Origin of the sequence: Streptomyces sp. NPDC096040, from assembly GCF_040303265.1 — a bacterium.
Lineage (GTDB): Bacteria > Actinomycetota > Actinomycetes > Streptomycetales > Streptomycetaceae > Streptomyces.
In genome coordinates, this window is the sequence record NZ_JBEOTA010000044.1 from 1 (window position 1) to 53,423 (window position 53,423).

The window sequence follows — 53,423 nt, forward strand, 5'->3', positions numbered from 1 at the left end:
CTGGCGTTGACTTTTGGCACGCTGTTGAGTTCTCAAGGAACGGTCGCTTCCTTTGTACTCACCCTCTCGGGCTTTCCTCCGGGCTTCCCTTCGGTCTTGCGTTTCCGACTCTATCAGACCGTTTTCCGATCCGATTTCCTCGGTGCTTTCCAGGTTCCCGCTCTCGCGTTTCCCTTTCCCGCGGCTCCGACTCTATCAGATCCTTTCGGCGTCTGATTCCCCGTCAGAGGGGGTTGCCTTCGCGGCTGTTGGGCCGTTCCGACGAGTGAGACTTTAGCGGATTCCCGGCCTCCGAGCTAATCGGGGGCCGCGTCCTTTCGAACGTGGATTCCTCATTCCGCTAATACGTATGCCAAAGCAACACGACGACGCATCGCCGACTGCTGGTAGGTACTTGCGGAGTGGCTGTCCGGGGACCGACCGGAGTCGGCGCTCACGTCGGACAACTCGGAGAACATTACGTATCCGGTTGGGGTGTGTCAACTCGCGGCGGGACGGGACCCCGGGGGCGTATGGTGGGCGGCATGACTACGCGTACGTGCACCCAGCAGTGGTGGGCCGCCTGACGGCGGCCGCGCTCACGTACGCATTCAACGGCCGCCGCCTCGGCGGCCGTTCGTGCTATCTCCCTCCAGAACCTCTGAGGGTCGGCCGCTCGGGACGGCGGCTCCGACCAGGAGGTGGAGAGGGAATGACACGGGTCTTCAGCGGGATCAAGCCGACCGGGCACCTGACTCTGGGGAACTACCTGGGGGCCATGCGGCAGTGGGGCGCCGTGGATCAGCACCAGGCCGATTCCTTGTTCTGCATCGTCGATCTGCACGGGATGACCGTGGACCACGATCCGGCCCGGCTGCGCCGGCTCACCCGGCAGGCGGCGACCCTGCTGCTGGCGGCAGGGCTGGATCCGGAGCTGTGCACCGTGTTCGTACAGAGTCATGTCGACGAGCACACCCGGCTGTCGTACCTCATGGAGTGCGTTGCGACCGACGGGGAGATGCGGCGCATGATCCAGTACAAGGAGAAGGTCGCGAGCGAAGGGGCGCGGGGGCGGAGTGTGCGGCTGTCCTTGCTGACGTACCCGGCGCTGATGGCGGCGGACATCCTGGCGTACGGGGCGGACGAGGTGCCGGTCGGTGACGATCAGGCGCAGCACGTGGAGCTGACGCGTGATCTGGCGGTGCGGTTCAACCAGCGGTACGGGCACACGTTCGTGGTGCCGAAGGCGACCGTGCCCAAGGTGGCCGCGAGGGTGATGAACCTGCAGGATCCGACGTCGAAGATGGGCAAGAGCGACGACTCCGGGGCTGGCATCGTCTATCTGCTCGACGAACCGGACGTGATCCGGAAGAAGATCGTGCGGGCCGTGACGGACAGTGGGCGGGAGGTCGTCTATGTCCGGGAGGAGCAGCCGGGGGTCGCGAATCTGCTGGAGATTCTCGCTGCGTGCACGGGCGGGAACCCTGAGTCACTGGGAATCGTTCACGATTCGTACGGCGCTCTGAAGCAGGCCACCGCGGAGGCGGTGCTGGACATGCTCAGTCCCGTACAGGCCAGGCACAAGGAGTTGTGTGCCGATCCGGGATATGTGGAGGGGGTGCTGCGGCATGGGGCGGAGAAGGCTCGGGCGATCGCCCGGCCGATTGTCGATACCGCCTATCGGGCGATCGGGTTGTTGCCGCCCGGCGCCTTCTCGGGCGCTGCTGCGGCCGAGCCCGCGCTGAACGCGGTGCGATAGGCGCGGTAGGCGTGGGGACTGGTGGCAGGTCGCGATGCGAAGTGCCGTCGCATCGCGACCTCGCTGCTGAAGCCGGCCCCGAGTGGCCTTGAGGCTTCGGCCCCCGTCAGTCCCTCTCAGCCCCTCCTAGTCCTTCTTCCTTCCTGGTCCTTCTTAGTCCTTCCTTAGTCCTTCTTGCCGGAGGCGAGTTCGCGGCTGCGGTCGCGGGCGGCTTCGAGGGCGGCGATGAGGGCGGCCCGTACGCCGTGGCTCTCCAGTTCGCGGATGGCGTTGATGGTGGTGCCGGCGGGCGAGGTGACGTTCTCCCGGAGTTTGACGGGGTGTTCGCCGCTGTCGCGGAGCATCACGGCGGCGCCGATCGCGGACTGGACGATGAGGTCGTGGGCCTTGTCGCGGGGCAGGCCGAGCAGGATGCCGGCGTCGGTCATGGCCTCGACCAGGTAGAAGAAGTACGCCGGGCCCGAGCCGGAGAGGGCGGTGCAGGCATCCTGCTGGGACTCGGGGACCAGGAGGGTCTTGCCGACGGCGCCGAAGATGTCCTCGGCGGTGGCGAGATGGGCGGCCGTGGCGTGGCTGCCGGCGGAGATGACGGACATCGCCTCGTCGACGAGGGCGGGGGTGTTCGTCATGACACGGACGACCGGGGTGCCGGTGGCGAGGCGCTCCTCGAAGAAGGAAGTGGGGATCCCCGCCGCGCCGCTGATGACGAGGCGGTCGGCGGGGATGTGCGGGGCGAGTTCGTCGAGGAGGGCGCCCATGTCCTGCGGCTTGACCGTGAGGATCAGGGTGTCGGCGGTCTTAGCGGCCTCGGGGTTGGTGACCGGGGTGACTCCGTGGCGGGCGCGGAGTTCTTCGGCCCGTTCGGGGCGGCGGGCGGTGACGAGGAGGTCGGCGGGTGCCCAGCCGGCGCGGATCATTCCGCTGAGCAGGGCTTCGCCGATCTTGCCGGTACCGAGGACTGCGACTTTCTGACTCATACGGTTCAGTCTGGCACCGAGGGTGGGGGGCGAGGGGCGGTTGTCCGCTGAGCGGACGTCGGCGCCGGCTATGCCGTACGTCGCCTCAGGGTGGCGGCTCCCAGGGTCAGCACCAGCAGGGCGCAGCCGGCGACGATCAGGATGTCCCTGACGAAGGTGGCGGTCATGTCGGTGTGGTGGAGGACCTGGTTCATGCCGTCGACGGCGTAGGACATGGGGAGGACGTCGGAGAGGGCTTCGAGGACGGGGTGCATCTCGGAGCGGGGCGCGAAGAGGCCGCAGAGGAGGAGCTGGGGGAAGATCACCGCCGGCATGAACTGGACCGCCTGGAATTCCGAGGCCGCGAAGGCCGAGACGAAAAGACCGAGGGCTGTGCCGAGCAGGGCGTCGAGCAGGGCGACCAGGAGCAGGAGCCAGGGGGAGCCGGTGACGTCGAGGCCCAGGAACCAGACGGCCAGGCCGGTGGCGAGGGCCGACTGGATGATCGCGAGGATGCCGAAGGCGAGGGCGTAGCCGGCGATGAGGTCGGCTTTGCCGAGGGGCATGGCGAGGAGGCGTTCGAGAGTGCCGGAGGTGCGTTCGCGGAGGGTGGCGATGGAGGTCACCAGGAACATCGTGATGAGCGGGAAGATGCCGAGGAGTGAGGCGCCGATGTTGTCGAAGGTGCGCGGGCTGCCGTCGAAGACGTAGCGGAGCAGGACCAGCATCAGGCAGGGGATGAGGAGCAGCAGCGCGATCGTGCGGGGGTCGTGGCGGAGCTGGCGCAGGACTCGGGCCGCGGTGGCGGTCGTGCGGGAGAGGTTGAGGGCGCTGACGGGGGCGGTTGTGGTGGTCGCCGTCTGGGTGGTCATCGTGCGCTTTCCTTCGTGCGGGAGGTGGCGGCCGCTTCGTCGACGAGGTGGAGGAAGGCGGCCTCGACCGTGTCGGAGCCGGTGCGGGTGCGGAGGGCCTCGGGAGTGTCGTCGGCGAGGATCTCGCCCTCGCGCATGAGGAGGAGGCGGTGGCAGCGCTCGGCCTCGTCCATGACGTGGGAGGAGACGAGGAGGGTGGCGCCGCGGGTGGTGGTGATGGAGTGGAAGAGCTGCCAGAGGTCGCGGCGCAGGACGGGGTCGAGGCCGACGGTGGGTTCGTCGAGGACGAGGAGTTCGGGGGTGCCGAGCAGGGCGACGGCGAGGGAGACGCGGCTGCGCTGGCCGCCGGAGAGGTTGCCGGCGAGGGCGTCGGCGTGGCTGGTGAGGTCGACTTCACCGAGGACGCGTTCGACGTCGTTGCGGCGGTCGGGAGCGGGGCGGGTGGGGTCGAGGATCGAGCCGAAGTAGTCGAGGTTCTGGCGGATGGTCAGGTCGTCGTAGACGGAGGGAGCTTGGGTGACGTAGCCGATGCGGGTCCGGAGGGAGGGGTGGCCGGCGGGGTGGCCGAGGACGTTCAGGGTGCCGGTGACCTTGGCCTGGCTGCCGACGATGGAACGCATCAGGGTCGACTTGCCGCATCCGGAGGGCCCGAGCAGGCCGGTGATCTGACCGCGGAAGACGGTGAAGTCGAGACCGCGCAGGACGGTGCGAGGGCCGCGGACAGCGGTGAGGTCGGTGGCCTGGATGGCTGGGGGCAGGACGGAGTTGCCGGGGGCCGCGGGCGGTTCCGGCGAGTAATTCACCATGTGATGAATAATCCTCGGCGAGGCAGGGGGCGTCAAGGGGAGGGGACGGGAAGACAATCGGCGGTGCGCCCTCCGAGAGGGCCGTGCGAGCGCTGAGGAACGGCTGAAGTCGGTTGCTCACCGGAACCAGTTGCCGTTGGGAAGGAGCGGCGCGACAGGAAGGCGGCCGGGTACGCGCTGTGGGCGTGGTTGAACGTCACCGGCCCGCTCGTGTGTGGGTGCGGCGGGCCGGTGTGCGGGTGTTGTCAGGCGTTGAGGGCGACGAGGAGCAGGACGTCGTACGTCTCCTCGACGAGTCCCTCCGGGAAGACCTTCAGAAGGTGGGCGCGCTCCTCGGTGAGGAAGGCGGTGCGGCGGTCCTCGGGGGTGACCAGGAACGCCGAGTGGCTGCCGATGTTGGCGAGGTGGGTGTCGAGGGGGACGCGGCGGCTCCAGCGGACCGCACGGCGGGTGAAGCGAAGGCGGCCGCTGGGGTCGGCGAGGTCCGTGCGGTCGGCGGTCTTGCGCTTCTCGGCGGCGGTGTCCGCGCCGAAGAAGCGGCTACACCGGTCGGCCTGCCCGGCGATCCAGTCGATGTCGAGGGCGTCGGTGTTCCACCACAGTGCGAGCGCACCGCCGGGACGCAGCACGCGGAGCACCTCCGGCACGGAGTGGGCCGGGTCGGTCCAGTGCCAGGCCTGGGCGTAGGTGAGGAAGTCGGCGGTGTCGTCGGCGAGCGGGAGGGCGTTGCCGTTGCCGCGGACGAGCGGGATGCCGGGGAGCGTGAGGTGGAACTGGGCCGCCATGCCCTCCCCCGGCTCCACCGCGACCACGTCGGCGCCGCGCGCGTGCAGGACGGCGGTCGCGATGCCGGTGCCCGCGCCGACGTCGACCACCCGGGCGCCGGTGAGGGAGCGGCCGGCCTCCTCCTCGACGGCGTCGAGGAGAGCGGGCGGGTAGGAGGGACGGTTCGCGGCGTACTGGGCCGCGGCGACGTCGAAGGAGCGGGCGCGGGTTGCGCGGGAGGGGATGGGGGTGGAGGCAGGGTTCGGGGGGCTCGGCCGGCTTGTGGTCATACGGGCATGATCCCGGGGGTGGGGCGGGGGCGACAGGGAGTTTCGACAGGCGGGCGGATGCGCCCGGTGCCGTACCGGCGTCCCTCAGCGCCTCCGCCTCTTCTTCGACGGGTTGCCCGTGCGGCGCGTGGTGCGTCGTTCGTGTTCCTGGCGGGCGGTGTCGTACTCGGCACGGTGGAGTCTCTCGCCGGGGGCCTCCGTCAGGGAGCGGAAGAAGTAGGCGAGGAGGGAGCCGACGAAGCCGATGGCGAGGAGGCCGCGCAGGGAGGCCTGGCGTTCGGGGTCGGGGCGCTTCCCGAAGCCGTCCCAGGTGTTGCGGAAGGCGAGGGCGCTGCAGATGGCGAACATCGCGACGACCAGAACGGTCACGAAGGCGCCGGTGTCGGCGAGCTGCACGCCCTCGTAGGCGAAGCGGAGGACAAGGCAGGAGACGACGGCGGCGGCGAGCGAGCCGACGGCCACGCCGATACGGCGGGCGGTGTAGCCGTCGTCGTGGTTGACCCAGGACGTGCCGAAGAAACGGAGGGGCTCGGGGCGGGGTCCGCTCGGGGCCTCGCCGGTGGAGCCCGCGGGGGTGTCCGGGGTGCCTGGTTCGTCGCTCACGGGACGATTATGGCGCCGGGCGGCCGCGGGCTCCGGGGCGGGTCGTACCCCGCCGAGTCAGGAGCAGCGGTCGGCTATGTAGCCGTCGCTGCCCGTGTTGACGTTGGTGTCCGAGACGAACTCGCCGTTGCTGATGTTGTCCCAGATGTTCGAGGTGCCGTAGTAGCCGGACACGGTGGAGCCCGGCGTCTGACAGTAGATCGGCACCTTGGCTCCCTCGGGCAGGACCCGGGTGATGTCGTAGCTGGTGCCGGGGCCGCTGCGGACGTTCAGGCGAAGGCCCGGGGCGACGTCGTAGTAGCGGACGCTGGCGGCGGCGTTCGCTGTGGCGGCGGAGCCGAGGAGCATGAGGAAGGCGCTGCCGGTGGCTGCCGCCAAGAGGGTGGATCTGCGTCTGAGCGATGTCATACGAGTCCTCCGGAGTCCGAAGACCGGATCAGGCGAAACCCGGTCGCGAGACAGGATCAGGCGCAGCGGTCGGCTACGTAGCCGTCGCTGCCGGTGTGGACATAGGCGTCCGAGACGTATTCGCCGTTGTCGATGTTGTCCCAGATCTTGGACGTGCCGTAGTAGCCGGCCACCGTCGTGCCGGACGTCTGGCAGAAGATCGGGACGCGGGTGCCCTCGGGGAGGGCCCGCGTGATGTTGTAGCTGGTGCCGGGGCCGCTGCGGACGTTCAGGCGGACGCCCGGGGCGACCGCATACGTCTTCACGGATGCCGCCAGCGTCGTGACGGCCTCTTCCTCGCCGCTGCTCTCGGTTTGCTGTGCTTGATCGACAGACATGTGTAGCTCCCCCGTTGGCCCCATGAGTGCCATGGAGTCCCGTAGATTCCCCTGAATCGAGCCACGAAACGCATGTGCGCAACTCGCACGCGGAGGCTAGCAAGCCGCCTCTGTATCGCACGAGTCATCGACTAGGCTCCGTGCGTCGCGCTCCGCGGAGAAAGCACGGGGGTGGTCAGATGACGCCACAGCGCAACACCGGAGCGGACGCGGAAGCGGAACTTCCCGAGTACTCCGGGCACTACCGCCTGGAGTCCTGCCTGGGCTCGGGCGGTATGGGTGTGGTGCACCTGGCCCGCAGCACCTCGGGGCTGAAGCTCGCCGTGAAGATCGTGCACGCCCAGTTCGCCAAGGACCATGAGTTCAGGGGCCGTTTCCGGCAGGAGGTGGCCGCCGCGCGCAAGGTCAGCGGTGCCTTCACCGCGCCCGTCGTGGACGCCGATCCCGAGGCCGCGCGGCCCTGGATGGCCACCCTCTTCATCCCCGGCCCGACCCTTGCCGAGCAGGTGAAGCGGAACGGGCCCATGTCCCCTGCGCAGTTGCGTCGGCTGATGGCCGGGCTCGCGGAGGCGCTGCGCGATATTCACAGGGTCGGGGTGGTGCACCGGGATCTCAAACCGAGCAATGTGCTGCTCGCCGAGGACGGCCCCAAGGTCATCGACTTCGGAATTTCTCGGCCAAAGGACAGTGAACTGCGGACCGAGACCGGGAAGTTGATCGGTACGCCGCCGTTCATGGCGCCCGAGCAGTTCCGCCGGCCTCGTGAGGTCGGGCCGGCCGCGGACATCTTCGCGCTCGGGTCGGTGCTGGTGCATGCGGCGACCGGGCGGGGGCCGTTCGACTCCGACAGCCCGTACGTCGTCGCCTACCAGGTCGTGCATGACGAGCCCGACCTCACCGGCGTACCGGATGAGCTGGCTCCGCTGGTGCTGCGCTGTCTCGCCAAGGAGCCCGAGGACCGGCCGACGCCCGACGAGATGATGCGGGAACTGCGGTCGTTGGCGGCCTCGTACGACACGCAGGCGTTCATACCGGCACAGCGGGTCAGGGACGACCACGGCGATCCGCCCAGGGAGGGGGCACCGGCCGCTGTTCCGGAGAAGAGGGCGCGAAAGGCGACGAGACGGCGCATGGGCGTCGTCGCCGGGACGGGTGTCCTGGTCCTGGGCGGTGTGGTCGCTTCGGCACTGTGGCCGGGGGGCGGCCGTCCGGCACCTGCCGGCGGCACGGTGCACAGTTCCGCCGCCGCGTTCGAAGCCTGGCAGACGAAGGCAGTGGCCAAGGACGGCTCGGGGATGCCCCAATGCGTGGGCGGAGCAGGCAGACTGCTGTGCTTCCGGTCGGGGCTGGCCTTCGCCCTCGACCCGGTGGACGGCCGTCTGCTGTGGCGGCACAGGGCCACGGACGAACGTACCAGCGGCTCGCCCTCCGTGTCGGGCGGGCTCCTGCTGCTGCCGACGGACGGGGGCCGGCGGGTGGAGGCGCTGGACCCCGCCTCAGGTTCGTCGCGCTGGAAGCAGGACCTGCCCCCGCACCAGGGCATGAAGATCACCAAGAGCATCCTGCTGGTCGTCGGGGCTGACAAAGTGATCACCGGCCTCGACAGCAAGTCCGGCCGCACCAGGTGGAGCATGCCCGTCTCCGGCAGCGGCACCCCGTCCCTGAGTTCGTTCGCCGGAGATCCGTTGGCGTACGCGACCAGCACCTCCGCCGACGGAACGCACACCCTGGTCACCGCGCTGGACCCGGGCACCGGTGCCAAGCGCTGGGAAGCCCGGCTCGCGGGGGACCTCAGGCCGGTCGGCAGCGCGGGCGGGTCACTGTTCCTGCTGTCCGTGGACACCGCCTCCGGGGCGACGGACGCGGTGGTGCGCTACACGCCGGACGCGAAGGCGGCCCGCCGCGTGACGCTGCCCGTTCCCCGGTTGGCGCCGGGTGCCGCCGTGCGCGGCGATGTCGTCTATCTGCTGTCCGCCGGTGGCTCGCTGGAGGCCGTGGACCTGGAGCGCGGCAAACGGCTCTGGGCGCTCCAGACGTCGGTGAGCCGGGGCTCGGCGCCCGCGGCCGACAACCGGCACGTCTACTTCACCGCGGCTGACGGACGTCTGCTCGCCGTCGACGCCCGCAAGGGAACCCTCGTCGGCCAGACTCCGGCGCGACTGGGCAGCAACGCCGACCAGATCACCGCCGCCCTGCCGGCGCCGCTGGTTCTCGCCACCCACATCTACGCCACCGCCCCCGACGGCACCGTCTTCGCCGTGGACGCCGAGGACCCCGCCGGCTGGTGACGGACGAAGGGGCCGCCCCCCGTAAAGGGAGGCGGCCCCTTGCGCAGGAAGGGTTCAGCCGAGCTTGCTCACGTCGCGCACCGCGCCCTTGTCGGCGCTGGTGGCCATCGCGGCGTAGGCGCGGAGGGCCGCGGAGACCTTGCGGTCGCGGTTCTTCGGGGCGTACACGCCGTTCAGGGCCTGCTCGCGGCGGGACAGTTCGGCCTCGTCGACGAGGAGTTCGATCGTGCGGTTGGGGATGTCGATGCGGATGCGGTCGCCGTTCTCGACGAGCGCGATCGTGCCGCCGGAAGCCGCCTCGGGCGACGCGTGGCCGATCGACAGGCCCGACGTGCCGCCGGAGAAGCGGCCGTCCGTGATCAGTGCGCAGGTCTTGCCGAGGCCGCGGCCCTTGAGGAAGGACGTCGGGTAGAGCATCTCCTGCATGCCGGGGCCGCCCTTGGGCCCCTCGTAGCGGATGACGACCACGTCGCCGTCCGTGACCTGCTTGTTGAGGATCTTCTCGACGGCCTCTTCCTGCGACTCGCAGACGACCGCCGGGCCCTCGAAGGTCCAGATCGACTCGTCGACGCCCGCCGTCTTCACGACGCAGCCGTCGACCGCCAGGTTGCCCTTGAGGACCGCGAGGCCGCCGTCCTTGGAGTACGCGTGCTCGACGCTGCGGATGCAGCCCTCCGCCGCGTCCTCGTCCAGGGCCTCCCAGCGCTCGGACTGGGAGAAGGCCTCGGCGGAGCGGACGCAGCCCGGGGCCGCGTGCCACAGTTCCACCGCCTCCGGGGACGGGGAGCCGCCGCGCACGTCCCAGGTCTTCAGCCAGTCCGAAAGGGACGGGCTGTGGACGGAGTGGACGTCCTCGTTGAGGAGACCGCCGCGGTGCAGTTCGCCGAGGAGGGCGGGGATACCGCCGGCCCGGTGCACGTCCTCCATGTAGTACGTGCGGGTCTTCGCGACGTTCGGGGCCACCTTGGCCAGGCAGGGCACCCGGCGCGAGACGTCGTTGATCTCCTCCAGGCCGAACGGGACGCCCGCCTCCTGGGCGGCGGCCAGCAGGTGCAGGATCGTGTTGGTGGAGCCGCCCATCGCGATGTCCAGGGCCATCGCGTTCTCGAACGCGGCGAAGGTCGCGATGTTACGGGGCAGGACCGTGTCGTCGTCCTGCTCGTAGTAGCGGCGGGTGATGTCCATGACCGTGCGGGCCGCGGCGACGTACAGCTGTTTACGGGCCGTGTGGGTGGCCAGGACCGAGCCGTTGCCGGGGAGGGAGAGACCGATGGCCTCGGTCAGGCAGTTCATCGAGTTGGCGGTGAACATGCCGGAGCAGGAGCCGCAGGTCGGACAGGCGTTCTCCTCGATACGGAGGATGTCCTCGTCGGAGATCTTGTCGTTCACGGCGTCGGAGATCGCGTCGACCAGGTCGAGAGTGCGGACGGTGCCGTCCACGAGGGTGGCCCGGCCGGCCTCCATCGGGCCGCCGGAGACGAAGACCGTCGGGATGTTCAGGCGGAGCGCCGCCATCAGCATGCCCGGGGTGATCTTGTCGCAGTTGGAGATGCAGACCAGGGCGTCGGCGCAGTGCGCCTCGACCATGTACTCGACCGAGTCCGCGATCAGGTCGCGGGAGGGGAGGCTGTACAGCATCCCTCCGTGGCCCATGGCGATGCCGTCGTCCACCGCGATGGTGTTGAACTCGCGCGGGATACCGCCGGCCGCGGTGATCGCCTCGCTGACGATCCGGCCGACCGGCTGGAGGTGGGTGTGGCCCGGCACGAACTCGGTGAAGCTGTTGGCGACCGCGATGATCGGCTTGCGGCCGATGTCCGCACCGGGTACACCGGAGGCGCGCATAAGGGCGCGTGCGCCCGCCATGTTGCGGCCGTGGGTGACTGTGCGGGACCTCAGCTCGGGCATCGTCGCTCGCTCCTTCAGACAGATAGGGCTGTCGTCGAGCGTACGCCCGTTGCTCAGGCCTCGGGACGAGGTGTCCGGGATGCGGGACGAATGTCTCGGACGGATGCCTCGGACGAATGCCTCGGGCGGTGTCTCGGACGGATGCCTCGGGCGGATGCCTCGGGCGGATGCCTCGGGCGGATGCCTCGGGATGTCTCTGGACTTCTCGGGAGTGGGCTTCCGGGTCTCTGGCCGTGCCGGGCCCTACGGCCCGGTCAGATGCCCCTGCACCACCGGAGCCACCCGCGCCACGATCTGCTCCAGGTCCGCCGACGCCAGCGGCTCCACCTTGATCACGTATCGCAGCATCGCGCACCCCACCAGCTGCGCGGCCGCCAGTTCGGCGCGCAGCTCCCCGTCCGGGACGTCCAGCTGTTCGGCGAGACGACGCAGCAGCTGGGAGGCGATCAGCCGGCGGAAGACGGCGGCGGCCGTGTCGTTGTTCACGGCCGAGCGGAGGATCGCCAGCAGGGGGGTACGGGTGGTGGGGTTCTCCCAGATGCCGAAGATGAAGCGGGTCAGACGCTCGCCGACGCCGTCCACCGGGCCGTCGGCGATCGCGCTGGGCGCGTTCAGCGCGGGGGCGAAGGCGACCGAGATGGAGGCCTCGAAGACCTGCTCCTTGGTGCCGAAGTAGTGGTGGACGAGCGCCGGGTCGACGCCGGCGGCCTTGGCGATCCCGCGGACGGACGTCTTGTCGTACCCGCGTTCGGAGAACTCCTCGCGGGCGGCGACGAGGATACGGTCCCGGGTGTCCGCCGACTCGGTACGCGGAGGGCGGCCGCGGCGGCGGGTGCCGGTCCCGTTGCCGGCTGGGGCGGCGTCGGTCATCGGCGGGGCACCTTCACCGCCGAGGCCAGGTGCAGGCGGGTGAAGGCCAGGGCCTCCGCGAGGTCGGCCTCGCGCTCCGCGCCGGACATCGCGCGCCGGGTGTTGACCTCGATGACGACATGCCCGTCGAAGCCGGTGAGCGCGAGGCGCTCCAGGAGTTCGGCGCAGGGCTGGGTGCCGCGGCCGGGTACCAGGTGCTCGTCCTTGGCGGAGCCGCGGCCGTCGGCGAGGTGGACATGGCCGAGCCGGCCGCCCATCCGGTCGAGCATGGCGAGCGCGTCCGTGCGGGAGGTCGCGGCATGGCTGAGGTCGATCGTGAAGTGCCGGTAGTCGTCCTTGGTGACGTCCCAGTCGGGTGCGTACGCCAGCATCTCGCGGTCGCGGTAGCGCCAGGGGTACATGTTCTCCACCGCGAACCGGACGTCCGTCTCGTTCGCCATGCGCCAGATCCCCTCGACGAAGTCGCGGGCGTACTGGCGCTGCCAGCGGAACGGCGGGTGCACCACGACCGTGCTCGCGCCCAGCTTCTCGGCGGCGGCCCGGGCCCGCTGGAGCTTGACCCAGGGGTCGGTGGACCAGACCCGCTGGGTGATCAGCAGACAGGGGGCGTGGACGGCGAGGATCGGGATGCGGTGGTAGTCGCTCAGCCTGCGCAGGGCCTCGATGTCCTGGCTGACCGGGTCGGTCCACACCATGACCTCGACCCCGTCGTAGCCGAGGCGCGCGGCGATCTCGAAGGCCGTCGCCGTCGACTCCGGATAGACGGAGGCCGTGGAGAGCGCGACCTTCGCATCCGGGATGCGGACGACGTCCCTTGGATTTGCCACGAGGGACAGGTTACGGGGTGGGGTCGGGTGGGGGCGGGGTGCGTCTTCGCCGGTGTGACGATCGTCGCGTCGAAGTGGGGCCGGGCGCCTGCCCGCAGTTGGGGGTTGCCCGCGCCCCCGCCAGGGATACTTACGCCGAACCCATGTGATCAAGGCGCCGGAGGATGACGCCCTCCCTCAGCGCCCATGGGCACACCTCCACCGTCTCCACCCCGAACAGGTCCATCGCGGCCTCCGCCACCAGCGCGCCCGCCACCAGCTGGGCCGCCCGGCCCTCGGAGACTCCGGGGAGTGCGCTGCGCTGGGCCGTGTTCATGGCCGCCAGCCTCGGGACCCAGGTCTCAAGGGAGCTCCGCCTGAGTTCGCGTTGGACGTAGAGGCCCTCCGCGGAGCGGGCCGCGCCGGCGATACGGGCCAGCTGCTTGAAGGTCTTGGACGTGGCGACCACGTGGTCGGGGGCGCCGAAGCGGCTGAACTCGCCGACCGTACGCGCGATCTCGGCGCGTACATGGCGGCGCAGCGCCCGTATGTCGTCCGAGGCGGGCGGGTCGCCGGGGAGCCAGCCGGCGGTGAGCCGGCCGGCGCCGAGCGGCAGCGAGACGGCCGTGTCCGGCTCCTCGTCGATGCCGTACGCGACCTCCAGGGAGCCGCCCCCGATGTCCAGGACCAGCAGCTTTCCGGCGGACCAGCCGAACCAGCGGCGTACGGCGAGGAAGGTCAGCCGGGCCTCCTCGGCGCCGGTGAGGACCTGGAGCTCGACACCTGTCTCGGCCTTCACGCGCGCGAGGACGTCATCGGCGTTACTGGCCTCGCGCACGGCGGAGGTGGCGAACGGCAGCAGATCCTCGACGCCCTTGTCCTCCGCGGCCTGCAGGGCCCCATGGAGGACACCGATGAGTTTCTCGACCCCGTCGGGACCGATCGCGCCGTTGCCGTCGAGGAGTTGGGCAAGGCGCAATTCCGCCTTGTGCGAGTGCGCGGGCAGCGGGCGTGCGCCGGGGTGCGCATCCACCACCAGCAGATGCACCGTGTTGGATCCCACGTCGAGGACACCGAGTCTCATGTACGGAACGCTACTGCCAGGTGGCCGGTAACCCGTCGTCGGAGCCGTCCACGAACCCGCCTCGGGCGACTTACCCTGTACACGTGCCAAAGACGAAAAAGACGAAGGACCACAAGGGCGCCAAATCCGCCGACGGTTCTTCTCGGGCGAAGCCAGCGAAGCCACTGAAGAAGTCGAAGACGTCACAGCAGGCTCCGGCAGGGGACGAGAAGGGCCTCGACTTCGCGCGCGCATGGGTGGAATTCCCGGATCCGGCGGACGACGAACAGGTGTTCCGCTGTGATCTGACATGGCTGACCTCCCGCTGGAACTGCATCTTCGGCAGCGGCTGCCAGGGCATCCAGGCGGGCCGCGCGGACGACGGCTGCTGCACGCTGGGCGCGCACTTCTCCGACGAGGACGACGAGAAGCGGGTCGCCGGTCATGTGTCGAGGCTCACGCCGGACATCTGGCAGCACCACGATGAGGGCACGCGGAACGGCTGGGTCTCGGAGGACGACGAGGGCTCCCGCCAGACCCGCCCGTTCAACGGCTCGTGCATCTTCCAGAACCGCCCCGGATTCGCGGGCGGCGCGGGCTGCTCGCTGCACATTCTGGCGCTGCGGGAGGGCCGCGAGCCGCTGGAGACCAAGCCGGACGTCTGCTGGCAGCTTCCGATCCGCCGCACGTACGACTGGATCGACCGCCCCGACGACACGCGCGTCCTCCAGGTCTCCATCGGCGAGTACGACCGCAGGGGCTGGGGCCCGGGCGGCCACGACCTGCACTGGTGGTGCACCTCGGCAACCTCGGCACACGGCGCGGGCGACCCGGTGTACGTCTCCTACCGCCCGGAACTGACCGAGCTGATGGGCAAGGCGGGCTACGACCGCCTGGCAGAGCTGTGCGAGGAGCGCCTGGCTTCGCAGCTGCCACTGCTGGCACCGCATCCGGCGGATCCTGTCGGCTGACGCCGCGTGCGGCGCGCCCCTCAGGGGCGCGGGGCTGTATATGCGGCTCCGCCACATGGGCGCGACCAGCCACAACGACGCCGCATCCGCCGACACACCGCACCCACCACTCACGGACTGGCCGACGAACCCGCACTCTCGCTCTCCGTCGGCGAAGCCGGCCCCGTCGGACTCGGCGTGTCCGACTCGGTGGGTGTCGGCGTGGGCGTCGACTCGCTCGGCGGGGCCGTCGGCGTCGGATCGGCGGAAGCTGACCCCGTCACCGTCGGCACCGGCGTCACCGGAGGGGTCGGCCCCCTCCTCACCGGCGGAGCCATCCCGTACCCGTCGATCGACACCACCGCGCCCGCCGGCGCCACCGCCACCCGCGCGCTCCAGTGACCGGCCGGCTCCCGCAGATGATCGACGTACACCTTGATCGTGAACGACTCGCCCGGCCGGAGCGTTCCCGAGGGGCGCGAGAAGTACAGCCATCCCGCCGACGTGGACACCGACCACCGCACCGCCGAACCCCCGGCCGCGGAGAGCGTGATCAGCGTCGTGTCGCCGTCGTTGGCGGCCGTCACCGCGAGGTGCCCCGCACCGGCCGCCTTCTTCCGGTCGCCGCCCGCGACGCTGATCACCTCCACCGAGACATCGGCCTTGCCGTCCCTGCCGATGCTCGGCCCGGGTCTGGTGCTGGCGTTTCCGGCGTTCTCGTAGCCCCCGGCCGCGTCGCCGCCCAGCGCGTCGGGGCCGGAGGCCTCGCGCGCGGTCGCGGACGGGCCCTCGTGGCCCTCTCCCGCAGGCGAGCCCCGGTACGCGGCCCACAGGGCCAGCACCGGCGCGGCCACCACCGTGGCGACCACGGTCGTCGTGACGGCACGCGCGCGTAGCCGGTCGCGGCGGGCCGCGCGGTCTTTGGGGTCCATCGGGAAACCGCGCCGGTCGAAGCGCGGAACGGCGGCGCCACGCGCGCGTGGCGGATGCGCCATGGCCATGTGCAGGGCCGCGCGGGGCGCCTCCAGAACGGGCAGCTCGGCCGGTGTGGTCATCGCGCCGGGCCACCGCCCGGGTGCAGCGCGTTCGGCGGTACGGCGGCAGCGCGGACAGTCGTCTACATGCCGGACCAGTTCGCGGCGCAGGGCGCTGCTGAGCACCAGCTGGCTGTCCCCGGTCAGGTGGGACACGCTCGGGCAGCCGCCGGTCTCGACGACGGCGAGCGCCGCGCGGGTGCGTTCCACCTCGCAGGCGGCGGAGGCGAGCAGTTCGCGGGCGCCGGCCAGGTCCATGCCGAGGACGGCGGCGACCTCGTGGGCGGCGAGGTGGTGGCGTACGGCGAGTTCGAGCGCCTCGCGCTGCTCCGGGGTGGTGCCGGCGGCCTCGGGCCAGGCGAGCAGGGCGAGTTCGCGGCGCCGCTGCTCCTCGGTCTCGGCGGCGAGCAGCGGTTCGGGGGCGGTGTGCCGCCCCGCCGCATGGGAGGCCTGACGTTTCTGCTTGGCCTCGGCAAGCCCGCGCAGACAGGCCCAGCGGGCCAGCGCGTACAGCCAGGCCCTGCGGTCTCCGGCGGCCTCCGGGACGCGCTGGCCGCGCCGCTCGGCGAGCGCGAGGACGTCCCCGAGGGCGGCGGTGGCCGCGTCGTGGTCGCACAGCACCGAGAGGCAGTACGTGAACAGCCCGTCCAGGTACGGCTCGTAGCGCGCCGGCGGTCGCTGCGCCAGCGCGCGTGCCGCCGTACGATCGCGCGCCGAGCGTGCTCCCCGGTGCGCCCGGTGTGTGCCGGTCGTTCGGGCCGTGGTCTCCGGACTGCTGCTCATCACCCGTGCGACCGTAGGCGGCGTCGGATGGCCCCTTCCTGCGCCTTGAGCTCTTTTAATCCGTACGGGTGAAACGATCCCTCATAAGGGGACAGGAACCGCATATTCCGTGGCTCGTTCCCGATGTGGCGTGGCCAGGATCCGTCCACCCACATCCGTCACGGACGCCTCCCTGGCCCCGCTGTCAGTGGCGGGGGCTACGGTTTCCGCATGGCTGCCCGTACCAAGACCTCCAAGGACCGTCCGTCCTACCGCTGCACCGAGTGCGGCTGGCAGACGGCCAAGTGGCTCGGTCGCTGCCCCGAGTGCCAGGCCTGGGGGACGGTCGAGGAGTACGGCACGCCCGCGGTCCGTACGACGACACCCGGCCGTGTCACCACCTCCGCGGTGCCCATCGGCCAGGTCGACGGCCGCCAGGCCACCGCGCGGCCGACCGGCGTGCCCGAGCTGGACCGGGTCCTCGGCGGCGGCCTGATCCCCGGAGCGGTCGTCCTGCTGGCCGGCGAGCCCGGCGTCGGCAAGTCCACCCTCCTCCTCGACGTGGCGGCCAAGTCGGCCAGCGACGAGCACCGCACGCTCTATGTCACCGGCGAGGAGTCCGCGAGCCAGGTCCGGCTGCGCGCCGACCGCATCGGCGCCATCGACGACCACCTCTATCTCGCCGCCGAGACCGATCTGGCCGCCGTCCTCGGCCACTTGGACGCGGTCAAGCCGTCACTGCTGATCCTGGACTCCGTGCAGACGGTCGCGTCCCCCGAGATCGACGGCGCGCCCGGTGGCATGGCCCAGGTACGGGAGGTGGCCGGGGCGCTCATCCGTGCCTCCAAGGAGCGGGGCATGTCGACTCTTCTCGTGGGCCATGTCACCAAGGACGGCGCGATCGCCGGTCCCCGCCTCCTCGAACACCTCGTGGACGTCGTGCTGAGCTTCGAGGGCGACCGGCACGCGCGGCTGCGGCTGGTCCGGGGCGTCAAGAACCGCTACGGCGCCACGGACGAGGTCGGCTGCTTCGAACTGCACGACGAGGGCATCACGGGCCTCGCCGACCCGAGCGGACTTTTCCTGACACGACGTGCCGAACCCGTCCCGGGTACCTGCCTGACGGTCACCCTGGAGGGCCGGCGCCCGCTGGTCGCCGAGGTCCAGGCGCTGACCGTGGACTCCCAGATCCCCTCCCCGCGCCGGACCACCTCAGGCCTGGAGACCTCCCGGGTCTCGATGATGCTGGCGGTGCTGGAGCAGCGCGGGCGGATCAGCGCGCTCGGCAAGCGGGACATCTACTCCGCGACCGTGGGCGGGGTGAAGCTCTCCGAGCCCGCCGCCGACCTGGCGATCGCCCTCGCCCTGGCCTCCGCCGCGAGCGACACCCCGCTCCCGAAGAACCTGGTCGCCATCGGCGAGGTCGGCCTCGCGGGCGAGGTCAGACGGGTCACCGGCGTCCAGCGCAGGCTCACGGAGGCGCACCGGCTCGGCTTCACACACGCGCTCGTACCGGGCGATCCCGGCAAGATCCCGGCGGGCATGAAGGTTCTGGAAGTCGCCGACATGGGAGACGCGCTGCGGGTGCTGCCGCGCTCCCGTCGCCGAGAGGCCCCACGGGAGGCGGAGGAGCGCCGGTAGACTTTGCCCTGGTCTCGCCCGTCCGTACGAACCGCGTGCGGGTGCGGGAGCGCCTCAGAACCTGCGACCCGAGGAGTGCAGTGGCAGCCAACGACCGGGCGACGGCTCCCGGAAAGTCCGGTGGGAGTGCCGGTTCCGATGGCCTGATGCGCGCCTCGCTGAGCGCTGTGGCTCCGGGCACGTCCCTGCGCGACGGCCTGGAGCGGGTCCTGCGCGGCAACACCGGCGGGCTCATCGTCCTCGGCTTCGACAAGACGGTCGAGACGATGTGCACGGGCGGTTTCGTCCTGGATGTCGAGTTCACGGCGACCCGGCTGCGTGAGCTGTGCAAGCTCGACGGCGGCATCGTGATCTCCTCCGACCTGTCGAAGATCCTGCGGGCCGGCGTCCAGTTCGTGCCGGACGCGACGATCCCGACGGAGGAGACCGGCACCCGGCACCGCACGGCGGACCGGATCTCCAAACAGGTCGGCTTCCCGGTGATCTCGGTCTCCCAGTCGATGCGGCTGATCGCGCTCTACGTCGACGGGCAGCGCCGCGTCCTGGAGGACTCGGCGGCGATCCTCTCCCGTGCGAACCAGGCGCTCGCGACGCTGGAGCGGTACAAGCTCCGCCTGGACGAGGTCGCGGGAACGTTGTCGGCGCTGGAGATCGAGGACCTGGTGACGGTCCGGGATGTCTCGGCCGTCGCCCAGCGCCTGGAGATGGTCCGCCGTATCGCCACGGAGATCGCCGAGTACGTCGTCGAACTGGGCACCGACGGGCGGCTTCTCGCGCTCCAGCTGGACGAGCTGATCGCCGGTGTCGAGCCCGAGCGCGAGCTGGTGGTCCGGGACTACGTCCCCGAGCCCACGGCAAAACGCTCCCGCACCGTCGACGAGGCGCTCTCCGAGCTGGACGCGCTGAGCCACGCGGAGCTGCTGGAACTGCTGACGGTGGCGCGGGCGCTGGGTTACACCGGTTCACCGGAGGCGCTGGACTCGGCGGTGTCGCCGCGCGGCTTCCGGCTGCTGGCGAAGGTTCCGCGGCTGCCCGGGGCGATCATCGACCGGTTGGTGGAGCATTTCGGGGGCCTGCAGAAGCTGCTCGCCGCGAGCGTCGACGACCTGCAGACCGTGGACGGGGTGGGCGAGGCGCGGGCGCGGAGCGTCCGGGAGGGCCTGTCGAGGCTGGCGGAGTCGTCGATTCTCGAACGGTACGTGTAGCTCCGCCGGAGCAGACGGGTCGACCGCGGGCCGGTGCTGTTCGTCCGCGGGCCGGTGGGGGCTGGTCGCGCCCACGCGGCGGCAGCCGCCTGTCGATACAGCCCCGCGCCGCTGAAGGGGCTTCAGAGCGACCCCACCCTGCCCCGGCTAATCCGCGGCCAGTACGAAAGAAGCCTGGGCCTTCGTGAATCCCGGGGTCTCGGCCTCCACCAGATATGTGCCGGCCCCGGCCGACCCCGCCGAAGGCGTCGCGCACTGCGGAGCACTCGGCTTGCGGTCCCACTTCAGGGTGTAGGTGATGCTGCTCCCCGCCGGCACCCGGTACCAGAGACTCCCGGCCGTCTTCGGGCAGTCCGCCGACGACCAGTAGCTGTCGTCCGCGCTGGCAGGCGTGATAGTCAACACCGCGTTCTTCGGCCCGAGATCGACCTTGCAGTCGCTGGACGACGTGTTCTTCGCCGTGAGTTCGAAGCTCGGCGTCTGCTCCGGCGAGTACGAGTTGTGCAGGCTCTTCAGGCTCAACGACACGGCCGCGGCGGTGCAGTTGGGGAGGGTGGAAGTCCCCGGCAGCGAGGCGACCGTACCGCCGGAGCCCGAGGTGACATCGCCCGAGCCCGACGAGGAACCCGAGGAACCGGCGGAACCGGCCGACGAGCCGCCCCCCGACCCGCCCGAACTCCCGCCGTCGGAACCGGAACCAGAGCCGGAACCAGAACCGGAACCGGTGCTGGACGACGTGCCCCCGCCCCCGCTCGACTCGTCCCGCCCGCCCGGCGCCTGGCTGATCGCCGGCCCGCTGCCGGACGGCCCCGGCGTGATGGTGGACGCGGGATTCTTGCCGTTCGAGCCGTCGGCACCCTTCTTGCCGCCCCCGCCACTCGACGTGACGATCCAGGTGATCAGCAGCGCCAGCACGGCGACCACGGACACCATGACGACCCTCCGTCGCCAGTAGATGGAGGAGGGAAGCGGCCCGACCGGATTGCGCAGAGATCCCACGGCGCAAACTGTACGAGAGATCCGTGCAGTTCCTCGCCCCACCCGCCGCCCAAACCTCAACTTTTCCGGATCATCATTTCGGCAACTCCCGTCGGCGTAACCCCTTTTCGCGTGACGGGTCCGAAGGAGGGCGCCGAACAGCGCCGGACAGACCCTGAACCGGCGGCCGCACCGGCCTCGCCGTGAACCACGTCCAACCCAGCCGTGGCCGGACGTGGCAGGATCGGGAGGGCCATGACTGAGAAGCTCCACGCCCCCGTGATCTCCTGGTTCGACGCCCATGCCCGTGACCTCCCCTGGCGCCGCCCGGAGGCGGGCCCCTGGGGGGTGATGGTCAGCGAGTTCATGTTGCAGCAGACCCCGGTCAGCCGGGTGCTGCCCGTCTACGAGCAGTGGCTGGCCCGCTGGCCGCGCCCCGCGGACCTCGCCGCCGAGGCGCCCGGCGAGGCGGTCCGCGCCTGGGGCCGACTCGGCTACCCGCGCCGCGCCCTGCGGCTGCACGGCGCCGCCGTCGCCATAACGGAACGGCACGACGGCGACGTACCGACGGATCACGCGCAGCTGCTCGCGCTGCCCGGCATCGGCGAGTACACCGCCGCGGCCGTCGCCTCCTTCGCGTACGGGCAGCGGCACGCCGTGCTCGACACCAATGTGCGGCGGGTTCTCGCGCGGGCCGTGACCGGTGTGCAGTACCCGCCGAACGCCACCACCGCCGCCGAGCGCAAGCTCGCCCGTGAACTGCTGCCCGAGGACGAGCGGACCGCCGCCCGCTGGGCCGCCGCCTCCATGGAGCTGGGAGCGCTGGTGTGCACGGCGAAGAACGAGACGTGCCTGCGGTGCCCTATCGCCGGGGACTGCGCCTGGCGGCTGGCCGGCAAGCCGGAGCACGAGGGGCCGCCCCGGCGTGGGCAGACGTACGCCGGTACCGACCGGCAGGTGCGCGGCAAACTGCTGGCCGTACTGCGCGAGGCACACGCCCCCGTGCCGCAGGCGGTGCTCGACCGGGTGTGGCACGAGCCGGTGCAGCGGGCGCGCGCGCTGGACGGACTGGTATCTGACGGCCTGGTGGAGCCGCTCGCGGGCGGCCTGTACCGGCTTCCGCTGGGCTGACGTACAGCCACATCACAGGAGAAGGGGCTGTGTTACGACCCCAGCGTGGCGGCAAATCACTCAATACCCGGACATACAACCCCGTTCGCTTACCCCGCGCCTACTTCCGTTACACAACCGACGGACAGCCGATTGCTAGCCGAAGGCTGCTCCGCACAGCCCCGTGACAACAGGTCCGTAGCTTCGTTTCTGTGCCCGCCAGGACCGCGGGACAGCAGGAACTCAGGCACAGGGCCGGGGAAAACGGGGATCGGGAGGCGGTTGATCATGGCGCAGGGCGAGGTGCTCGAATTCGAGGAGTACGTCCGCACCCGACAGGACGCGCTGCTGCGCAGTGCCCGCCGGCTGGTCCCGGACCCGACGGACGCCCAGGACCTGCTCCAGACCGCGCTGGTGCGGACGTACGGCCGCTGGGAGACCATCGAGGACAAGCGGCTCGCGGACGCCTATCTGCGCCGGGTCATGATCAACACGCGGACCGAGTGGTGGCGGGCCCGGAAGCTGGAGGAGGTCCCGACCGAGCAGCTGCCCGACGCCTGTGTGGAGGACTCCACCGAGCAGCACGCCGACCGCGCGCTCCTCATGGACATCATGAAGGTTCTGGCACCGAAGCAGCGAAGTGTCGTCGTGCTGCGACACTGGGAGCAGATGTCCACGGAGGAGACGGCCGCCGCCCTCGGCATGTCGGCCGGAACGGTCAAGAGCACGCTGCACCGGGCGCTCGCCCGGCTCCGCGAGGAGCTGGAGTCACGCGACCTCGACGCACGCGCGCTGGAGCGTGAGGAGCGGGAGCGTTGCGCGGCCTGACCGGCACAGGGCCCAGCCGGGGCTCAGCGAGTGCACAGGCGGTGACCACGGCGGCGGCCGTGCTCGCCGCCCTCGCCCTTTTCGCCGCCGCCTGCGGCACGGGCGGCACCGGCGCCCGGGACGAGGGCCCGGCGCACGCGGACTCGGCGGAGAAGGCCCCGGCCGCCGCCTCCCCCTCGCCCAACCCGTCCCAGACCTATGCGAAGGTCGACGCGGTCGCTCTGGTCAAGGCCGATCCGGCGGTCTCGGCCACCGTGAAGCGGGACCTGAAGCCGTGCGCGGGCGACGAGTACCCGGTCGACGTGACCTACGGCGATCTGACCGGCGGCCCGGTCGAGGACGTCGTCGTGAACGTGCTGACCTGCGGAGACGCGGTCGGGGTGGGGGCATATGTGTACCGCGACGAGAGCGGCGCGTACAAGAATGTCTTCAAGGCCGAGGAGTCCCCGGTCTACGCGGAGATCGACCGGGGCGATCTGAGCGTGACCAAACAGGTGTACGAGAAGGGCGACCCGGTGTCGAGCCCGTCCGGTGAGAACGTGATCACCTACAGCTGGGCCGCGGGGCGCTTCGTCCAGGAGGACTTCCACCACACCGACTACGGCAACGCGACCGGCAGCGGCGACGACGCCACGCCGGTCCCCTCCCCCGCCGGCTGACCCCGCCGGCTGATCCCACACCGACCACACGAGAGAGCCGGGATGGCAGACCAGACCCACGTCCTGTTCGTCGAGGACGACGACGTCATCCGCGAGGCCACCCAGCTCGCCCTGGAGCGGGACGGCTTCGCGGTCACCGCCATGCCCGACGGGCTGTCGGGACTGGAGGCGTTCCGCGCCGACCGGCCCGACATCGCGCTGCTCGACGTGATGGTGCCGGGCCTGGACGGGGTGAGCCTGTGCCGGCGCATCCGCGACGAGTCCACGGTGCCGGTGATCATGCTGTCGGCGCGTGCCGACTCCATCGACGTGGTGCTGGGTCTGGAGGCGGGCGCCGACGACTACGTCACCAAGCCGTTCGACGGCGCGGTGCTGGTCGCCCGGATCCGTGCGGTACTGCGGCGCTTCGGGCACGCGAGCGGCGCCGACCGGCCGCACGAGGACGCGGCCGCGGTGACCGGCGGCCCGCTGACCTTCGGAGAGCTGGAGATCGACACCGAGGGCATGGAGGTGCGCCGGGCCGGACAGCCGGTCGCGCTCACGCCGACCGAGATGCGGCTGCTCCTGGAGTTCTCCTCGGCACCGGGGACCGTACTCTCCCGCGACAAGCTGCTGGAACGGGTCTGGGACTACGGCTGGGGCGGGGACACCCGGGTCGTGGACGTCCATGTGCAGCGGCTGCGTACGAAGATCGGCCAGGACCGGATCGAGACGGTCCGCGGTTTCGGCTACAAGCTGAAGGCCTGAGCGGGGCGGCCATGCGGGGGCTCATCAGATCCATCCGGAGATCCATTCGGCACCGAGGTCCGCGGCTGCGCACCGGACTCCGGTGGAAGCTGAGCGCGGCGATCGCGCTGGTCGGCGCGCTCGTCGCGATCGCGCTGAGCCTGGTGGTGCACAACGCCGCCCGGGTCTCGATGCTGGACAACGCACGCGACCTGGCCAACGAGCGGCTGCAGATCGGCCAGCGCAACTACGAGCTGTACGGGCGGGCGAACTTCCCCGACGTCAAGATCAACGACCCCGAGCTGCCGCCGGCGCTGCGCGAGAGGGTCGACGCGGGCCGCCGGGCGACCGACGTCATCGATCCGGGTGGCGGCGCGCCGGACATCTGGGCGGCGGTGCAGGCCAAGGACGGGCGCGTGCTGTCCCTGCACGGCACCTTCCCGAACCGCAGCAGCAACGTGCTGAAGGACCTCGACCAGGCCCTCGTCATCGGCTCCATCGCGGTCGTCCTCGGCGGCAGCGCGCTCGGCGTGCTGATCGGCGGGCAGCTCTCCCGCCGGCTGCGCAAGGCGGCGGCCGCGGCCAACCAGGTCGCCCAGGGCGAGCCGGACGTGCGGGTGCGGGAGGCGATCGGCGGGGTCGTACGGGACGAGACCGACGACCTGGCGCGTGCGGTGGACGCCATGGCGGACGCGTTGCAGCAGCGCCTCGAGGCCGAGCGGCGGGTGACGGCCGACATCGCGCACGAGCTGCGCACGCCGGTGACCGGACTGCTCACGGCGGCCGAACTGCTCCCGCCCGGCCGCCCGACCGAGCTGGTCCTCGACCGGGCGAAGGCGATGCGCACCCTCGTCGAGGACGTGCTGGAGGTGGCCCGGCTCGACAGCGCCTCCGAGCGGGCCGAGCTGCAGGACATCATGCTGGGCGAGTTCGTCGCCCGGCGGGTGGCCGCGAAGGACCCGGAGATCGAGGTGCGGGTGGTGCACGAGTCGGAGGTCACCACCGATCCGCGCCGCCTGGAGCGGGTGCTGTTCAACCTGCTCGCCAACGCGGCCCGGCACGGCAGGCCGCCCATCGAGGTGACCGTCGAGGGCCGGGTCATCCGGGTCCGCGACCACGGCCCCGGCTTCCCGGAGAAGCTTCTCGCCGAGGGCCCGAGTCGCTTCCGCACCGGCAGCGAGGACCGCGCGGGGCAGGGTCACGGACTGGGCCTGACCATCGCGGCCGGCCAGGCCCGCGTCCTGGGCGCCCGCCTGACCTTCCGCAACATCCGGCCGGTGGGCGCGCCGGAGCACATCCCGGCGGAGGGCGCGGTGGCCGTGCTGTGGCTGCCGGAGCACGCGCCGACGGCCACGGGGAGCTATCCGATGCCGCCGGGCCCGACTCAGGCGAGCCGTTGAGGCTCAGGTCGTGGCCACGAGCAGTTCCTCGCCGCGTGAGGGGCGCAGGCCGTCCGTTCGGCCGGTGAAGTAGCGCTCGGCCAGTTCCTCCGCCGGCACATGCCGGGTCTCGCGGAAACCGGCCTGCCTGGCCAGGGCCGCGATCCGCTCCGGCGTGTAGAAGCTCAGGAAGGGCGTACCGGAGGCCTGCGCGCCCCGCTGGGCCACCCGCAGCTGCTCCCGCTGGTCCGGCTCGACGTCCTCGATCGGCCGCAGGAACGTCGTGACCAGCGTCGACCCGGGGGCCAGCCCGGCGATGCGCCGGAAGGTGGCGGCGACGGCGTCCTCGGTGAGGTACATGGTGACCCCTGCCGAGGCCACCACGGCCGGCCGGCCCGGCTCGAAGCCGGCGGCCACCAGCTGCACCCACCAGTCCCCCTCGAAGTCCACCGGCACCAGCCGCAGCCAGCCCGGCACCCCGTACCCCAGCTCGGTCAGCCGCCGCCGCTTCCATGCCACGGCCCCGGCCCGGTCGGCCTCGAACACCCGCAGCCCGGCGGCCACCGCGTCGGACGCGCGGCGCTGCGCGAACGTGTCGAGACCGGCGCCCAGGACGACGTACTGGTCCACCCCGCGCCCGGCCGCCGCCAGCACCAGGTCCTCGACGAACCGGGCCCGGGCCACGATGGACGCCCGGGTCCGCCGGGTGGCCTCGGCGTCCATGTCCGGCCGCGCCCGCCAGTCGTCCCCGGCCTCCGGCCCGGCGAGCCGCAGCCCGGCCTCGTCCTCGATGACGTACGGCGGTACGTCGGCGCGCCGGTGCAGCGCCCGCCACAGGGCGACGCGGACGGCGGTGTGATCGGGGCCCTCGTGCACGGACATGCTCAGAACTCCTTGGAGAAGTCGAGCTCCTCGCTGCGCTCGGTCAGTGAGTACCAGTTGCCGTTGTCGTCGCGGAAGATCGCCTCGATGCCGTACGGCCGCTCCTTGGGCTCCTGGACGAACTCGACGCCCCGCGCCCGGAAGGTCTCGTAGTCACCTCGGCAGTCGTCGGTGCGGAACGCCCCGGCGCCCAGGGCGCCCTTGGCCACCAGCGTGCGCAGCGCGTCCGCGGACTCGGGGTCGAGGCCCGGCCCGTCCAGGCGCATCAGGGCGAGTTCGACGCCGGGCTGGCCCTTGGCGCCGACGGTGACCCAGTGCATGTCACCCATGGCGATGTCGTCGCGTACCTCGAAGCCGAGCTTCTCGGTGAAGAACACCTTGGTGCGCTGCTGGTCGAAGGTCCACACGGTGGTGATGGCCAGGCCCTGGATCATGGCTGTGCTCTCCTGCCGGACGGTTGCTGTTCCTGTCCGTCACGGTAGGCGGGCGGGTCGTCGGCGCGCTTCTCGGAAGTTGCGCTCCTGTTCCGGAAGCCGCCGGCCCAGAGCATGGCGTAGCAGCCGGGGATGAGGGAGGCACCGCTGCCCACGTGCTCGGTCCGGTACTCGGTGGGACTGAGTCCGGTACGTGCCTTGAAGCGGCTGGAGAACGTACCCAGGCTGCTGAAGCCGACCAGGTGGCAGATCTCGGTGACGGTGAGGTTGGCGCCGCGGAGCATCTCCTGGGCCCGCTCGATCCTGCGGTGCGTCAGATACTGGCCGGGCGTCTCGCCGTAGGCCTCCTTGAAGGCGCGGATGAAGTGATACCGCGAGTACCCGGCGTGCGCAGCGACCGCGTCGAGGTCCAGGTCCGGGTCGGCCCAGTCCCGGTCCATGGCGTCTTTGGCGAGGCGCAGCCGACGCAGTCTGTCCATGGGGCCGATGGTGACACGGGCCACTGACAACGCCGGCCGGGCTGGACAGACCAGCCCGACCGGCGTTCGAGGACAAGCGAGGAGGGGGCCGTTCAGACCGCCTCGACCACCGCCAGCGGCGCCGCCTCGTCGGAGCCCGCCTTCTGGGGGCCGCCCCGCAGCGGCACCTCCTTGACGAACACCGCCGCCACCACGACCACCACGGCGATCACGGCACCGAGCAGGAACGCCGAGTGGGTGCCGGCCGACACCGCGTGCTGGTATGCCTCGCGGACCGTGGCCGGCAGCTTCGCCAGGCTCGCCGCGTTCAGCGAGGCCGACTGCTCGGTGACCTTCGAGCCCAGCGCCCCGGCCCGCGCGGTCATCTCGTCCTGGACGCGGTTGTTGAAGATCGCGCCCATGATGGCGACACCGAAGGAGGAGCCGAGCGTACGGAACAGGGTGGTCGACGAGGACGCGACGCCCATGTCCTTCATCTCCACGCTGTTCTGCGCGACCAGCATGGTGATCTGCATCAGGCAGCCCATGCCGAGGCCGACGACGGCCATGTACACGCCGGAGATGAACCGGGTGGTGTCGGTGTCCATCGTGGACAGCAGGTACAGGCCGACGGTCAGCAGCACACCGCCCGCGAGCGGGAAGATCTTGTAGCGGCCGGTGCTGGTGGTGACCCGTCCGGCGACCATCGAGGTCACCAGCATCGCGCCGAGCATCGGGAGCAGCAGCAGACCGGAGTTGGTCGCGGACGCGCCCTGTACAGACTGCTGGTACAGCGGCAGGAAGAGCGTGGCGCCGAACATCACGAAGCCCACGATGAAGCCGATGATCGACATCAGGGTGAAGTTGCGGCTGCGGAAGATGTGCAGCGGCACAACCGGCTCGGCGGCCTTGGTCTGCCAGAAGACGAACCCGACCAGCGAGACGACACCGATGGCGATCAGTTCCATGATCCGCGCGGACGTCCAGGCGTACTGGGAGCCGCCCCAGGTGGTGACCAGCACGATCGAGGTGATGCCGAGGGTGAGCAGACCGGCGCCGAGGTAGTCGATACGCGCCTTGCTCCGCTTCTTCGGCAGGTGCAGTACGGCGCTGACGGCGGCCAGCGCGACCACGCCGAGCGGCAGGTTGATGTAGAAGGCCCAGCGCCAGCCCCAGTTGTCGGTGATGGTGCCGCCGACCAGCGGGCCGCCGATCATCGCGAGCGCCATGACGCCGGCCATCATGCCCTGGTACTTGCCGCGCTCACGGGGCGGCACGAGGTCACCGATGATCGCCATGACGCCGACCATCAGACCACCGGCACCGAGCCCCTGAATGGCCCGGAACCCGATCAGCTCGCCCATGTTCTGGGCCATGCCGCTGAGCGCGGAGCCGATCAGGAAGATGACTATGGAGGTCATGAAGGCGCCCTTGCGCCCGTACATGTCACCGAGCTTGCCCCAGAGCGGGGTGGCCGCCGCGGTCGCGAGGGTGTAGGCGGTCACGACCCACGACAGATGTTCGAGGCCGCCGAGATCACCCACGATCGTCGGCATCGCCGTACCCACGATCATGTTGTCGAGCATCGCGAGCATCATCGCGACCATGAGCGCGAGGATCACGACCCGCACGCTCCTGGGCTGTTTCGCCGACGAGTCCGCCGCGACCGGTGCCCCCGGTGATTCCTGGCCGGTGCCGGCCGCCTGGGTGTCCGCCATCTCTCCCACTCCCCCTGGCGACAGCTACTTACTTGCCGCCCGGCTAGTTCAGTACACTGGAAAGGTAAACCTGTCACTAGCCGGTCGTCAAGTAAGTTTAACGGACCGGACGTCGGCATCCGACAGGGCGAGTTTTCGCGGGAGTGCGAGGAGTAAGAGGATGGGCGTCACCATGGACGGCACCAAGCAGCAGCGCCGGGGCAACACCCGCCAGCGCATCCAGGACGTGGCGCTCGAACTCTTCGCCGAGCAGGGCTACGAGAAGACCTCCCTGCGGGAGATCGCCGAGCGCCTCGACGTGACCAAGGCGGCCCTTTACTACCACTTCAAGACCAAGGAAGAGATCCTGGTCAGCGTCTTCGAGGACCTGACCCAGCCGATCCAGGACCTGATCGAGTGGGGCAAGGACCAGCCGCACACCCTGGAGACCAAGCAGGAGATCGTACGGCGTTACAGCCAGGCGCTCGCCGCCGCCGGGCCGCTGTTCCGCTTCATGCAGGAGAACCAGGCGACCGTGCGGGAGCTGCGGATCGGCGACACCTTCAAGGACCGGATGCGCGGCCTGCGGAACATCATCATCGATCCGGACGCGCCCCTGACCGACCAGGTCCGCTGCATCAGCGCGATGTTCACGCTGCACGCGGGCATGTTCGTCATGCAGGACCTCGAAGGCGACCCCGAGAAGAAGCAGGAAGCCGTTCTGGAGGTCGCCCTGGACCTGGTGACCCAGGCCCACCGGGGGTCCGGTCACTCCGCCTAGAGGGTCATGCGGCCTGTTGGACGGTCACGCCGCTCAGAGGATCACGCCCTTGGCGCGGAGGAAGGCGACCGGGTCGACGGCGGAGCCGTAGTGCGGGGTCGTACGGATCTCGAAGTGCAGGTGCGGCCCGGTGGAGTTGCCGGTGCTGCCGGACAGCCCGATGCGCTGACCGGTCGTGACGATCTGACCGACCTTGACGTCGACGCGCGACAGATGCGCGTACTGCGAGTACTGGCCGCCGCCGTGCTTGATGACGATGGCGTTGCCGTACGCGGGACCGTCACCCGCGCCGTTGCCGCCGGCCTTGACGACGGTGCCGCCGTGCGCGGCGACGACCCGGGTGCCGGTCGGCACGGCGAAGTCCTGCCCGCTGTGCTTGGCGGTCCACAGGGCGCCGGCCTGGGCGTAGCTCGAGGAGAGGGTGTACTTCTTCACCGGCTCGACCCAGGCGGCGGCACTGGAGGTGGCGGCCGACGCGACCCCGGACCCCACCACGGCGGTGACTCCGACACCGGCGGCCAGAACGGCGGCCCGCTTGCGGAGCGAGGACGTACGGGTGGCACGGACAGCGGCGCGCAGGGACATCGGAACCTCGTGGGGTAGACGACGGGGAATCCCTTGGTAACCCGAAGGCCGCGCACCCCTCAAACCCCCTTATCTACGGTATCTCCTAGTACCTATGCATAAAATTGACTCTTTCTTGACAGAGCGCCCTTGACCAGCCAACCCGGAACCCGCCATCCATCCGACTGGGCACGAAGGGCAAAAAATCCCTTTCAGCCCTGTCGGGGTCCCACTATCTCGGCTAGTAACAGGCGTTTCGTCCGTGCGCTATGTCACCGTCGGCCGTGATCTGCACGCAGGGAAATGTGGCGCACACCTCCCCCAACCTACCTGCCGGTAACTCCACGGCCCCCTCCACGCCACCTCCTCCACTCACCATGCCCCTGACACAGCCGTGGACCGTGAGAGGACACCCCAACCGATGACCACAGGCACCTGGACCCGCCGCATATCCGTCACCACCGTCTCCGTGGCCGCGCTCGCCGGGATGGCCGCGCTCGCCGGGATGGCCGCGCCGGCCCAGGCCGCGACGGAGAGCAGCTCCACCACGGTCGACTACGCCACCTGGCAGAAGGACTGCCAGTCCGTGATGGACCAGGCCCTGCCCTACCTGAAGCAGCGCATCGCCGCCGCCAAGCCGGGCGAGAGGCAGGCGATCGTCTTCGACATCGACAACACCACGCTGGAGACCGACTTCGGCTTCAGCTACCCCCAGCCGGCCAACAAGCCGGTCCTGAACGTCGCCGAATACGCCCAGGAGCACGGCGTCTCCCTGTTCTTCGTCACGGCCCGCCCGGGCATCATCTACCTGCCGACCGAGTACAACCTCGAACACGACGGCTACGACGTCTCCGGTCTGTACGTCCGGAACCTCTTCGACCTCTTCAAGGACGTCGCCGCCTACAAGACCGCCCAGCGCGTCGACATCGAGAACAACGGCTACACGATCATCGCGAACATCGGCAACAGCGCCACCGACCTCTCGGGCGGCCACGCGGAGAAGACGTTCAAGCTGCCGGACTACAACGGCCAGCTGTCGTAATCCCACGGCACTGCACGCGGTATGCCGCGCGGCGGTATGCGAAAGGGGCCGGTGCTTCGAAAAGCACCGGCCCCTTCCTTCGGCGAACCCCGGAAGGGCTACGCCTCCTTGCTCAGGTTCGGACCGGCTCCGCCGGCCGCCTGCTCGATCGGCGGGACGTCGGGGAGTGCCGACTTCTCCTCACCCCGGAAGGTGAAGGTCTTCGCCTCGCCCTCGCCCTCCGTGCCGACGACCACGATGTGACCGGGGCGCAGCTCGCCGAAGAGGATCTTCTCGGAGAGCGTGTCCTCGATCTCGCGCTGGATCGTGCGACGCAGCGGACGCGCACCCAGCACCGGGTCGTAGCCCTTCTTGGCCAGCAGCTCCTTGGCGGACTGGGAGAGCTCGATGCCCATGTCCCGGTCCTTGAGGCGCTCGTCGACCTTGCCGACCATCAGGTCGACGATCCGCAGGATGTCCTCCTGCGTGAGCTGCGGGAAGACGACCACGTCGTCGACGCGGTTGAGGAACTCGGGACGGAAGTGCTGCTTGAGCTCGTCCGACACCTTGTTCTTCATGCGCTCGTAGTTGGACTTCGTGTCGCCCGTGGCCGCGAAGCCCAGGTTGAAGCCCTTGGAGATGTCCCGGGTGCCGAGGTTGGTCGTCATGATGATGACCGTGTTCTTGAAGTCCACGACCCGGCCCTGGGAGTCGGTCAGGCGACCGTCCTCCAGGATCTGCAGCAGGCTGTTGAAGATGTCCGGGTGAGCCTTCTCGACCTCGTCGAACAGGACCACCGAGAACGGCTTGCGCCGCACCTTCTCGGTCAGCTGGCCGCCCTCTTCGTAGCCCACGTAACCGGGGGGCGAACCGAAGAGCCGCGACACCGTGTGCTTCTCGCTGAACTCCGACATGTCGAGGGAGATCAGCGCGTCCTCGTCACCGAAGAGGAACTCGGCGAGCGCCTTGGACAGCTCGGTCTTACCGACACCGGACGGGCCGGCGAAGATGAACGAGCCACCGGGACGCTTCGGGTCCTTCAGACCGGCACGCGTACGGCGGATCGCCTTCGACAGCGCCTTGACGGCGTCGACCTGGCCGATGACCCGCTTGTGGAGCTCGTCCTCCATGCGCAGCAGGCGCGAGGACTCCTCCTCGGTGAGCTTGAAGACCGGGATGCCCGTGGCCGTGGCCAGCACCTCGGCGATCAGCTCGCCGTCGACCTCGGCGACGACGTCCATGTCGCCGGCCTTCCACTCCTTCTCCCGCTTGGCCTTGGCGGCCAGGAGCTGCTTCTCCTTGTCGCGGAGGGAGGCGGCCTTCTCGAAGTCCTGCGAGTCGATCGCGGACTCCTTGTCCCGGCGGACGGCGGCGATCTTCTCGTCGAACTCACGCAGGTCCGGCGGAGCGGTCATCCGGCGGATGCGCATCCTCGATCCGGCCTCGTCGATCAGGTCGATCGCCTTGTCCGGCAGGAAGCGGTCCGAGATGTAGCGGTCGGCCAGGGTGGCCGCCTGGACCAGCGCCTCGTCCGTGATGGAGACCCGGTGGTGGGCCTCGTACCGGTCACGCAGACCCTTGAGGATCTCGATCGTGTGCGGCAGGGACGGCTCGGCGACCTGGATGGGCTGGAAGCGGCGCTCCAGGGCCGCGTCCTTCTCCAGGTGCTTGCGGTACTCGTCCAGGGTGGTGGCACCGATGGTCTGCAGCTCACCGCGGGCCAGCATCGGCTTCAGGATCGAAGCCGCGTCGATGGCGCCCTCGGCGGCACCCGCACCGACCAGCGTGTGCAGCTCGTCGATGAACAGGATGATGTCACCGCGGGTGCGGATCTCCTTGAGCACCTTCTTCAGGCGCTCCTCGAAGTCACCGCGGTAGCGGGAGCCGGCGACCAGGGCGCCGAGGTCCAGGGTGTAGAGGTGCTTGTCCTTGAGGGTCTCGGGCACCTCGCCCTTGACGATGGCCTGGGCGAGGCCCTCGACGACGGCGGTCTTGCCGACGCCGGGCTCACCGATCAGGACCGGGTTGTTCTTGGTACGGCGGGACAGCACCTGCATGACCCGCTCGATCTCCTTCTCGCGCCCGATCACCGGGTCGAGCTTGGACTCACGAGCGGCCTGGGTGAGGTTCCGGCCGAACTGGTCGAGGACCAGGGACGTCGAGGGGGTGCCCTCGGCAGGCCCGCCGGCGGTGGCGGTCTCCTTGCCCTGGTAACCGGAGAGCAGCTGGATGACCTGCTGCCGCACCCGGTTGAGATCTGCGCCCAGCTTGACCAGGACCTGGGCAGCGACGCCCTCGCCCTCACGGATCAGGCCGAGCAGGATGTGCTCCGTGCCGATGTAGTTGTGGCCCAGCTGAAGGGCCTCGCGGAGCGACAGCTCCAGGACCTTCTTGGCACGGGGGGTGAAGGGGATGTGCCCGGACGGGGCCTGCTGCCCCTGCCCGATGATCTCCTCCACCTGCTGGCGGACCGCCTCGAGCGAAATCCCGAGGCTCTCAAGGGCCTTGGCGGCGACACCCTCACCCTCGTGGATCAGGCCCAGGAGGATGTGCTCGGTGCCGATGTAGTTGTGGTTGAGCATCCGGGCTTCTTCCTGAGCCAGGACGACAACCCGCCGCGCGCGGTCGGTGAACCTCTCGAACATCGTTAATCGCTCCTCAGAGCGGTCAGGCAGTGGGGGGAACTTCCCCTCTCTGTCCTTCCGCAGCTTAGTCCCGCAAGCGGGGACCGCTCATTCCAACTGCCGACACCGTCGATGGCCTCCTGACCCCGAACGCCGACATCTGCTCCAACCCGATGGTGCGAGACGATGTTCCCGCAGGCCAGGCAGTTACCCCTACCTCCAGTACGCCGATGGCGAACGTGAGACGGCCTCGCATGCGTGTCGCCCCCTCCCACTAGGGATGTCTTACCCGCCCGGACGGACAGTCCATGCCGGATGCCCCCGGTCCCTCCGCTATGGGCGAACAACCTTGCGTCTCTCCGGACCCCCACGCGCGCCCTCTTCCGGCACCCTGCGCATTCGCACGCACACCCAGCGTAACTCCGGGGGACTTGCGAGAGTTGCACTTGGCATGGCTGGCACGGTCCCTCTGGCCGCTTCCACGGTCCCTCACCCCCGTCGTTCGCTCGATTCCGGTTCCGGTTCTTGCGACGCGTCCGGCTCCGGTTGCGTCGTCGCATCCGGTCCGGTGGGCGCCGTCGGGCCGGACGGGCGGGCGGCCCGGCTCCGGCACTGGTACGAGAACGATCTGGGCTGGGCGACAGTGCCCGCGGCGCCCGGAGAGCCGCTGCGGCTGGTCACGGGCGTGCGTTTCGACGTGCTGGACGTGCCGGCCGGGGCGGGCGCGAAGGCGCTCAGGCATCTGGGGCCGGGCTCTCCGGTGGCGCTTCAGGGCGACCGGATGCGGCTGCTGGTGGCCGCGGGCAGCGCGGAGGAGCTGCCGGGGCTGCTGGACTGGCTGGAGTGGGGCTCGCTGGCCCTGGACCTGCGAGCGCTGGGCGCGCACGGCCGGATGGACGCTCCGGTGCGGCCCGAGCCGGTCTCCATCGGCACCCGACCGCTTCCCGAAGCCGCCGAAGGCGCCGTCGAGCCCTCGGGGCCCCTGGGAGCCGTACAGGGGGCCGCCGTCTGGTTGCGGCCCCCCGAGTCGGGGGGCGAGGTCGAAGCCTCGCTGCCGACACTGTCGACGCTCTCGACGAGGTCGGCCATGGGGGGCGTTGGGGGCGCCCCCGATCTCGTACGGCTGGTGGACACGGTGGCCACCGAGTGCCACCGGGTCCGGTTGCGGCGCGTGGGCCGCGGGCCGGAGGACAGTCAGCTGTTGGCGTCCTCGTAGGCCTGACGAATCGTCGCGGGAACACGGCCGCGGTCGTTGACCTCGTAGCCGTTCTCCTTTGCCCAAGCGCGAATCTGCGCGGTGTCCTGGCTGCCGCCGGAAGCCACACGGGCCTTTCCGCGTCCGCCCGAAGCACGGCCACCGGTACGACGACCGCCCTTGACATAGGGGTCGAGAAGGCCGCGCAGCTTGTCCGCATTGGCGGTCGTGAGGTCGATCTCGTACGTCTTGCCGTCCAGCGCGAACGTCACGGTCTCGTCCGCCTCGCCGCCGTCGAGGTCGTCGACAAGAAGGACCTGAACCTTCTGTGCCACCGGATTTCCTTTCATCGATAACTTCAGGGCCGGGGGTCTGCGGCGTCCGCCGTTTCGCCGCCCCCTGTTATATGCAGTACTGCAGTACGTCGGAAAGCAAACCGCTTTTGCGGGAAAAACACAAACCCCTGGGAGAGACCGAGGGGCCCGCTCCCGCCCGGAAACATGCGCGTTTCGGACATAGGGCACCTGGGCAAGGCGGGGTGCCCGGAATAGCGGCCCGATCTCCCACCCGACTCCGCCCCGATGCCTCTTGTCCGCCGCGATCCCTCTTGGCGATCACAGATGCAGAAGCATCCGGCTGTTGCCCAAGGTGTTCGGTTTCACTCGTTCGAGTCCGAGGAACTCCGCGACACCCTCGTCATAGGAACGCAACAGCTCCGCGTAGACATCGGTGTCCACGGGCGTCTCGCCGATCTCCACGAAGCCGTGCTTCCCGAAGAACTCGACTTCGAAGGTCAGACAGAAAACTCGGCGAACACCAAGCCAACGCGCGGTCTCCAGCAACTTCTCCAGCAACTGATGACCGACACCGGCGCCCTTGAGGCCGGGCTTCACCGCGAGAGTGCGCACTTCGGCGAGGTCTTCCCACATCACGTGCAGTGCACCGCAGCCGACCACCTCGGCGTTGTCGTCGCGTTCCGCGACCCAGAACTCCTGGATGTCCTCGTAAAGCATCACCGTGGCTTTGTCGAGGAGGATGCGGTCACGGACGTACGCGTCAAGGAGTCGGCGCACCGCCGGGACATCGCTGGTCCGGGCCCGCCGGACGGTGATGGCTTTTGCGGTGACTTCGGGGCGCATCACTGACATGAGCGGACGCTATCGCCCGCCGCGGTCCACCACGGAGCCGGGGTTCTCCTCTTGCGGGGCTTCCTGGTCTTCGCGTTGCGGGGCTTCGCGCTCTTCGCGTTCTTCCCGCCGTTCCGGCGTATCCGGACCCTGCACGATCCGTACGGCGTCCCGCAGAGCCTGGCGCTGTTCGTCGCTCATCATCCCGAAGAAGGCGACGAGAGCGGCGGCCGGGTTGTCGCTCTGCGACCAGGCGTCGTTCATGAGGGCGGCGGCGTAGGCGGCCCGGGTGGAGACGGCCTCATATCGATAGGCACGCCCTTCGGCCTCCCGTCGCACCCAGCCCTTCTGATGGAGATTGTCCAAAACGGTCATCACCGTGGTGTACGCGATGGACCGTTCCTGCTGGAGGTCTTCCAGGACTTCTCGAACGGTCACCGGGCGGTTCCACTTCCACACCCGCGTCATGACCGCGTCTTCGAGTTCTCCCAATGGGCGAGGCACAGCTCAGAACAATAGTGGGAGATCCCGCCAATGGCGTGCCGAACGGGCACTTTCGCCAACAAAGGCGGGCAAAAAGGGCGTACGGCCCGGCAGGTGCGGCTGTGACCGTGCGGCGAGTCGTACGCCCGGAGGCGTCCGCGATCAGGCGTCGCCGGTCGGGGCGGAGGGCTGCCGGGCGCTCTCCGCGCGCGCGAGGGCGGCGTCCACGGCGGCGTCCTCCTTGGCCTTGGCGGCGCCGCCCTGGGTCTTCACGATCACCCGGACCACACCGATGAAGAAGATGGCCATGACGACCGGGGGCAGGAGCGCGGAGACGTAGTCCATGGGTCCAGGGTAGCCAGGGGGTACCGGGCGAAAGGTGCGGGGTGGGCGAAGCGTCACGCAACGCGCGCGAGCTGCCGTTTTGCTCAGCCGGCGGCGAGCTGCTGCGGTGACCCGGCGGGCGGCGGGGTGGGCCGGCGCCGGGGGAAGACCTCGCCCGGGGTCGGAATGGGCCGCTTCGGCACGACAGGCTCGGGGGCCGCGGGCTGCGGGGCGGGCCGCTCGGCGGGCTTCTCCTTCGGCTTCTTCTGCGGCTCCTTGGCCACACCGCCCGGCAGGGCCGTCAGACGGACCCTGGACGCCGGAACGGCCGGTGCGGGCACCTTGCGGGCCCCCTGCGCCAGCCGTGCCCGCACATCACGCTCCGCGAGGTCCTGGCAGCGGTCGAGCAGCGCCGCGGCGCCTGCGTTCCCGCGCAGTGCCCGCAGCGCGGCGAGGTCGTCCGGGGTGGGCCGGTGCCCGGCGCTCAGCGCCTCCTCCAGGAGGGCGAGATAACCGGCGACGGTCCCCGGCAGGGCCGCGCGGTACCGGACGAGATCGGCCACCAGGAAGGCGCGCAGCCGGGCCCCCTCACGCATCGCCTCGTCGAACGACTCGGCGAGCCGATGACAGTCCTTGATGTCCTCGGCGGAGGCGGGACCGGGGTGAAGGGCGAGGGCGAGAGCACGGCGGAGCACACGCAGCTCCTCCGCACCGAACGCCATGCCGCCGCGGGATCCGTGTGGCGTGGGCATGGACCGAAGATACGCGTAAATCAGACAAACTCGACATAGGGGGCGGGGCGTGGCGCGACGGGGCACCCACCTGGCCGCCGCCGCTCTATGCGCCCGCCCCCGCCCGGCTCACGTCCGCGACACGTTCCGTTCGTACACCAGCCGCAGCCCCACCAGCGTCAGCCACGGCTCGTGCTCGTCGATCACCGAGGACTCGCCCAGCACCATCGGAGCCAAGCCGCCCGTCGCGATCACCGTCACATCGTCCGGATCCTCCGCCAGCTCCCGCGCCATCCGGCCGACCACCCCGTCGACCTGCCCGGCGAACCCGTACACGATGCCCGCCTGCATGGCCTCCACCGTGTTCTTGCCGATCACGCTCCGGGGCCGGGCCACCTCGATCTTCCGCAGCTGCGCGCCCTTGACGCCCAGTGCCTCCACCGAGATCTCGATACCGGGCGCGATCACACCGCCGACGTACTCCCCGCGCGCGGACACCGCGTCGAAGGTCGTGGCCGTGCCGAAGTCGACGACGATCGCCGGGCCGCCGAACAGCTCGACGGCGGCGACCGCGTTGATGATCCGGTCCGCGCCGACCTCCTTGGGGTTGTCGGTGAGGACCGGCACCCCCGTCTTCACCCCCGGCTCCACCAGCACCGCCGGGACATCGCCGTAGTACCGCCGGGTGACCTCGCGCAGCTCGTGCAGCACGGACGGCACGGTCGCGCAGATCGCGATCCCGTCGATGCCGTCGCCCAGTTCGTCGCCGAGCAGCGGGTGCATGCCCATCAGTCCCTGGAGGAGCACCGCCAGCTCGTCGGCGGTACGGCGCGCGTCCGTGGAGATGCGCCAGTGCTCGACGATGTCCTCGCCGTCGAAGAGCCCGAGGACGGTGTGTGTGTTGCCGACGTCGATCGTGAGGAGCATGGGGTCACACCGCCTCGCGCAGATCCAGGCCGATGTCCAGGATCGGCGAGGAGTGGGTCAGGGCACCGACGGCCAGGAAGTCCACGCCGGTGTCCGCGTACGCCCGCGCGTTCTCCAGGGTGAGCCGCCCGGACGCCTCCAGCAGCGCACGCCCGCCGACGATCGCCACCGCCTCCTCGCACTCCCCCGGCGTGAAGTTGTCCAGCAGGATCAGGTCGGCGCCCGCGTCGACGACCTCGCGCAGCTGGTGCAGGGTGTCGACCTCGACCTCGATCGGCAGGTCCGGGAAGGCCTCGCGCACGGCCTTGAAGGCCGGGCCGACGCCACCGGCGGCGACCACGTGGTTGTCCTTGACCAGGGCCGCGTCGGAGAGTGACATCCGGTGGTTGACGCCGCCGCCGCAGCGCACCGCGAACTTCTCCAGGGAGCGCAGCCCCGGAGTGGTCTTGCGGGTGTCACGCACGCGTGCCCGCGTGCCCTCCAGCGTGTCCGCCCACGCGCGCGTGGCGGTCGCGATGCCGGAGAGGCGGCACAGGACGTTCAGCGCGCTGCGCTCGGCGGTGAGCAGGTCGCGGGTGCGGGTGGTGATCGACAGCAGCGGCTGCCCGGCCTCGACCCGGTCGCCGTCCTCGACGTGCCGCTCGACCTCGAACTCGTCCGTGCAGACCACGGAGACCACGGCCTCGGCGACCCGCAGCCCCGCGACGACGCCCGCCTCGCGCGCGACGAAGTCGGCGGTCGCCACGGCCTCCTCGGGGATCGTCGCGACGGTCGTCACGTCCACGCCGTTGTCCAGGTCCTCCTGGATGGCCACGTTGGCGATGTCCTCGACCTCCACGGGGTCGAGTCCGGCGGCGGCGAGGAGCTCGGCGAGCGCGGGGTCGAGCCCGCACTCCAGGTACTCCTCGTCGCCCTCGGCGCCACAGGCACAGCCGTCGCCGCAGCCGCCGCCGTCGGCGAGGGGAAGGTCGTTGGTGCTCACGTCGTCACTGCTCCTGGGGTGGCTGGTGCGGCCGGGTCGGGGGGAAGTCTGCGGTGTCGGTGGTGCCTACGGCCAGCGTCCGGTCCGGATTCAGCCGTACGACGATATGGCGGCGCCACACGGTGTCGTCGCGGTCGGCGTGGTCCTCGCGCCAGTGGCAGCCGCGGGTCTCCTGGCGGCGCCGGGCCGCCTCGACGAGCACGCGCGCGACGCACAGGAGGTTGGTGGCCTCCCAGGTGTCCACGCCGGGCTCGGCGGTCTTGCCGTTCTCGGCGAGGGCGTCACGGGCCTCGGTGTGCAGGCGCTGGAGCTGCTCGGCGGCCCTGGCCAGGGATTCCTCGGAGCGCAGCACGCCGGCGCCCTCGGTCATGGTCCGCTGGATCGCGAACCGGGCCTCGGGGGCCTGCAGCGGGTGCGCGGGCTTGTCGGGGTGCGGGACCGGGACGGGCACGCGCGCGTGGAGGCGGTTCTCCGCGTGCCGCGCGGTGATGTCGGCGGCGATGCGCTCGGCGTAGACCAGACCCTCCAGGAGGGAGTTGGACGCCAGCCGGTTCGCGCCGTGCACGCCGGTGCACGCGACCTCGCCGCACGCGTACAGCCCGCGCACGGTCGTGCGCCCGCGCGCGTCGGTGCGCACGCCCCCGGAGGCGTAGTGCGCGGCCGGCGCGATCGGGATGGGCTCGGTGACCGGGTCGATGCCGTGCGCCCGGCAGGCGGCCAGGATCGTCGGGAAACGGTGTTCCCACATGTCGGCGCCGAAGTGCCGGGCGTCCAGGAACATGTGCTCGGCGTCCTGCTCCTGCATGCGCCGCATGATGCCCTTGGCGACGATGTCCCGGGGCGCGAGCTCGGCCAGCTCGTGCTGCCCCACCATGAAGCGCACACCGTCCGCGTCGACCAGGTGCGCGCCCTCGCCGCGGACCGCCTCGGAGACCAGCGGCTGCTGGCCCTCCGCGTCGGCCCCGAGGAACAGCACGGTCGGGTGGAACTGGACGAATTCGAGGTCGGAGACCTCCGCTCCCGCGCGCAGTGCCAGGGCCACCCCGTCTCCGGTGGACACCGACGGGTTGGTGGTCGCGGAGAAGACCTGGCCCATTCCGCCGGTCGCGAGGACGACCGCGGGGGCGTGCACGGCGCCCACGCCGTCGTGCTGGCCCTCGCCCATCACGTGCAGGGTCACGCCCGCCGTGCGCCCCTCGGCGTCGGTCAGCAGGTCGAGCACCAGTGCGTTCTCGATCATCCGCACGCCCCGCGCGCGAGCCGCTTCCACCAGCGCGCGCGAGATCTCCAAGCCGGTCGCGTCCCCGCCCGCGTGCGCGATCCGGCGCCGGTGGTGGCCGCCCTCGCGGGTGAGCTCGATGTCGCCGTCCGCGTCGGTGTCGAAGTGGGCCCCGGTCGAGATCAGCCGCCGTACCGCGTCGGGGCCCTCGGTGACGAGGATCCGTACGGCGTCCTCGTCGCACAGGCCCGCGCCCGCGACCAGGGTGTCGTCCAGGTGCTGCTCGGGGGTGTCGCCCTCGCCCAGGGCCGCCGCGACGCCTCCCTGGGCCCAGCGGGTGGAGCCGTCGTCGAGGAGTGCCTTGGTGACGACGACCGTGGTCAGTCCGGCGGCCTCGCAGCGCAGGGCGGCGGTCAGGCCGGCGACGCCGGACCCGACCACCACCACGTCCGCGTCGATGGACCATCCGGGGGCGGGCGCGTGCAGTCGTATGCCTGTGCTGGTCACGAGGCGGCTCCGGGGGCGGCGAAGGTGAGAGGGATGTTGTCGATCAGCCGGGTCGTCCCGACCCGGGCGGCGACGGCGAGGACGGCCTCTCCGGTGAAGTCGTCGTCGATCTCGGTGAAGTCGGAGGGGTCGACCAGGGCGAGGTAGTCCAGTTCGAGCGGCGGATCGTAGTGGGCGGCCTCGTCCAGGACGGTCCGCGCGGCCGCACGGACGGCGGCAGCGGCGTTCGGTACGGCCTTGGCGACGGCGTGCGCGTCGGCCGCGGCGCGGGACTCCCCTATGGCGCTGAGCGCCTCGGCGCGCGCCCGCGTGGACGGCACCTCGAGCGCCCGCGCGCGCAACGCCTCCTGTGCCGCGTGCCGGTCGCGCCCGGCGAACAGCGCGCGCGACAGCGCGAGCGCCGTGCGCCGGTCGTCGACCGACAGATAGCGGTTGCGGCTGGAGAGCGCGAGCCCGTCGGCCTCGCGCACCGTCGGTACGCCGACGATCTCGATGCCGAAGTTCAGGTCCCGCACCATGCGCCGGATCACGGCCAGCTGCTGGGCGTCCTTCTGCCCGAACAGGGCCGCGTCGGGCCGGGTGAGGTGCAGCAGCTTGGCGACGACGGTCAGGACGCCGTCGAAGTGCCCGGGCCGTGCGGCGCCCTCCAGGAGCGTGCCCATCGGCCCCGCGGTGACCCGCACCTGGGGCTGCCCGCCCGGGTAGACCTCTTCGACCGACGGGGCGAACACGACGTCCGCGCCCGCCTGCTCGGCGATCTTCAGGTCGGCGTCCAGGGTGCGCGGGTAGCGGTCGAGGTCCTCGCCGGCCCCGAACTGCAGCGGGTTGACGAAGACCGTGACGACGACCTCGCCGTGCGGGCCGGCGATCTCGCGTGCGCCGCGGATCAGCGTGGCGTGGCCCTCGTGCAGGGCGCCCATGGTCATCACGACGGCGCGGCGACCGTGCCGCACGCGCGCGTGCAGTTCGTCGGCGGTGCGCAGCAGGGCGGTGCTCATCAGCTGTTCCCCTCGGTGCCGTGGGTGCCGTGGGTGCCGTTCGTGCCACCGGCGAGGACACCGAGGAGGTCCTCGGCGAGTTCCGGCTTCAGCAGGCCGTGCGCGAGCGCCCGGTCGGCCGTGGCGCGGGCCATCGCCAGATAGCCGTCGACGGCCTGCGGGGCATGCCGGCGCAGCTCCGTGACGTGCGCGGCGACCGTGCCCGCGTCCCCACGCGCGACCGGCCCGGTCAGCGCCGCGTCGCCGGAGCGCAGGGCGTTGTCCAGGGCGGCGCCGAGCAGCGGGCCGAGCATCCGGTCGGGGGCCTCGACACCGGCCGTGCGCAGCAGCTCCATGGACTGGGCGACCAGGGTGACCAGGTGGTTGGCGCCGAGGGCGAGGGCCGCGTGGTAGAGCGGGCGGTTCTCCTCGGAGATCCACTCCGGCTCGCCGCCCATCTCGATGACGAGTGCCTCGGCGGCCAGCCGCAGCTCCTCGGGCGCGGTCACCCCGAACGAGCAGCCCGCGAGCCGCTGTACGTCCACCGGCGTCCCGGTGAACGTCATGGCAGGGTGCAGGGCCAGCGGCAGCGCGCCCGCGCGCAGGGCCGGGTCCAGGACCTTGGCGCCGTATCGCCCGGAGGTGTGCACGAGCAGCTGGCCCGGCCTTACGGCACCGGTCTCGGCGAGGCCGGCGACCAGGCCGGGCAGGGCGTCGTCGGGGACGGTCAGGAGCACCAGGTCGGCACGTCGGAGGACCTCGGCGGGGGGTACCAGCGGGATGTCGGGCAGCATCGTCTCGGCGCGCCGCCTGGAGGCGTCGGAGACACCGGAGACGGCCACCGGACGGTGCCCGGCGAGCTGCAGGGACGCGGCGAGCGCGGGGCCCACCCGACCGGCGCCGACGACGCCGACGGTGAGCCGCGCGGGGCGGTCACTGAGGTCTGGCTGTTGGACTGTACTCACGCGACGGTGGCCTTCCCGTTCCAGTCCGCTCTGGGTACCGGACGATTTCTCGTCATGTTAACGCTATCGGGTTCGGCCCCAGTTGGCTGTCCACAGGCTGTGGGTGACCGGTCACATCGCGCCGGGCGTCCCGCGGACACACCTGCGGCCATTCTCCCGCGCGGAAAACACGAGCCCTCGGGTGCTGTGCCACGGCATCATCCAGGGCATGAGCGATACGGCGACCACCAAGGACGACCAGCCGAACGAACCAGCGTCGGCGCAGCAGCGGATGCGAGAGCGGCGCACGGCCGCCTACCGGAAGGCCGAACGCGTCCTCGCGCGCGTGGGCGCGCTCTCCTCGCTCCGCGAACGGCTCGCGCGGCTCCAGGAATCGGCCCCTGACGTGTACGACCTGGACGGACCGGCGGACCTCTATGGCAACGGAGTCGTCGAGGCACTGGAGGCGCGCGTCGCGGCCCTGCTGGGCACGGAGGCCGCCGCGTTCTTCCCGACCGGCACGATGGCCCAGCAGGTGGCCCTGCGCTGCTGGGCGGCCCGCACCGGCAACCCCACGGTCGCCCTGCACGCCCTCGCCCACCCCGAGCTCCACGAACGCAACGCCCTTCGCGAGGTCGCCGGCCTTCGCCCCGTACGCGTCACCGGTGAGCCCCGGCTCCCCACCGCCCGGGAGATACGCGACTTCGAGGAGCCCTTCGGGGCGCTGATGCTGGAACTGCCCCTCAGGGACGCCGGTTTCGTGCTGCCCTCCTGGGAGGAGCTCACGGCGGTCGTGGAGGCGGCGCGGGAGCGCGACGCGGTGGTGCACTTCGACGGCGCGCGCCTGTGGGAGTCCACCGTCCACTTCGGGCGCCCCCTGCACGAGATCGCGGACCTGGCGGACAGCGTCTACGTGTCGTTCTACAAATCCCTCGAAGGCTTCGGCGGCGCCGCGCTGGCCGGCCCGAAGCCTCTGGTCGAGGAGGCGAAGACCTGGCGGCACCGGTACGGCGGGACGGTCTTCCAGCAGTTCCCGACCGCGCTGGCGGCCCTGGCCGGCCTGGATCGCGAGCTGCCCCGCCTGCCGGACTACGTACGGCACGCGCGCGTGGTCGCCTCGGCGCTGCGCGAGGGCTTCGCCGAGGCGGGCCTGCCCTGGGCACGCGTCTTTCCCGAGGAACCACACACCCACGAGTTCCAGGTCTGGCTGCCGTACGACGGCGGCGTACTGATGGAGGCGGCGGTCCGCCAGGCCGAGGAGACCGGCACCTACCTGTTCAGCGGCTACTGGGAGGCCAAGGGACCGGGGCTGGCCGTGACCGAGGTGACGGTGACGGCGGAGGGCCTGGGGTGGACGGCGGAGGACGTGCGGGCGGCGGTCGCGGACTTCGTCACACGGTTGCCTGGAGCGACCCAGTACGGCGCGGGGCTCTAGCGATCCGAGGCGCCGCCGCATGGGCGCGGCCGGCCACGTCGCGCCCGCAGCAGCCGTCGCACGGCGCCCACCACCCCCGTAGACGGCCGGTCCGCGCCTGTGCGCGCCCCGCGCACGTCATGCGCGCCGGGCGCGGGCGGCCCGGGATCGCCGTGCTGCCGAGCTCGGTACGTGTCGAGGAAGTACTGCTGGACGATGCTCATGGCTCCCCAGCCTGCGCGACCGCCGCGCCGCAGTCGCGTCGATTGACGGCGGCCGTCAATCGAGCGGGGCGTTGTCGGTGGCGGGGTGCACGATGGTGACATGAGCGTACGTATCGACATCGCGGGGCTGCGGCCGGAGAGGGTCACCGTCGTGCCCTCGCCCCTGGCCGAGCTCGGCATGGCGCTGCACGCGCTGTCCGAGCCGGGGCACCATCCCGGCCTCCAGGGCTGGGTGACCGGCGTGACCGCCCGTATGGAGCCGCATCTGGCCGACCGGATGTGCGAGGCGGACTTCCTGTGGCGGTCGACGTTCTCCGACCTGTTCCTGCCGTACGCGGCCGTTCCCGGCGCCGTCCCGGGCGGCACGCTCGCCGAGGAGCTCGACCAGCTGGACAAACTGACGGACGAACAGTTCGTGGACGCGGCCATGGAGTTCACGTGCGTGCTCTCGTACGCCACGCGGGCTCCGGCCATCCTGTCGGATCCGGTCGGGCGCCGCAGGGCGCTGGAGGTGGCCGCCTCGCGCGGCCCGCAGCAGGTCCGGTTCGCGCAGCGGCTGCTCGACGATCCGCCGAGCGTGCGCGCGTGGCTGCGCCGGTTCCTGGAGGACTGCGCCGAGGCGTTCTTCGACGAGGCCTGGTCGCGGCTGCGCCACCAACTGGCGGCCGACGCCAGGCACAAGACGGAGCTGCTGCGGCGCAAGGGCCTGGCCGAGGCGCTGGCCGCGGTCTCGCCCGCCGTGACGCTCGACGAGACGGCCACGCGGATCACCGTGGACAAGATCACCGACGTCCACATCGCGGCCGAGGCGGACGGCCTCCTGCTGGTGCCCACGAGCCTGGGCTGGCCGCATCTGATGGTCCTGCACCGCTACGGCTGGCAGCCGGTGCTGCACTATCCGGTCGGCTCGCCGGAGCTGGCCGCACCGGCGTCGGTGGAGGCGCTCACACTGCGGATGGCGGCGTTGTCCCATCCCGTCCGGATGCGGCTGTGCCGGTACCTGGCACGCAGCGCGTACACCACCAGCGAGCTGGCGCAGGTGCAAGGCCTGTCGGCGCCCGAGGTGTCCCGGCACCTGGGCGTACTCAAGAAGGCGGGCCTGGTCACGACGCGCCGCCGCGGCCGGTACGTACTGCACCAGCTGGACGTCACGGTCGTGGCCCGCCTCGGCAGCGACTTCCTGGAAGGGATACTCCGCTAGCGGCGCGGAGCGTACGTCGGCCGCGCGTGCCGCAGGTCAGCCGTGTCCGCCGCCCGCGCGGACCAGCCCGGTCTCGTAGGCCAGTACGACCACCTGCACCCGGTCGCGCAGCCCGAGCTTGGTCAGGATGCGGCCCACATGGGTCTTCACGGTCGCCTCGGAGAGCACCAGCCGGGCCGCGATCTCGCCGTTCGACAGGCCCTGCGCGACCAGCACCATGACCTCGCGCTCGCGGTCGGTGAGCCGGTTCAGTTCCTGGTGCCGGGTTTCCTTGCCGGCGGAGGGCAGCATCGGTGCGAAGCGGTCGAGCAGCCGCCGGGTGGTGGAGGGTGCGACGACGGCGTCGCCGCTGTGCACGGAGCGGATGGCGGCCAGCAGCTCGCCCGGCGGCACGTCCTTGAGCATGAAGCCCGAGGCTCCCGCCTTCAGCCCCGAGAAGGCGTACTCGTCGAGGTCGAAGGTGGTCAGTATGAGCACCTTGGGCGGGTCGGGCTCCGAGCAGATGCGGCGGGTGGTCTCCACCCCGTCCAGCTTGGGCATGCGGACGTCCATCAACACGACGTCCACGTCGGTGGAGTTCAGCACCTGGAGGGCCTCGACGCCGTCGCCCGCCTCCGCGACGACCTCCATGTCCGGCTGCGCCGCGAGCACCATCCGGAACCCGGTGCGCAGCAGCACCTGGTCGTCGACGAGCATCACGCGGATCGTCATCGGGTCCTCTTCCGTTTCCGTTCGTCGGTCTGTTGCGGGGTTTGCGGGGAGTGTGACAGGTGTCAACGGAGGGCGTGCGTCTGTGTCAATGCGCCGGTTTGAGCGGCAGCAGAGCACTGATGCGGAATCCTCCGCCGGGACGGGGGCCCGCGTCGAGGGTGCCGCCGACCATGCCCACCCGCTCGCGCATTCCGATCAGGCCGTGCCCCTGCCCGTCGGCGCCGCCATCCTCGTACATCTCGTGCGGGGCGCCCTTGCCGTCGTCCTCGACCAGCAGGCCGAGTCCGTCGTCGAAGTAGACCAGCCGCACGCTGGCGCCCGCGTTGGGGCCGCCGTGCTTGCGGGTGTTGGTGAGCGCCTCCTGCACGATCCGGTACGCCGTCAGCTCGACACCGCTGGGCAGCGGGCGCGGGGTGCCCTCGACCTTGAAGTCGACGGGCAGGCCGGAGCTGCGGCACTGCTCCACGAGCTCGTCGATCTGCTCGACGTCGGGCTGCGGAACGTACTCGCCGCCCTCCTTGTGCTCGCCCGTGCGCAGCACGCCCAGCAGGCGGCGCATCTCGGCGAGGGCCTGGCGGCCGGTGGAGGAGATCGTCTCCAGGGCCTTCTTGGCCTGGTCGGGGGCGGCGTCGAGGACGTAGGCGGCGCCGTCGGCCTGGACCACCATCACCGACACGTTGTGCGCGACGACGTCGTGCAGCTCGCGCGCGATCCGGGCGCGCTCGGCCGCGACCGCGACCTTGGCCTGGGCCTCGCGCTCCTTCTCCAGCCGGGCGGCCCGCTCCTCCAGCTGCGCGAAGTAGGCGCGTCGGGTCCGCATGGAGTCGCCGAGCACCCAGGCGAGCACGAACGGCACCGTCTGGAACACCACGATCGCCAGGTGCCCCACGAGACTCGTCTTCTCCGCCGGCCACCGGATCTGCGCCAGTGGCGCCGCGCACAGCCCCGCGTAGAGGGCGAACCGGGACGCCCTGCGCTCGCCGACCGCGGCGACCGTGCAGACGATCACCAGCATGGCGAAGTTGGCGACGGTCGTCTCGACGTCCAGGACCAGCTGGGCCAGGCCGGTCGCGGCGGCCAGCACCAGCATCGGCTCCGGGAAGCGGCGGCGCAGCGCCATCACCACGCCCATGACGACGGACACGGCCAGCATGGCGGCGGTCGAACCGTGATGGCCGCGCGCCCCGCTGAGATTCACGACGCTCACGCAGGACAGCCCGAGCAGGACGACGGCCCAGAAGCTGTCGACCCATGTCGGGTTCCTGCGGAGGAAGTCATAGAGGCGCTGCACGTAACCCAGAGTAGGTAAGCGTGAGAGGTGCAGGGGTCAACCGGAGGGCCGATCCCTGTTCCGCACACGTACTCCGCAAGGTGGAGAAGGTGATCACCTGTGCGCCTAGTCTGGCCCGGTGACGGATGAGGCGACGCGAGTGACGGCCGACGACGCCCGTGGCTGGCGTGCGGCCACGGAGGCGGCCCTGTACGGCCCCGGCGGCTTCTACCGCCGCCCGGAGGGACCGGCCGGGCACTTCCGTACGTCGGTCCACGCGTCGCGGCTGTTCGCCGATGCCGTGGCCGAACTGCTGTGCAGGGTCGACGATGCCCTGGGACGCCCGGAGACGCTGGACTTCGTCGACATGGGCGCCGGCCGGGGCGAGCTGGTCACCGGCGTACTCGCCGCGCTGCCCGCCGACGTGGCGGCACGCGTGCGTGCCTGCGCCGTCGAGGTCGCCGACCGCCCGCCCGGCCTGCCCGACCGCATCACCTGGCTGAGCGAGCTGCCGCGCACGGTCACCGGCCTGCTCTTCGCCAACGAATGGCTCGACAACGTCCCGGTCGACGTCGCCGAGGTGGACTCGGCCGGTGTGCCCCGGCTGGTGCTCGTCCGGCGCGACGGCGTCGAACTGCTCGGAGAGCGGGTGTGGGGCGCGGACGCGGAGTGGCTCGCGCGGTGGTGGCCGCTGGGCGCCGAGCCGGGGCTGCGGGCGGAGATCGGGCTGCCCCGGGACCGGGCGTGGGCGGACGCCGTCACCTGCGTACGGCAGGGGCTCGCGGTGGCCGTGGACTACGCGCACACCCTGGACACGCGCCCCCCGTTCGGCACGCTCACCGGCTTCCGCGAGGGGCGCGCGACGGCGCCCGTCCCGGACGGGTCCTGTGACATCACGGCGCATGTCGCACTGGACGCGTGCACGGCGCTCGACACGGCATACGCCCTCCCCGCAGCGCTCCTCTGCACACAACGCGACGCCCTGCGCGCCCTGGGCCTCATCGGCGCACGCCCCCCGCTCACGCTCGCCTCCACTCACCCCGCCTCCTACGTGCGCGCCCTCGCGAGCGCCGGCGAGGCCGCCGAACTCACCGCCCCCGGCGGCCTCGGCGACTTCGGCTGGCTGCTGCAGCCGGTGGGCATCGAGAACCCGCTGCTCTGACCCACGCCCCCTACTTGTCGATGTCCCCCACCACGAAGAACATCGACCCCAGAATCGCGACCATGTCCGCCACCAGCGTCCCCGGCAGCAGCTCCGTCAGCGCCTGGATGTTGTTGAACGACGCCGAGCGCAGCTTCAGCCGGTACGGGGTCTTCTCGCCCTTGCTGACGAGGTAGTAGCCGTTGATGCCGAGAGGGTTCTCGGTCCAGGCGTAGGTGTGGCCCTCGGGTGCCTTGAGGACCTTGGGGAGCCGCTGGTTGATCGGCCCCGGCGGCAGGTCGGCGACCCGGTCCAGGCAGGCGTCGGCCAGGTCCAGGGCGTTGTGCGTCTGCTCCAGGAGGCACTCGAAGCGGGCCAGGCAGTCGCCCTCGGACCGGGTGACCACCCTGAGGGTGTCCTGGAGCTCGCCGTAGGCCAGGTAGGGCTCGTCGCGGCGCAGGTCGAAGTCGACGCCCGAGGCACGCGCGATGGGCCCGCTGACGCCGTACGCGTGCACGGCCTCCGGCGCGAGGGTGCCCACGCCCCGGGTGCGCCCGCGGAAGATCTCGTTGCCGAGGACCAGGTTGTCGAAGACGTCCATGCGGGAGCGCACTGCGGAAACGGCGGCACGCGCGCGTGCGGTCCAGCCGGCCGGGAGGTCCTCCTTGAGGCCACCGACACGGTTGAACATGTAGTGCATACGACCGCCGGAGACCTCCTCCATGACGTTCTGGAGTTCCTCGCGCTCACGGAACGCGTAGAAGACCGGGGTGATCCCGCCCAGCTCCAGCGGGTAGGAGCCGAGGAACATCAGGTGGTTGAGCACCCGGTTCAGCTCGGCGAGCAGCGTGCGCGTCCACACCGCGCGGACGGGCACCTCCATGCCGAGCATGCGCTCGACGGCGAGGACCACGCCCAGCTCGTTCGAGAAGGCCGACAGCCAGTCGTGGCGGTTGGCGAGCATGATGATCTGCCGGTAGTCGCGCGCCTCGAAGAGCTTCTCCGCGCCGCGGTGCATATAGCCGATCACCGGCTCGGCGGAGACGATCCGCTCGCCGTCCAGCACGAGCTTGAGCCGCAGCACGCCGTGTGTGGAGGGATGCTGGGGACCGATGTTGAGCACCATGTCGGTGCTCTCCGCGGCGCCGCCGATGCCGACCGTGGTCTCCGTCGTAGGAGTCATGGACCCAGTCTCTCGTACGTACGCTGACCTCATGGAGACGGGGAGCCCGGCCGACGCCGGGGCGACGGAGACCGAGCCGGTGTGGACGGGGCTGCCGCCCGGCCTGCTGCGGATGCGCCGGCTGCTGCTGGTGGTGTGGCTGGGGCTGCTCGCGCCGGCCGTGGGCCTGCTGCCGGGTCTGCTCGCGGGTCCGGTGTGGGCGGCCTTCGCGCTGCTGCCGCTGGCCGCGATGGCATGGGGCTGGGTGCTGCTCGGCCGCAACTGGCGCTCCTGGCGGTACGCCGAGCGCGCCGACGACCTGCTGATCAGCCGCGGCGTGCTGTGGCGCGAGGAGACCGTGGTGCCGTACGGGCGGATGCAGCTGGTGGAGGTGACCTCGGGGCCCGTCGAGCGGTACTTCGGCCTGGCGAGCGTGCAGCTGCACACCGCGGCCGCGGCCACCGACGCGGCCATCCCGGGCCTCGACCCGGCCGAGGCGGAACGGCTGCGCGACCGGCTCACCGAGCTCGGCGAGGCCCGATCGGCGGGCCTGTGACCGCGCCCGGCGTCGACGGCCTCATACGCCCCGGCAAGGCCGTGGGCGAGCGGCGGCTGCATCCCGTGACACCGTTCCGGCGGGCGTGGGCGCCGGTCGCGGTGCTCACCGGCTGGGCGGTGCACGACCCGAACCAGGCCCAGGAGCAGCTGACGAAGCTGACCACGACCATGCTCCTGGGCGGACTCGCCGTCCTGGTCACGGCGGGCGCGCTGTACGGCTTCCTCACCTGGTGGTTCACCTACTTCGCGGTGACCGACAGCGAACTGCGCATACGCACCGGCCTGTTGTTCCGGCGCACCGCGCACATCCGGCTGGAGCGGATCCAGGCTGTCGACGTGACCCAGCCGCTCCTCGCGCGCGTGGCGGGCGTCGCCAAGCTGCGCATCGATGTCGTCGGCACCGACAAGAAGGACGAACTGGCCTTCCTGGGCCAGGGCGAGGCGCGCGCGCTCCGCGCGGAACTGCTGGCGCGCGCCGCCGGATTCGCGCCCGAGACGGCGCACGAGGTCGGCGAGGCGCCGGCGCACGAGCTGATGCGCGTGCCTCCTGGCAAGCTCGCGCTCTCCCTCGTGCTGACGGGCGCCACCTGGGGCTCCCTGGCCGCCGCCCTCGTCGTACCGCCGGTGCTGTGGCTGGCCACGCACAGCGTGTGGACGGTCCTCGCCACCGCCCTGCCGCTGCTCGGCGCGGCGGCCACGACCAGTGTGGGGCGGTTCGTCGCAGAGTACGACTGGACGCTCGCGGAGTCCCCCGACGGGCTGCGCATCGACCACGGGCTGCTGGACCGCACGCACGAGACGGTGCCGCCGGGGCGGGTGCAGACCGTGCGGATAGTGGAGCCACTGCTGTGGCGGCCACTGCGCTGGGTGCGGGTGGAGCTGGACGTGGCCGGGTCGGCGAACTCGGTGCTGGTGCCGGTCGCCCCGCGCGCGGTCGCCGAGTCGGTCATCGCGCGCGTGCTGCCCGGTGTGACGGTGCCCGGCGAGTTGCCGCGGCCGCCCCGGCGGGCCGGCTGGTGCGTGCCGTTGTGGTGGCGCGGGTACGGGCTCGCGGTCACGGACACGGTGTTCGCCGCGCGGCACGGGCTGCTGCGCCGGCGTCTGGCACTGGTCCCGCACGCCAAGGTCCAGAGCGTACGGCTGACGCAGGGGCCCTGGGAGCGGCTGTGGCGGCTCGCGGACGTTCATGTGGACACGGGAGCCGGCAAGACCGTGACGGCCCGGCTGCGGGGAGCGGAGGCGGCCGCGTCGCTGCTGCGGGAGCAGGCCGAGCGGTCCCGGACGGGACGCCGGTCGGCCCGCCCGGACCGCTGGATGGCCTGAGAACGGCCCGGGAACGGCCTGAGGACGGCGAGTACGGCCCGGGGAACGGCCCGAGGAACGTCTGAGCCGGGGCACCCGGTGGGTGAGCCGGCTCAGATCGGCGCGGGTTGCGGTGGTGATGCCCGGTGGTGGTGTTCAGGAGGCGGCGCTGCGCAGGCCCCCGAGGTTGATCTGCTCGGTCTCGTCGTGCGCGGTCAGGTCGATGACCTGGCCGACGCCCCGGGCCTCCGGGTCGGCGGGCTTGAACTCGGCCTCGGACTCGGCCTTGTGGAGCGCGAGTGCCTCCTGGCCGACGACGTCCGCGAGGTCCTCGTTGTGCATGGACTCCAGGCCGCCGGCCGACGAGTCCTTCTGGGTGCCGAAGAAGTCGAACCCGCCGGTGACCAGCGGACGCGGGATGGGCGCGGCCGGCAGGACGGCCACCGCGGTCGGCACCGTGAAGTGCCCGGTGGGCTGGACGGAGTTGGCGGACGGTGCCGTCGTGGTGTGGGCGTCCCGCTCCGTCGGCGCCGGGGCGGTGTCCTCCGGCTCGGCCGTGGTGGTGGCGGCCGCGCGCGTGTGCCCGTCGACCGCCTCGGGCTGCCCCTGTTCCTCGTCCTCCGGTGCGGACTCGCTCTTCGGCGCCTCGGGTGCGGCGGCCGTCTCCGTCGCGCCCTCGGTGTCGGCGTCGGCCTCGGCCGTCGGCGCGTCGCCCTCGTCGAAGCGGGCCAATGCCACCTTGGCCCGCAGGAACAGCTTGGAACCCTCCGGTGAGAAGACCGCGGGAGTCGCCTCCTCCACCTCCGGCTCCTCGACCTCCGGCTCCTCGACGGCCTCCGTGGGACCTGCCGCCTCTTCGGATGTCCGGGCGGCCGGCAGTGCGTTCGAGGGCGCGGTCGCCTCGATCTCCAGCAGGCGGCGGCCCTCCAGGGCGCTCGCGCGCTCGGTCTCGGCCGTGGCGTAGCGGCGCAGCAGGGACGCGTGCTCGTTGCGCAGGCCCGCCAGCTCCGCCCGCTTCGCGCGCAGCCGCTGCTCGAGCTTGGTGCGCACCTCCCGCGACTCCTCGAGGTCGGTCTCCAGCTCGGCGATCCGCTCCTCGTGGCGCCACTCGTCGCTCGCACGCGCGCGTGACAGGTCGGCCACCTGCTTGCCGGCCTCGGTGTCCCAGCGGCGCATGACGGCGGCACCGGCGACCGCGGTCGACGCGGCGATCGCGGCCAGCGTGCGCAGCACCGTCGGTTGGGAGAACAACCAGGGGCCCAGCGCGCAGACGAGGGAGACACCGGCGATCGCCGAAGGAGGCAACAGCCTGTGCAAAGGCGGGGAATGACGGTGGCGTCCACGTGGCATGGCCAGAAACTTACCGCGCGTAGGCGAATCGTGGTGCCCCGGGCCGTAAAAACACAGCGACAACGAAGTCTGCACACGGCATCGCCGGGGTCGGGGTTCAGCCTCGATCCACCGCGTGAATTCTGATCTTCGGTATCGGGTGGGCTCGGGATGGTCTTTCGGGGTGCGGGCAGCGCGATGGGCCGGGTGGC

At 71.1% G+C, this 53,423-nt stretch carries 52 protein-coding genes; 19 read left to right on the top strand and 33 right to left on the bottom strand.

The window, feature by feature from the left end; translation table 11 throughout:
• Positions 1 to 216: hypothetical protein (locus tag ABTY98_RS37595; RefSeq protein WP_352225631.1), on the top strand; the 216-nt coding region annotated here is incomplete at its 5' end.
• 475 nt (positions 217 to 691) lie between these two features.
• Complete coding sequence (gene trpS / locus ABTY98_RS37600) at positions 692 to 1,738, top strand: tryptophan--tRNA ligase (protein WP_352225632.1); 1,047 nt, start codon at positions 692 to 694, stop codon at positions 1,736 to 1,738.
• 164 nt (positions 1,739 to 1,902) lie between these two features.
• Here trpS and proC read toward each other — a convergent pair whose 3' ends face one another.
• The 7 genes from proC to ABTY98_RS37635 form a co-directional block, all read right to left on the bottom strand.
• Complete coding sequence (proC, locus tag ABTY98_RS37605; RefSeq protein ID WP_352225633.1) at positions 1,903 to 2,715, bottom strand: pyrroline-5-carboxylate reductase; 813 nt, start codon at positions 2,713 to 2,715, stop codon at positions 1,903 to 1,905.
• A gap of 68 nt (positions 2,716 to 2,783) precedes the next feature.
• Positions 2,784 to 3,566 carry an ABC transporter permease gene (locus ABTY98_RS37610; RefSeq protein ID WP_352225634.1) on the bottom strand — a complete coding sequence of 261 codons (783 nt, stop codon included), beginning with the start codon at positions 3,564 to 3,566 and terminating at the stop codon, positions 2,784 to 2,786.
• On the bottom strand, positions 3,563 to 4,372 hold the full coding sequence (locus ABTY98_RS37615; RefSeq protein ID WP_352225635.1) for an ABC transporter ATP-binding protein: 810 nt from the start codon (positions 4,370 to 4,372) through the stop codon (positions 3,563 to 3,565). The genes ABTY98_RS37610 and ABTY98_RS37615 overlap by 4 nt, the downstream gene beginning before the upstream one ends.
• Positions 4,373 to 4,617: 245 nt before the next feature.
• Positions 4,618 to 5,427, bottom strand: coding sequence for a class I SAM-dependent methyltransferase (locus ABTY98_RS37620; RefSeq protein ID WP_352225636.1), 810 nt, complete (start codon positions 5,425 to 5,427; stop codon positions 4,618 to 4,620).
• Positions 5,428 to 5,511: 84 nt separating this feature from the next.
• Entirely contained in the window at positions 5,512 to 6,030 is a 519-nt protein-coding gene (locus tag ABTY98_RS37625) for a voltage-gated chloride channel family protein (protein WP_352225637.1), read from the bottom strand.
• A gap of 57 nt (positions 6,031 to 6,087) precedes the next feature.
• Positions 6,088 to 6,438, bottom strand: coding sequence for an SH3 domain-containing protein (locus tag ABTY98_RS37630; RefSeq protein WP_502994449.1), 351 nt, complete (start codon positions 6,436 to 6,438; stop codon positions 6,088 to 6,090).
• A gap of 56 nt (positions 6,439 to 6,494) precedes the next feature.
• Positions 6,495 to 6,815, bottom strand: coding sequence for an SH3 domain-containing protein (locus tag ABTY98_RS37635; protein ID WP_352225638.1), 321 nt, complete (start codon positions 6,813 to 6,815; stop codon positions 6,495 to 6,497).
• Positions 6,816 to 6,994: 179 nt separating this feature from the next.
• On the opposite strand from ABTY98_RS37635, the gene ABTY98_RS37640 reads away from it, so the two are divergent.
• Complete coding sequence (locus ABTY98_RS37640; protein ID WP_352225639.1) at positions 6,995 to 9,103, top strand: outer membrane protein assembly factor BamB family protein; 2,109 nt, start codon at positions 6,995 to 6,997, stop codon at positions 9,101 to 9,103.
• Between the two features lie 54 nt (positions 9,104 to 9,157).
• Here the strand turns inward: ABTY98_RS37640 and ilvD are convergent, their stop codons facing one another.
• From ilvD to ABTY98_RS37660, 4 genes are all read right to left on the bottom strand, one after another.
• Positions 9,158 to 11,011 carry a dihydroxy-acid dehydratase gene (gene ilvD, locus ABTY98_RS37645; protein ID WP_352225640.1) on the bottom strand — a complete coding sequence of 618 codons (1,854 nt, stop codon included), beginning with the start codon at positions 11,009 to 11,011 and terminating at the stop codon, positions 9,158 to 9,160.
• 243 nt (positions 11,012 to 11,254) lie between these two features.
• Positions 11,255 to 11,881, bottom strand: coding sequence for a TetR/AcrR family transcriptional regulator (locus ABTY98_RS37650; protein ID WP_352225641.1), 627 nt, complete (start codon positions 11,879 to 11,881; stop codon positions 11,255 to 11,257).
• Entirely contained in the window at positions 11,878 to 12,708 is an 831-nt protein-coding gene (locus ABTY98_RS37655; RefSeq protein ID WP_352225642.1) for a sugar phosphate isomerase/epimerase family protein, read from the bottom strand. The genes ABTY98_RS37650 and ABTY98_RS37655 overlap by 4 nt, the downstream gene beginning before the upstream one ends.
• 130 nt (positions 12,709 to 12,838) lie before the next feature.
• Positions 12,839 to 13,771, bottom strand: coding sequence for a Ppx/GppA family phosphatase (locus ABTY98_RS37660; protein ID WP_352225643.1), 933 nt, complete (start codon positions 13,769 to 13,771; stop codon positions 12,839 to 12,841).
• Positions 13,772 to 13,854: 83 nt separating this feature from the next.
• Here ABTY98_RS37660 and ABTY98_RS37665 point away from each other — a divergent pair, with 83 nt between their 5' ends.
• Complete coding sequence (locus tag ABTY98_RS37665; RefSeq protein ID WP_352225644.1) at positions 13,855 to 14,721, top strand: DUF3109 family protein; 867 nt, start codon at positions 13,855 to 13,857, stop codon at positions 14,719 to 14,721.
• A 110-nt stretch (positions 14,722 to 14,831) separates the two neighbouring features.
• Here ABTY98_RS37665 and ABTY98_RS37670 read toward each other — a convergent pair whose 3' ends face one another.
• Positions 14,832 to 16,517: a BACON domain-containing protein gene (locus ABTY98_RS37670; RefSeq protein WP_502994450.1), complete on the bottom strand. Its 1,686-nt coding sequence runs from the start codon at positions 16,515 to 16,517 to the stop codon at positions 14,832 to 14,834.
• 210 nt (positions 16,518 to 16,727) lie between these two features.
• Here ABTY98_RS37670 and radA point away from each other — a divergent pair, with 210 nt between their 5' ends.
• Both radA and disA read left to right on the top strand, forming a co-directional pair.
• The gene (gene radA, locus ABTY98_RS37675; protein ID WP_352225646.1) at positions 16,728 to 18,137 is read left to right on the top strand and encodes a DNA repair protein RadA; all 1,410 of its coding nucleotides are present in this window, start codon (positions 16,728 to 16,730) and stop codon (positions 18,135 to 18,137) included.
• A gap of 80 nt (positions 18,138 to 18,217) precedes the next feature.
• Positions 18,218 to 19,342 carry a DNA integrity scanning diadenylate cyclase DisA gene (gene disA / locus ABTY98_RS37680; protein WP_352225647.1) on the top strand — a complete coding sequence of 375 codons (1,125 nt, stop codon included), beginning with the start codon at positions 18,218 to 18,220 and terminating at the stop codon, positions 19,340 to 19,342.
• A gap of 147 nt (positions 19,343 to 19,489) precedes the next feature.
• Here disA and ABTY98_RS37685 read toward each other — a convergent pair whose 3' ends face one another.
• Positions 19,490 to 20,341, bottom strand: a complete 852-nt coding sequence (locus ABTY98_RS37685) for a hypothetical protein (RefSeq protein ID WP_352225648.1) — start codon at positions 20,339 to 20,341, stop codon at positions 19,490 to 19,492.
• A gap of 234 nt (positions 20,342 to 20,575) precedes the next feature.
• Between ABTY98_RS37685 and ABTY98_RS37690 the strand changes: the two genes are divergently transcribed.
• The 5 genes from ABTY98_RS37690 to cseC all read left to right on the top strand — a co-directional run bounded on the left by ABTY98_RS37690 (position 20,576) and on the right by cseC (position 25,043).
• On the top strand, positions 20,576 to 21,451 hold the full coding sequence (locus ABTY98_RS37690; RefSeq protein ID WP_352225649.1) for an HhH-GPD family protein: 876 nt from the start codon (positions 20,576 to 20,578) through the stop codon (positions 21,449 to 21,451).
• Between the two features lie 267 nt (positions 21,452 to 21,718).
• Positions 21,719 to 22,258, top strand: coding sequence for a SigE family RNA polymerase sigma factor (locus ABTY98_RS37695; protein ID WP_093499987.1), 540 nt, complete (start codon positions 21,719 to 21,721; stop codon positions 22,256 to 22,258).
• Complete coding sequence (locus ABTY98_RS37700; protein WP_352225650.1) at positions 22,246 to 22,917, top strand: hypothetical protein; 672 nt, start codon at positions 22,246 to 22,248, stop codon at positions 22,915 to 22,917. Before ABTY98_RS37695 ends, ABTY98_RS37700 begins: the two co-directional genes overlap by 13 nt.
• A 42-nt stretch (positions 22,918 to 22,959) precedes the next feature.
• On the top strand, positions 22,960 to 23,664 hold the full coding sequence (gene cseB / locus ABTY98_RS37705) for a two-component system response regulator CseB (RefSeq protein ID WP_352225651.1): 705 nt from the start codon (positions 22,960 to 22,962) through the stop codon (positions 23,662 to 23,664).
• Between the two features lie 11 nt (positions 23,665 to 23,675).
• Positions 23,676 to 25,043, top strand: a complete 1,368-nt coding sequence (gene cseC, locus ABTY98_RS37710) for a two-component system sensor histidine kinase CseC (RefSeq protein WP_352225652.1) — start codon at positions 23,676 to 23,678, stop codon at positions 25,041 to 25,043.
• 3 nt (positions 25,044 to 25,046) lie between these two features.
• Here cseC and ABTY98_RS37715 read toward each other — a convergent pair whose 3' ends face one another.
• The 4 genes from ABTY98_RS37715 to ABTY98_RS37730 all read right to left on the bottom strand — a co-directional run bounded on the left by ABTY98_RS37715 (position 25,047) and on the right by ABTY98_RS37730 (position 28,514).
• Positions 25,047 to 25,904 carry a class I SAM-dependent methyltransferase gene (locus ABTY98_RS37715; protein ID WP_352225653.1) on the bottom strand — a complete coding sequence of 286 codons (858 nt, stop codon included), beginning with the start codon at positions 25,902 to 25,904 and terminating at the stop codon, positions 25,047 to 25,049.
• Positions 25,905 to 25,906: 2 nt separating this feature from the next.
• On the bottom strand, positions 25,907 to 26,338 hold the full coding sequence (locus ABTY98_RS37720; RefSeq protein WP_352225654.1) for a VOC family protein: 432 nt from the start codon (positions 26,336 to 26,338) through the stop codon (positions 25,907 to 25,909).
• On the bottom strand, positions 26,335 to 26,817 hold the full coding sequence (locus ABTY98_RS37725; RefSeq protein WP_352225655.1) for a helix-turn-helix transcriptional regulator: 483 nt from the start codon (positions 26,815 to 26,817) through the stop codon (positions 26,335 to 26,337). The genes ABTY98_RS37720 and ABTY98_RS37725 overlap by 4 nt, the downstream gene beginning before the upstream one ends.
• A 92-nt stretch (positions 26,818 to 26,909) precedes the next feature.
• Positions 26,910 to 28,514 carry an MDR family MFS transporter gene (locus ABTY98_RS37730; protein WP_352225656.1) on the bottom strand — a complete coding sequence of 535 codons (1,605 nt, stop codon included), beginning with the start codon at positions 28,512 to 28,514 and terminating at the stop codon, positions 26,910 to 26,912.
• A 160-nt stretch (positions 28,515 to 28,674) separates the two neighbouring features.
• Between ABTY98_RS37730 and ABTY98_RS37735 the strand changes: the two genes are divergently transcribed.
• On the top strand, positions 28,675 to 29,274 hold the full coding sequence (locus ABTY98_RS37735) for a TetR/AcrR family transcriptional regulator (protein ID WP_352225657.1): 600 nt from the start codon (positions 28,675 to 28,677) through the stop codon (positions 29,272 to 29,274).
• A gap of 33 nt (positions 29,275 to 29,307) precedes the next feature.
• Here ABTY98_RS37735 and ABTY98_RS37740 read toward each other — a convergent pair whose 3' ends face one another.
• Entirely contained in the window at positions 29,308 to 29,859 is a 552-nt protein-coding gene (locus tag ABTY98_RS37740; protein WP_352225658.1) for a M23 family metallopeptidase, read from the bottom strand.
• A gap of 400 nt (positions 29,860 to 30,259) precedes the next feature.
• Between ABTY98_RS37740 and ABTY98_RS37745 the strand changes: the two genes are divergently transcribed.
• Positions 30,260 to 30,880 (top strand): HAD family acid phosphatase, encoded by a 621-nt coding sequence (locus ABTY98_RS37745; protein WP_352225659.1) that lies wholly within the window; start codon positions 30,260 to 30,262, stop codon positions 30,878 to 30,880.
• A gap of 98 nt (positions 30,881 to 30,978) precedes the next feature.
• On the opposite strand, the gene ABTY98_RS37750 is transcribed toward ABTY98_RS37745, so the two are convergent.
• On the bottom strand, positions 30,979 to 33,504 hold the full coding sequence (locus ABTY98_RS37750) for an ATP-dependent Clp protease ATP-binding subunit (RefSeq protein WP_352225660.1): 2,526 nt from the start codon (positions 33,502 to 33,504) through the stop codon (positions 30,979 to 30,981).
• Between the two features lie 430 nt (positions 33,505 to 33,934).
• On the opposite strand from ABTY98_RS37750, the gene ABTY98_RS37755 reads away from it, so the two are divergent.
• Positions 33,935 to 34,699, top strand: coding sequence for an SCO3374 family protein (locus ABTY98_RS37755; protein WP_502994451.1), 765 nt, complete (start codon positions 33,935 to 33,937; stop codon positions 34,697 to 34,699).
• Here the strand turns inward: ABTY98_RS37755 and ABTY98_RS37760 are convergent.
• The 10 genes from ABTY98_RS37760 to ABTY98_RS37805 form a co-directional block, all read right to left on the bottom strand.
• A complete protein-coding gene (locus tag ABTY98_RS37760) occupies positions 34,678 to 35,013 on the bottom strand; it encodes a histone-like nucleoid-structuring protein Lsr2 (protein ID WP_352225662.1) in 336 nt (111 codons plus the stop codon). The two genes, ABTY98_RS37755 and ABTY98_RS37760, sit on opposite strands and share 22 nt — an antisense overlap.
• A 279-nt stretch (positions 35,014 to 35,292) precedes the next feature.
• The gene (locus ABTY98_RS37765) at positions 35,293 to 35,826 is read right to left on the bottom strand and encodes an amino-acid N-acetyltransferase (protein ID WP_352225663.1); all 534 of its coding nucleotides are present in this window, start codon (positions 35,824 to 35,826) and stop codon (positions 35,293 to 35,295) included.
• A gap of 9 nt (positions 35,827 to 35,835) precedes the next feature.
• A complete protein-coding gene (locus ABTY98_RS37770) occupies positions 35,836 to 36,273 on the bottom strand; it encodes a BlaI/MecI/CopY family transcriptional regulator (RefSeq protein ID WP_502994452.1) in 438 nt (145 codons plus the stop codon).
• A gap of 177 nt (positions 36,274 to 36,450) precedes the next feature.
• On the bottom strand, positions 36,451 to 36,633 hold the full coding sequence (locus ABTY98_RS37775) for a hypothetical protein (protein WP_352225665.1): 183 nt from the start codon (positions 36,631 to 36,633) through the stop codon (positions 36,451 to 36,453).
• A gap of 83 nt (positions 36,634 to 36,716) precedes the next feature.
• Positions 36,717 to 37,334 (bottom strand): hypothetical protein, encoded by a 618-nt coding sequence (locus ABTY98_RS37780; protein WP_352225682.1) that lies wholly within the window; start codon positions 37,332 to 37,334, stop codon positions 36,717 to 36,719.
• A 138-nt stretch (positions 37,335 to 37,472) separates the two neighbouring features.
• Positions 37,473 to 38,270 (bottom strand): type III pantothenate kinase, encoded by a 798-nt coding sequence (locus ABTY98_RS37785; protein WP_352225666.1) that lies wholly within the window; start codon positions 38,268 to 38,270, stop codon positions 37,473 to 37,475.
• Between the two features lie 4 nt (positions 38,271 to 38,274).
• Positions 38,275 to 39,252 carry a carboxylating nicotinate-nucleotide diphosphorylase gene (gene nadC / locus ABTY98_RS37790; protein ID WP_352225667.1) on the bottom strand — a complete coding sequence of 326 codons (978 nt, stop codon included), beginning with the start codon at positions 39,250 to 39,252 and terminating at the stop codon, positions 38,275 to 38,277.
• Positions 39,253 to 39,256: 4 nt separating this feature from the next.
• The gene (locus ABTY98_RS37795; RefSeq protein ID WP_352225668.1) at positions 39,257 to 40,978 is read right to left on the bottom strand and encodes an L-aspartate oxidase; all 1,722 of its coding nucleotides are present in this window, start codon (positions 40,976 to 40,978) and stop codon (positions 39,257 to 39,259) included.
• On the bottom strand, positions 40,975 to 41,976 hold the full coding sequence (gene panC / locus ABTY98_RS37800) for a pantoate--beta-alanine ligase (protein ID WP_352225669.1): 1,002 nt from the start codon (positions 41,974 to 41,976) through the stop codon (positions 40,975 to 40,977). The genes ABTY98_RS37795 and panC overlap by 4 nt, the downstream gene beginning before the upstream one ends.
• Complete coding sequence (locus tag ABTY98_RS37805) at positions 41,976 to 42,920, bottom strand: Rossmann-like and DUF2520 domain-containing protein (RefSeq protein ID WP_352225670.1); 945 nt, start codon at positions 42,918 to 42,920, stop codon at positions 41,976 to 41,978. The genes panC and ABTY98_RS37805 overlap by 1 nt, the downstream gene beginning before the upstream one ends.
• 208 nt (positions 42,921 to 43,128) lie before the next feature.
• On the opposite strand from ABTY98_RS37805, the gene ABTY98_RS37810 reads away from it, so the two are divergent.
• On the top strand, positions 43,129 to 44,334 hold the full coding sequence (locus ABTY98_RS37810) for a threonine aldolase family protein (RefSeq protein ID WP_352225671.1): 1,206 nt from the start codon (positions 43,129 to 43,131) through the stop codon (positions 44,332 to 44,334).
• 303 nt (positions 44,335 to 44,637) lie between these two features.
• Complete coding sequence (locus ABTY98_RS37820) at positions 44,638 to 45,738, top strand: DUF5937 family protein (RefSeq protein ID WP_352225673.1); 1,101 nt, start codon at positions 44,638 to 44,640, stop codon at positions 45,736 to 45,738.
• A gap of 36 nt (positions 45,739 to 45,774) precedes the next feature.
• Here the strand turns inward: ABTY98_RS37820 and ABTY98_RS37825 are convergent, their stop codons facing one another.
• Together ABTY98_RS37825 and ABTY98_RS37830 are read right to left on the bottom strand one after the other, a co-directional pair.
• Positions 45,775 to 46,449, bottom strand: a complete 675-nt coding sequence (locus tag ABTY98_RS37825; RefSeq protein WP_352225674.1) for a response regulator — start codon at positions 46,447 to 46,449, stop codon at positions 45,775 to 45,777.
• A gap of 85 nt (positions 46,450 to 46,534) precedes the next feature.
• Positions 46,535 to 47,740: a sensor histidine kinase gene (locus ABTY98_RS37830; protein ID WP_352225675.1), complete on the bottom strand. Its 1,206-nt coding sequence runs from the start codon at positions 47,738 to 47,740 to the stop codon at positions 46,535 to 46,537.
• Between the two features lie 118 nt (positions 47,741 to 47,858).
• Between ABTY98_RS37830 and ABTY98_RS37835 the strand changes: the two genes are divergently transcribed.
• Positions 47,859 to 48,881, top strand: coding sequence for an SAM-dependent methyltransferase (locus tag ABTY98_RS37835; RefSeq protein ID WP_352225676.1), 1,023 nt, complete (start codon positions 47,859 to 47,861; stop codon positions 48,879 to 48,881).
• A gap of 10 nt (positions 48,882 to 48,891) precedes the next feature.
• Here the strand turns inward: ABTY98_RS37835 and ABTY98_RS37840 are convergent, their stop codons facing one another.
• Positions 48,892 to 50,043, bottom strand: a complete 1,152-nt coding sequence (locus ABTY98_RS37840; RefSeq protein ID WP_352225677.1) for an NADH-quinone oxidoreductase subunit D — start codon at positions 50,041 to 50,043, stop codon at positions 48,892 to 48,894.
• 31 nt (positions 50,044 to 50,074) lie between these two features.
• On the opposite strand from ABTY98_RS37840, the gene ABTY98_RS37845 reads away from it, so the two are divergent.
• Both ABTY98_RS37845 and ABTY98_RS37850 read left to right on the top strand, forming a co-directional pair.
• On the top strand, positions 50,075 to 50,578 hold the full coding sequence (locus ABTY98_RS37845; RefSeq protein WP_352225678.1) for a PH domain-containing protein: 504 nt from the start codon (positions 50,075 to 50,077) through the stop codon (positions 50,576 to 50,578).
• Positions 50,563 to 51,903 (top strand): PH domain-containing protein, encoded by a 1,341-nt coding sequence (locus ABTY98_RS37850; RefSeq protein WP_502994453.1) that lies wholly within the window; start codon positions 50,563 to 50,565, stop codon positions 51,901 to 51,903. Before ABTY98_RS37845 ends, ABTY98_RS37850 begins: the two co-directional genes overlap by 16 nt.
• Positions 51,904 to 52,038: 135 nt before the next feature.
• Here ABTY98_RS37850 and ABTY98_RS37855 read toward each other — a convergent pair whose 3' ends face one another.
• Complete coding sequence (locus ABTY98_RS37855) at positions 52,039 to 53,232, bottom strand: hypothetical protein (protein WP_352225680.1); 1,194 nt, start codon at positions 53,230 to 53,232, stop codon at positions 52,039 to 52,041.
• Between the last annotated feature and the right edge of the window lie 191 nt (positions 53,233 to 53,423).

Bases quoted from the DNA above. Each gene is read 5' to 3' on its own strand.
- ABTY98_RS37650 (WP_352225641.1), bottom strand. From the start codon at position 11,881: ATGACCGACGCCGCCCCAGCCGGCAACGGGACCGGCACCCGCCGCCGC.
- ilvD (WP_352225640.1), bottom strand. From the start codon at position 11,011: ATGCCCGAGCTGAGGTCCCGCACAGTCACCCACGGCCGCAACATGGCG.
- ABTY98_RS37630 (WP_502994449.1), bottom strand. From the start codon at position 6,438: ATGACATCGCTCAGACGCAGATCCACCCTCTTGGCGGCAGCCACCGGC.
- ABTY98_RS37820 (WP_352225673.1), top strand. From the start codon at position 44,638: ATGAGCGTACGTATCGACATCGCGGGGCTGCGGCCGGAGAGGGTCACC.
- ABTY98_RS37855 (WP_352225680.1), bottom strand. From the start codon at position 53,232: ATGCCACGTGGACGCCACCGTCATTCCCCGCCTTTGCACAGGCTGTTG.
- ABTY98_RS37770 (WP_502994452.1), bottom strand. From the start codon at position 36,273: ATGACGCGGGTGTGGAAGTGGAACCGCCCGGTGACCGTTCGAGAAGTC.
- panC (WP_352225669.1), bottom strand. From the start codon at position 41,976: ATGAGCACCGCCCTGCTGCGCACCGCCGACGAACTGCACGCGCGCGTG.
- ABTY98_RS37765 (WP_352225663.1), bottom strand. From the start codon at position 35,826: ATGTCAGTGATGCGCCCCGAAGTCACCGCAAAAGCCATCACCGTCCGG.
- ABTY98_RS37640 (WP_352225639.1), top strand. From the start codon at position 6,995: ATGACGCCACAGCGCAACACCGGAGCGGACGCGGAAGCGGAACTTCCC.
- ABTY98_RS37695 (WP_093499987.1), top strand. From the start codon at position 21,719: ATGGCGCAGGGCGAGGTGCTCGAATTCGAGGAGTACGTCCGCACCCGA.
- ABTY98_RS37715 (WP_352225653.1), bottom strand. From the start codon at position 25,904: ATGTCCGTGCACGAGGGCCCCGATCACACCGCCGTCCGCGTCGCCCTG.
- cseC (WP_352225652.1), top strand. From the start codon at position 23,676: ATGCGGGGGCTCATCAGATCCATCCGGAGATCCATTCGGCACCGAGGT.
- trpS (WP_352225632.1), top strand. From the start codon at position 692: ATGACACGGGTCTTCAGCGGGATCAAGCCGACCGGGCACCTGACTCTG.
- ABTY98_RS37825 (WP_352225674.1), bottom strand. From the start codon at position 46,449: ATGACGATCCGCGTGATGCTCGTCGACGACCAGGTGCTGCTGCGCACC.
- ABTY98_RS37810 (WP_352225671.1), top strand. From the start codon at position 43,129: ATGAGCGATACGGCGACCACCAAGGACGACCAGCCGAACGAACCAGCG.
- ABTY98_RS37615 (WP_352225635.1), bottom strand. From the start codon at position 4,372: ATGGTGAATTACTCGCCGGAACCGCCCGCGGCCCCCGGCAACTCCGTC.
- ABTY98_RS37785 (WP_352225666.1), bottom strand. From the start codon at position 38,270: ATGCTCCTCACGATCGACGTCGGCAACACACACACCGTCCTCGGGCTC.
- ABTY98_RS37660 (WP_352225643.1), bottom strand. From the start codon at position 13,771: ATGAGACTCGGTGTCCTCGACGTGGGATCCAACACGGTGCATCTGCTG.
- ABTY98_RS37670 (WP_502994450.1), bottom strand. From the start codon at position 16,517: ATGAGCAGCAGTCCGGAGACCACGGCCCGAACGACCGGCACACACCGG.
- ABTY98_RS37635 (WP_352225638.1), bottom strand. From the start codon at position 6,815: ATGTCTGTCGATCAAGCACAGCAAACCGAGAGCAGCGGCGAGGAAGAG.
- ABTY98_RS37720 (WP_352225654.1), bottom strand. From the start codon at position 26,338: ATGATCCAGGGCCTGGCCATCACCACCGTGTGGACCTTCGACCAGCAG.
- ABTY98_RS37775 (WP_352225665.1), bottom strand. From the start codon at position 36,633: ATGGACTACGTCTCCGCGCTCCTGCCCCCGGTCGTCATGGCCATCTTC.
- ABTY98_RS37745 (WP_352225659.1), top strand. From the start codon at position 30,260: ATGACCACAGGCACCTGGACCCGCCGCATATCCGTCACCACCGTCTCC.
- ABTY98_RS37725 (WP_352225655.1), bottom strand. From the start codon at position 26,817: ATGGACAGACTGCGTCGGCTGCGCCTCGCCAAAGACGCCATGGACCGG.
- ABTY98_RS37735 (WP_352225657.1), top strand. From the start codon at position 28,675: ATGGGCGTCACCATGGACGGCACCAAGCAGCAGCGCCGGGGCAACACC.
- proC (WP_352225633.1), bottom strand. From the start codon at position 2,715: ATGAGTCAGAAAGTCGCAGTCCTCGGTACCGGCAAGATCGGCGAAGCC.
- ABTY98_RS37690 (WP_352225649.1), top strand. From the start codon at position 20,576: ATGACTGAGAAGCTCCACGCCCCCGTGATCTCCTGGTTCGACGCCCAT.
- ABTY98_RS37840 (WP_352225677.1), bottom strand. From the start codon at position 50,043: ATGACTCCTACGACGGAGACCACGGTCGGCATCGGCGGCGCCGCGGAG.
- ABTY98_RS37610 (WP_352225634.1), bottom strand. From the start codon at position 3,566: ATGACCACCCAGACGGCGACCACCACAACCGCCCCCGTCAGCGCCCTC.
- ABTY98_RS37755 (WP_502994451.1), top strand. From the start codon at position 33,935: ATGGCTGGCACGGTCCCTCTGGCCGCTTCCACGGTCCCTCACCCCCGT.
- ABTY98_RS37750 (WP_352225660.1), bottom strand. From the start codon at position 33,504: ATGTTCGAGAGGTTCACCGACCGCGCGCGGCGGGTTGTCGTCCTGGCT.
- ABTY98_RS37845 (WP_352225678.1), top strand. From the start codon at position 50,075: ATGGAGACGGGGAGCCCGGCCGACGCCGGGGCGACGGAGACCGAGCCG.
- cseB (WP_352225651.1), top strand. From the start codon at position 22,960: ATGGCAGACCAGACCCACGTCCTGTTCGTCGAGGACGACGACGTCATC.
- ABTY98_RS37780 (WP_352225682.1), bottom strand. From the start codon at position 37,334: ATGGCGTTCGGTGCGGAGGAGCTGCGTGTGCTCCGCCGTGCTCTCGCC.
- radA (WP_352225646.1), top strand. From the start codon at position 16,728: ATGGCTGCCCGTACCAAGACCTCCAAGGACCGTCCGTCCTACCGCTGC.
- ABTY98_RS37740 (WP_352225658.1), bottom strand. From the start codon at position 29,859: ATGTCCCTGCGCGCCGCTGTCCGTGCCACCCGTACGTCCTCGCTCCGC.
- ABTY98_RS37620 (WP_352225636.1), bottom strand. From the start codon at position 5,427: ATGACCACAAGCCGGCCGAGCCCCCCGAACCCTGCCTCCACCCCCATC.
- ABTY98_RS37730 (WP_352225656.1), bottom strand. From the start codon at position 28,514: ATGGCGGACACCCAGGCGGCCGGCACCGGCCAGGAATCACCGGGGGCA.